General features: G+C 71.7%; 44 protein-coding genes. 18 read left to right on the top strand and 26 right to left on the bottom strand.

All coding sequences use genetic code 11. From position 1 onward, the window contains the following. Positions 1–462: 462 nt before the first annotated feature. Positions 463–2292 (bottom strand): phosphoenolpyruvate carboxykinase (GTP), encoded by a 1830-nt coding sequence (locus EBH09_RS23425; RefSeq protein WP_121748908.1) that lies wholly within the window; start codon positions 2290–2292, stop codon positions 463–465. A 297-nt stretch (positions 2293–2589) separates the two neighbouring features. Between EBH09_RS23425 and EBH09_RS23420 the strand changes: the two genes are divergently transcribed. The 4 genes from EBH09_RS23420 to EBH09_RS23405 all read left to right on the top strand — a co-directional run bounded on the left by EBH09_RS23420 (position 2590) and on the right by EBH09_RS23405 (position 5256). After that, positions 2590–3294 (top strand): hemolysin III family protein, encoded by a 705-nt coding sequence (locus EBH09_RS23420; protein ID WP_121748907.1) that lies wholly within the window; start codon positions 2590–2592, stop codon positions 3292–3294. 118 nt (positions 3295–3412) lie between these two features. Then, on the top strand, positions 3413–4057 hold the full coding sequence (locus tag EBH09_RS23415; protein WP_121748906.1) for a TetR family transcriptional regulator: 645 nt from the start codon (positions 3413–3415) through the stop codon (positions 4055–4057). A 33-nt stretch (positions 4058–4090) separates the two neighbouring features. Continuing rightward, positions 4091–4822, top strand: coding sequence for a Mut7-C RNAse domain-containing protein (locus tag EBH09_RS23410; protein ID WP_121748905.1), 732 nt, complete (start codon positions 4091–4093; stop codon positions 4820–4822). Positions 4823–4983: 161 nt separating this feature from the next. Then, positions 4984–5256, top strand: coding sequence for a hypothetical protein (locus EBH09_RS23405; RefSeq protein ID WP_121748904.1), 273 nt, complete (start codon positions 4984–4986; stop codon positions 5254–5256). Here the strand turns inward: EBH09_RS23405 and EBH09_RS23400 are convergent. The 6 genes from EBH09_RS23400 to EBH09_RS23375 form a co-directional block, all read right to left on the bottom strand. Further along, positions 5243–7678, bottom strand: coding sequence for a galactose oxidase-like domain-containing protein (locus tag EBH09_RS23400; RefSeq protein ID WP_121748903.1), 2436 nt, complete (start codon positions 7676–7678; stop codon positions 5243–5245). The two genes, EBH09_RS23405 and EBH09_RS23400, sit on opposite strands and share 14 nt — an antisense overlap. After that, entirely contained in the window at positions 7675–8865 is a 1191-nt protein-coding gene (locus EBH09_RS23395; RefSeq protein WP_121748902.1) for a glycosyltransferase, read from the bottom strand. Before EBH09_RS23395 ends, EBH09_RS23400 begins: the two co-directional genes overlap by 4 nt. Then, the gene (locus EBH09_RS23390) at positions 8862–10511 is read right to left on the bottom strand and encodes a phospholipid carrier-dependent glycosyltransferase (RefSeq protein ID WP_121748901.1); all 1650 of its coding nucleotides are present in this window, start codon (positions 10509–10511) and stop codon (positions 8862–8864) included. Before EBH09_RS23390 ends, EBH09_RS23395 begins: the two co-directional genes overlap by 4 nt. Continuing rightward, positions 10508–11770: a glycosyltransferase gene (locus tag EBH09_RS23385; protein WP_121748900.1), complete on the bottom strand. Its 1263-nt coding sequence runs from the start codon at positions 11768–11770 to the stop codon at positions 10508–10510. The genes EBH09_RS23390 and EBH09_RS23385 overlap by 4 nt, the downstream gene beginning before the upstream one ends. A 207-nt stretch (positions 11771–11977) precedes the next feature. Further along, on the bottom strand, positions 11978–14020 hold the full coding sequence (locus EBH09_RS23380; RefSeq protein WP_193776484.1) for a thioredoxin domain-containing protein: 2043 nt from the start codon (positions 14018–14020) through the stop codon (positions 11978–11980). 235 nt (positions 14021–14255) lie between these two features. Next, positions 14256–15134 (bottom strand): LysR substrate-binding domain-containing protein, encoded by an 879-nt coding sequence (locus tag EBH09_RS23375; RefSeq protein ID WP_121748898.1) that lies wholly within the window; start codon positions 15132–15134, stop codon positions 14256–14258. A gap of 275 nt (positions 15135–15409) precedes the next feature. Between EBH09_RS23375 and kdgD the strand changes: the two genes are divergently transcribed. From kdgD to EBH09_RS23355, 4 genes are all read left to right on the top strand, one after another. Continuing rightward, positions 15410–16336, top strand: coding sequence for a 5-dehydro-4-deoxyglucarate dehydratase (gene kdgD / locus EBH09_RS23370; protein ID WP_121748897.1), 927 nt, complete (start codon positions 15410–15412; stop codon positions 16334–16336). A gap of 131 nt (positions 16337–16467) precedes the next feature. Beyond that, positions 16468–16869: a hypothetical protein gene (locus EBH09_RS23365; protein WP_202977431.1), complete on the top strand. Its 402-nt coding sequence runs from the start codon at positions 16468–16470 to the stop codon at positions 16867–16869. A gap of 24 nt (positions 16870–16893) precedes the next feature. After that, positions 16894–18252: an enolase C-terminal domain-like protein gene (locus EBH09_RS23360; RefSeq protein WP_121748896.1), complete on the top strand. Its 1359-nt coding sequence runs from the start codon at positions 16894–16896 to the stop codon at positions 18250–18252. Positions 18253–18354: 102 nt separating this feature from the next. Next, the gene (locus EBH09_RS23355) at positions 18355–19848 is read left to right on the top strand and encodes a gluconate:H+ symporter (RefSeq protein ID WP_121748895.1); all 1494 of its coding nucleotides are present in this window, start codon (positions 18355–18357) and stop codon (positions 19846–19848) included. A gap of 90 nt (positions 19849–19938) precedes the next feature. Here EBH09_RS23355 and xdhC read toward each other — a convergent pair whose 3' ends face one another. The 3 genes from xdhC to EBH09_RS23340 are packed head-to-tail and all read right to left on the bottom strand — an operon-like array spanning position 19939 to position 24777. After that, positions 19939–20847: a xanthine dehydrogenase accessory protein XdhC gene (gene xdhC, locus EBH09_RS23350; protein ID WP_238697421.1), complete on the bottom strand. Its 909-nt coding sequence runs from the start codon at positions 20845–20847 to the stop codon at positions 19939–19941. Between the two features lies 1 nt (position 20848). After that, complete coding sequence (xdhB, locus tag EBH09_RS23345) at positions 20849–23293, bottom strand: xanthine dehydrogenase molybdopterin binding subunit (RefSeq protein ID WP_121748894.1); 2445 nt, start codon at positions 23291–23293, stop codon at positions 20849–20851. Beyond that, positions 23290–24777, bottom strand: a complete 1488-nt coding sequence (locus EBH09_RS23340; protein WP_121748893.1) for an FAD binding domain-containing protein — start codon at positions 24775–24777, stop codon at positions 23290–23292. Before EBH09_RS23340 ends, xdhB begins: the two co-directional genes overlap by 4 nt. A gap of 534 nt (positions 24778–25311) precedes the next feature. Here EBH09_RS23340 and EBH09_RS23335 point away from each other — a divergent pair. Further along, a complete protein-coding gene (locus EBH09_RS23335) occupies positions 25312–28518 on the top strand; it encodes a tetratricopeptide repeat protein (protein ID WP_121748892.1) in 3207 nt (1068 codons plus the stop codon). Between the two features lie 126 nt (positions 28519–28644). Here the strand turns inward: EBH09_RS23335 and EBH09_RS23330 are convergent, their stop codons facing one another. Then, on the bottom strand, positions 28645–28887 hold the full coding sequence (locus tag EBH09_RS23330; RefSeq protein WP_193776483.1) for a hypothetical protein: 243 nt from the start codon (positions 28885–28887) through the stop codon (positions 28645–28647). Further along, positions 28880–29761, bottom strand: a complete 882-nt coding sequence (mca, locus tag EBH09_RS23325) for a mycothiol conjugate amidase Mca (protein ID WP_121748890.1) — start codon at positions 29759–29761, stop codon at positions 28880–28882. The genes EBH09_RS23330 and mca overlap by 8 nt, the downstream gene beginning before the upstream one ends. A gap of 158 nt (positions 29762–29919) precedes the next feature. Here mca and EBH09_RS23320 point away from each other — a divergent pair, with 158 nt between their 5' ends. Next, entirely contained in the window at positions 29920–30318 is a 399-nt protein-coding gene (locus EBH09_RS23320) for a DUF4307 domain-containing protein (RefSeq protein ID WP_121748889.1), read from the top strand. A 180-nt stretch (positions 30319–30498) separates the two neighbouring features. Continuing rightward, positions 30499–30996, top strand: a complete 498-nt coding sequence (gene greA, locus EBH09_RS23315) for a transcription elongation factor GreA (protein WP_055418146.1) — start codon at positions 30499–30501, stop codon at positions 30994–30996. Between the two features lie 86 nt (positions 30997–31082). Here the strand turns inward: greA and EBH09_RS23310 are convergent, their stop codons facing one another. The 3 genes from EBH09_RS23310 to ilvA all read right to left on the bottom strand — a co-directional run bounded on the left by EBH09_RS23310 (position 31083) and on the right by ilvA (position 34337). Next, a complete protein-coding gene (locus EBH09_RS23310) occupies positions 31083–31940 on the bottom strand; it encodes an ABC transporter permease (RefSeq protein WP_121748888.1) in 858 nt (285 codons plus the stop codon). Next, positions 31937–32959 carry an ATP-binding cassette domain-containing protein gene (locus EBH09_RS23305; protein WP_121748887.1) on the bottom strand — a complete coding sequence of 341 codons (1023 nt, stop codon included), beginning with the start codon at positions 32957–32959 and terminating at the stop codon, positions 31937–31939. The genes EBH09_RS23310 and EBH09_RS23305 overlap by 4 nt, the downstream gene beginning before the upstream one ends. A gap of 148 nt (positions 32960–33107) precedes the next feature. Continuing rightward, positions 33108–34337, bottom strand: coding sequence for a threonine ammonia-lyase (gene ilvA, locus EBH09_RS23300; protein ID WP_121748886.1), 1230 nt, complete (start codon positions 34335–34337; stop codon positions 33108–33110). A 162-nt stretch (positions 34338–34499) separates the two neighbouring features. Here ilvA and EBH09_RS23295 point away from each other — a divergent pair, with 162 nt between their 5' ends. From EBH09_RS23295 to EBH09_RS23285, 3 genes are all read left to right on the top strand, one after another. Continuing rightward, positions 34500–35006 carry a MarR family transcriptional regulator gene (locus EBH09_RS23295; protein ID WP_193776552.1) on the top strand — a complete coding sequence of 169 codons (507 nt, stop codon included), beginning with the start codon at positions 34500–34502 and terminating at the stop codon, positions 35004–35006. Between the two features lie 131 nt (positions 35007–35137). Beyond that, complete coding sequence (locus tag EBH09_RS23290) at positions 35138–35647, top strand: sigma factor-like helix-turn-helix DNA-binding protein (protein ID WP_121748884.1); 510 nt, start codon at positions 35138–35140, stop codon at positions 35645–35647. 112 nt (positions 35648–35759) lie between these two features. Next, a complete protein-coding gene (locus EBH09_RS23285) occupies positions 35760–36017 on the top strand; it encodes a hypothetical protein (protein ID WP_121749506.1) in 258 nt (85 codons plus the stop codon). Between the two features lie 28 nt (positions 36018–36045). Here the strand turns inward: EBH09_RS23285 and EBH09_RS23280 are convergent, their stop codons facing one another. Continuing rightward, on the bottom strand, positions 36046–37200 hold the full coding sequence (locus EBH09_RS23280; protein WP_121748883.1) for a cystathionine gamma-synthase: 1155 nt from the start codon (positions 37198–37200) through the stop codon (positions 36046–36048). Between the two features lie 96 nt (positions 37201–37296). Between EBH09_RS23280 and EBH09_RS23275 the strand changes: the two genes are divergently transcribed. Then, on the top strand, positions 37297–38415 hold the full coding sequence (locus EBH09_RS23275; protein ID WP_121748882.1) for a hypothetical protein: 1119 nt from the start codon (positions 37297–37299) through the stop codon (positions 38413–38415). Between the two features lie 57 nt (positions 38416–38472). Here the strand turns inward: EBH09_RS23275 and msrA are convergent, their stop codons facing one another. Continuing rightward, positions 38473–38985, bottom strand: a complete 513-nt coding sequence (gene msrA / locus EBH09_RS23270; protein WP_121748881.1) for a peptide-methionine (S)-S-oxide reductase MsrA — start codon at positions 38983–38985, stop codon at positions 38473–38475. Positions 38986–39181: 196 nt separating this feature from the next. After that, on the bottom strand, positions 39182–39799 hold the full coding sequence (locus EBH09_RS23265; RefSeq protein ID WP_121748880.1) for a TetR/AcrR family transcriptional regulator: 618 nt from the start codon (positions 39797–39799) through the stop codon (positions 39182–39184). Between the two features lie 181 nt (positions 39800–39980). Here EBH09_RS23265 and EBH09_RS23260 point away from each other — a divergent pair, with 181 nt between their 5' ends. Then, positions 39981–41000 carry an aldo/keto reductase gene (locus EBH09_RS23260; protein ID WP_121748879.1) on the top strand — a complete coding sequence of 340 codons (1020 nt, stop codon included), beginning with the start codon at positions 39981–39983 and terminating at the stop codon, positions 40998–41000. Between the two features lie 24 nt (positions 41001–41024). On the opposite strand, the gene EBH09_RS23255 is transcribed toward EBH09_RS23260, so the two are convergent. Both EBH09_RS23255 and EBH09_RS23250 read right to left on the bottom strand, forming a co-directional pair. Continuing rightward, positions 41025–41840, bottom strand: a complete 816-nt coding sequence (locus tag EBH09_RS23255; protein ID WP_121748878.1) for an NAD(P)H-binding protein — start codon at positions 41838–41840, stop codon at positions 41025–41027. A 196-nt stretch (positions 41841–42036) separates the two neighbouring features. Then, positions 42037–43077 (bottom strand): NAD(P)-dependent alcohol dehydrogenase, encoded by a 1041-nt coding sequence (locus EBH09_RS23250; RefSeq protein ID WP_121748877.1) that lies wholly within the window; start codon positions 43075–43077, stop codon positions 42037–42039. A gap of 171 nt (positions 43078–43248) precedes the next feature. On the opposite strand from EBH09_RS23250, the gene EBH09_RS23245 reads away from it, so the two are divergent. Further along, positions 43249–44124, top strand: coding sequence for a helix-turn-helix transcriptional regulator (locus tag EBH09_RS23245; protein WP_121748876.1), 876 nt, complete (start codon positions 43249–43251; stop codon positions 44122–44124). A gap of 90 nt (positions 44125–44214) precedes the next feature. Here EBH09_RS23245 and EBH09_RS23240 read toward each other — a convergent pair whose 3' ends face one another. From EBH09_RS23240 to EBH09_RS37960, 3 genes are all read right to left on the bottom strand, one after another. Then, entirely contained in the window at positions 44215–47520 is a 3306-nt protein-coding gene (locus tag EBH09_RS23240; protein WP_121749505.1) for a S8 family serine peptidase, read from the bottom strand. A gap of 435 nt (positions 47521–47955) precedes the next feature. After that, positions 47956–49203: an Ig-like domain-containing protein gene (locus EBH09_RS23235; RefSeq protein WP_121748875.1), complete on the bottom strand. Its 1248-nt coding sequence runs from the start codon at positions 49201–49203 to the stop codon at positions 47956–47958. A gap of 223 nt (positions 49204–49426) precedes the next feature. Beyond that, entirely contained in the window at positions 49427–49780 is a 354-nt protein-coding gene (locus tag EBH09_RS37960; protein ID WP_193776482.1) for a hypothetical protein, read from the bottom strand. A 109-nt stretch (positions 49781–49889) separates the two neighbouring features. On the opposite strand from EBH09_RS37960, the gene EBH09_RS37955 reads away from it, so the two are divergent. Then, on the top strand, positions 49890–50207 hold the full coding sequence (locus tag EBH09_RS37955) for a hypothetical protein (protein WP_193776481.1): 318 nt from the start codon (positions 49890–49892) through the stop codon (positions 50205–50207). 118 nt (positions 50208–50325) lie between these two features. Here the strand turns inward: EBH09_RS37955 and hutH are convergent, their stop codons facing one another. The 3 genes from hutH to EBH09_RS39190 all read right to left on the bottom strand — a co-directional run. Beyond that, a complete protein-coding gene (hutH, locus tag EBH09_RS23225; protein ID WP_121748873.1) occupies positions 50326–51912 on the bottom strand; it encodes a histidine ammonia-lyase in 1587 nt (528 codons plus the stop codon). Between the two features lie 93 nt (positions 51913–52005). Beyond that, positions 52006–53154, bottom strand: coding sequence for a diguanylate cyclase (locus EBH09_RS23220; protein WP_193776480.1), 1149 nt, complete (start codon positions 53152–53154; stop codon positions 52006–52008). Positions 53155–53276: 122 nt separating this feature from the next. Further along, the coding region (locus tag EBH09_RS39190; RefSeq protein ID WP_238697420.1) for an enoyl-CoA hydratase-related protein at positions 53277–53618 on the bottom strand (342 nt) is incomplete at its 5' end.

Raw genomic sequence — 53618 nt, 5'->3', positions numbered from 1 at the left:
ACGGCGGTCGCCATCCTGACCGCCGAGCGCATGGACGCGCACGCCGCGGCCCTCGAACCGCGCGAGTTCGCGTCCCACTGAGCCCTCCGGGCTCCCCCCGACGGCCCCGGCCCGCGCGCACCCGCAGCGACGCGCGGGCCGGGTGCCATTCACTGCGTTGGCCTTGACGGGATCGCGACGGCGCCGTGGGGCTGGCCGCGGTCGGGCGACTGCGCGTGGTGGGTGGCTGATCGCGCAGTTCCCCGCGCCCCTTCAAGGCGCGTGCTCACCGGGGCGTCGACATGCCGAAGGGCCGGGTCCTCCGCACGCCGTTGTGCGGGGACCCGGCCCGAGTGGGACCACCCCGTGCTCCGGGGTACTGCTGAGCTACTGGAGCGCGGGGAGACCCCCTCGCGGCCGGCCTTCGTGACGACTTCGCGGGTCAGGGCTAGTCGGACCGGACGCGGAGCTGGGGCGGGACGGTCAGCCCAGGCGCTGCACCAGCGCCCGGTACTGGTCCCACAGCTCGGCGGGCGTGTGGTCGCCGAAGGTGTTGAGGTGCTCGGGGACGAGCGCCGCCTCCTCGCGCCACACCTCCTTGTCGACGCTGAGCAGGAACTCCAGGTCGGTGTCGGCGAGGTCGAGGCCGTCGGTGTCGAGGGACTCCTTGGTCGGCAGCACGCCGATCGGGGTCTCGACTCCGTCCGCCTTGCCCTCCAGGCGCTCCACGATCCACTTCAGGACGCGGCCGTTCTCACCGAAGCCCGGCCAGACGAACCTGCCCTCGTCGTCCTTGCGGAACCAGTTGACGTAGTAGATCTTGGGCAGCTTGGACTGGTCCTTGTCCTTGGCCACGTCGACCCAGTGACCCATGTAGTCGCCCATGTTGTAGCCGCAGAACGGCAGCATGGCGAAGGGGTCGCGGCGCAGCTCGCCGACCTTGCCCTCGGCGGCGGCGGTCTTCTCGGAGGCCACGTTGGCGCCGAGGAAGACGCCGTGGTTCCAGTCGAAGGACTCGGTGACGAGGGGGACGGCGGTCGCCCGGCGGCCACCGAAGAGGATCGCCGAGATCGGCACGCCCTTGGGGTCCTCCCACTCCGGCGCGATGATCGGGCACTGCGCGGCGGGCGTGGTGAAGCGGGCGTTGGGGTGCGCGGCCGGGGTGCCGGACTCGGGGGTCCAGTCGTTGCCCTTCCAGTCCGTCAGGTGGGCGGGCGTCTCCTCGGTCATGCCCTCCCACCACACGTCGCCGTCGTCGGTGAGGGCGACGTTGGTGAAGACGGAGTTGCCCCACAGGGTCTTCATCGCGTTGGCGTTGGTGTGCTCACCGGTGCCGGGCGCGACGCCGAAGAAACCGGCCTCGGGGTTGATGGCGTACAGGCGGCCGTCCTCGCCGAAGCGCATCCAGGCGATGTCGTCGCCGATGGTCTCCACGGTCCAGCCGGAGATCGTGGGCTCCAGCATGGCGAGGTTGGTCTTGCCGCAGGCCGACGGGAAGGCGGCGGCGACGTACTTGGGCTCGCCGGTGGGCGGGGTCAGCTTCAGCACGAGCATGTGCTCGGCGAGCCAGCCCTCGTCGCGGGCCATGACGGAGGCGATGCGCAGGGCGTAGCACTTCTTGCCGAGCAGGGCGTTGCCGCCGTAGCCGGAGCCGTAGGACCAGATCTCGCGGTCCTCGGGGAAGTGCGAGATGTACTTGGTGCTGTTGCACGGCCACGGAACGTCCTCCTGGCCCTGCTCCAGCGGGGCGCCGAGGGTGTGCACGGCTTTGACGAAGAAGCCGTCGTCGCCCAGCTCGTCCAGGACCGGCTGTCCCATGCGGGTCATGGTGCGCATGGAGACGGCGACGTACGCGGAGTCGGTGATCTCGACGCCCAGCGCGGAGAGCGGGGAGCCGAGCGGGCCCATGCAGAAGGGCACGACGTACATGGTCCGGCCGCGCATGGAGCCGCGGAACAGGCCGCCCTCACCTTTTTCACCGGTGAAGATCTCCCGCATCTCGGCGGGGTCCTTCCAGTGGTTGGTCGGGCCGGCGTCCTCCTCCTCGGCGGAGCAGATGAAGGTCCGGTCCTCGACGCGCGCGACGTCGGAGGGGTCGGAGGCCGCGTAGTACGAGTTGGGGCGCTTGATCGGGTCGAGCCTGCGGAAGGTGCCCTTCTCGACGAGCTCCCCGCACAGGCGCTCGTACTCGGCCTCGGATCCGTCGCACCAGACCACTTCGTCCGGCTGGGTCAGTTCGGCGATCTCGTTCACCCACGAGATCAGCTCCTGGTGGTTGGTGGGGACGGGGGGAGCAGCGATGTCGCGCGCCACGATTGCTCCTAAATGAGGGGTTTTTTGTTTGGAGGCCCCGTGGGGGCTGCGACCCGGATGCGTGACGTTGACCTCTCGGGCGCTCATCCGGTGTCGACCGCACTCATTTGATCATCCGACGTGAGCGCCCATCTGTCCAGAGGGCCTCACACCTGAGCGGCGTGAGGATCGCCACGTGCCCATATCGGGGATTTACGGGGGTGTGCGGCCGGGTACCCCCGTGAGACGATGACCACTCACCGCCCAGGCCCGTCCGTACTGATGCGTAACTTACGGTCCCGTAGGTACGATGCCCCCATGACTGCGTCCGCCTCCGACGCCCCCAGGGACTCGCCCGCCGACGGCCGCGGTCCCGTGGCGCTCTCCCTGCCGCATCCGGTCAAGCCGAAGCTGCGCGGCTGGCTGCACCTCGGCATGTTTCCGGCCGTCCTCGTCGCGGGTCTGGTGCTCACCGCCCTCGCCGAGTCGACCGAAGCACGCGTCGCCTGCGGGATCTACGTCCTGACGGCCTGCCTGCTGTTCGGCGTCAGCGCGCTCTACCACCGGGGCGACTGGAGCCCGCGGATGGACGGCGTACTGCGCCGTCTCGACCACGCCAACATCTTCCTGATCATCGCGGGCACCTACACCCCGCTCACGATGCTCCTGCTGCCGGATTCCGAGGGCCAGTGGCTGCTGTGGGGCATCTGGGCCGCCGCGGCGGCGGGCATACTCTTCCGCGTCTTCTGGGTCGGCGCCCCGCGCTGGCTCTACACCCCCTGCTACCTCGCCATGGGCTGGGCGGCCGTGTTCTACCTCCCCGAGTTCATGCGGGCCGGCGGCGTCGCCGTACTCGTCCTGGTGATCACGGGCGGCCTGCTCTACAGCGCGGGCGGCGTGATCTACGGCCTCAAGCGCCCCAACCCGTCACCGCGCTGGTTCGGCTTCCACGAGGTCTTCCACTCCTTCACGCTGGCGGCCTTCGTCGCGCACTACGTGGGGATCTCGCTGGTCGCGTACTAGTAGGGCCTGTCCGGCGGATGAGGCCGCGGGAAAGGGACGGCGCCTCATCGGCGCAGGTGAGCGGGGGCTGGTGCGTCACCCGGCGGCTTGGCGCCGCCCCATGGCCGACAATGACCCCATGACGGCCGCACGCTCCCGCTCTCCCCGCTCCCCCGCCGACGGCCCCCGGTCGCCCGGTCTGCGGGAGCGGAAGAAGACCAGGACCCGCGAGGCCATCCGTGCCGCGGCCTACGCGCTGATCCGGGAGCAGGGGTACGAAGCGACGACGACGGAGCAGATCGCCGACCGCGCCGAAGTGTCGCCGTCGACTCTCTTCCGCTACTTCCCGGCCAAGGAGGACATCGTCCTCACGGACGAGTACGACCCGGTCATGGCGGCGGAGCTGGCCGCCCGGCCCGCCGACGAGCCGTGGCCGGCCTCCCTGCGGCACGTCGTGCGCAAGGCCGTCGAACACGGCGCCGGCGAGGAAGCCGAGCTGACCCGGCTGAGGGCACGGCTGCTGGCGGAGGTGCCGGCGGTGCGCTCGCGGATGCTGGCGAGCATGTCGGACACCGGCCGCCTGCTCGGCCGCGCCATCGCCGACCGCACCGGCCTCGCCCCCGAGGGCCTGGAGGTGCGGGTCCTCTCCATGTCCCTGGTCGGCGGCCTGCTGGAGGTCTCGCGGTACTGGGCCGAGCACGACCACGAGGAGAACCTGGCCGACCTGGTCGAACGCGCTCTGGACGTCCTTGAGCACGGTCTGCCGACTGCCGGAAAAAGCTGAGGCCACGCCCCTGCCCCATGGCATCCTGACCGGGTGAACGGTCCCGAGATCCACGTCGAGTTCGCCCCCGAGCTGCACCTGTTCGTGCCGCGCGCCCGTCCCACCGGCGCCGCCCGCGCGGCCACCGACGGCGTCTCCACGCTCGGCCATGTCGTCGAGTCCCTCGGCGTCCCGCTGACCGAGGTCGGCACGCTCCTCGTGGACGGCCGCGAGGTGCCGCCCGGACACGTCCCCAGGGGCGGCGAGTCGGTGAGCGTACGGCCCGTGGAACGTCCCCAGCGGGTCCCGGGCGCTCCCCTGCGCTTCCTGCTCGACGTGCACCTCGGCACCCTCGCCCGCCGGCTGCGGCTGCTCGGCGTGGACACGGCGTACGAGTCGACGGACCTCGGCGACCCGGCGCTCGCCGCCCTGTCGGCGGCCGAGAAGCGGGTCATGCTCAGCCGCGACCGCGGCCTGCTGCGCCGCCGCGAACTGTGGGCCGGCGCCTACGTCTACAGCACCCGCCCCGACGAGCAGCTCCAGGAGGTCCTGGACCGGTTCCGGCCCGAGCTGCGCCCGTGGACCAGATGCACCGCCTGCAACGGACTGCTGGGACAGGCCACCAAGGAGGAGGTGGCCGACCAGCTCAAGGGCGGTACCGAGCGGTCGTACGACGCCTTCGCGCAGTGTCGCGCGTGCGGGCGCGCGTACTGGAAGGGCGCGCACCACGAGCAGTTGGAGGCCATCGTGGACGCGGCGGTGCGCCGGGGTACTCAGGGTGGTTGAGTACGGCGGTTGAGTATCCGCGCCGGTCCCCCCGGGGCGGCCGGCGCGGTGGGATGGGCGGTATGAGTTCCCCGTCACCACGCTCCGCGGCGCGGACCGCCCCCGCGCCCTGGCCCGCCACCGGACCGCGGTCTCCCGCCCGCGCCCTGACCGTGTGCTCCGTGGCCGGGCTGGTCCTGCTCCTGCCGACCGTCCTCGTCGCGTGGCTCGCCGTGCTCGCCTCCGAAAGCGGCGCCGACTGTCTGATGTACGGCGAGCGGTGCCCCACCGTGCCGGGCGCGGCGCTGTGGGCCTGTTTCTGGGCGGCGGCCGGACTGGGCGTACTGGCGCTGGCCTGGCCCCGCACCCGGTGGCCGGCCGCCAGGTGCTGGGCCGTCGTCCTGCAGTGGGGTGCCCAGCTCACGCTGGGCGCCCTGATCCTCAGCGGCGCCTGACGTCCCCCTTGCCGCAGGCGGTGCCGTCCCCGTCCGGGTCCAGGCGCAGCGGGTCGTCCTGGCCGTTGACCTCCAGGCGGCCGTAGTCGTTGCGCTCCAGCCAGTCGCAGCGTTCGGCCGTCGTCTTCCTCACCTCGTCCGGGAAGGCGGTCGGCACGCAGACGTTGGCGGAGCCGTAGTGCCGGTCGCAGCCGGAGACGGTGGGGCCGACCGGGTGCGACTCGCGCTTCTTGCCGGGGCCCGCGACCTTGCCGGAGGGGGCGTCGGCGAAGGAGTGGACGTGCGCGGAGGCGTCCTTGGTGCTGAGCGCCTGCGGGCCGTCGAGGTGCACCCACTTCGCCACCGACGGCACGCCGTTGGCGTCGACCGCGAAGAGCATGTACCAGCCGGGCGGGGCCAGGTTCGGGTTGCTCGTCACGTTCAGGTCGACGTTGTCGCCGTCCACCGACAGCGGCAGGTCCACGAACCGCTGGTTCGGGTCCGAGGAGTGCGTCACGGCGGCCGGGCGGATCAGCTCCGCCTTGGCGATGGGCCGGTCGACGGTGATCCGCTGGGTGTCGCCGTAGTTCCACTCGGTGTCGATGACCGAGGTGATCGCCGGACGCTCGCCCCTGAGCAGGTAGGGCGGGGTGTAGATCGACACGTCGTGGTTCCAGGAGCCGTTGCCCGGGTTGTCGCCGGTCGTCATCACGCGCCCGTCGGGCAGCAGGAAGGCCGAGGAGTGGTAGCCGCGCGCCTCCGGGTCCACGGCCACCGGGTCGAAGGTCTCCGTCTCCGGGTCGAAGATCGACGTCTCGAAGACCGGGTTGGCCCGGTTGTGCAGGGCGCCGCCGGTCTCCAGCACCGTGCCGTCGGGCAGCAGGACGGTGGAGACGTACATCTTGCCCTGGTCGCCGGTCTGCGGGACCGGGCCGTTGCCGAGGTCGACGGTGCCCTGCGGGAGCGGGGGCCCGGCCACGTACGCCGGGTTGGGCTGCTTGAGGTCGATGATGTCGGTCAGCCGGTTGGCGTCCGGGTTGGAGTCGATGTTGCCGCCGCCGATGGTCAGCACCTTCTGGTCCTGCGCCGGGGGCAGCAGCACACTGGCGGACTGATCGCGTTCGTCCTTGTCCTGGAGGCCCGGCACCTGGGTGATGCTGTTGGCGTCGTAGTCGTAGATCGCCGAGCCGGTGCCCGGGATGTTGTTGCCGAAGACGTGGCTGCCGGAGTAGAACAGCCGCCCGTCCTGCATGAGGATCATCGACGGGTACAGGCCCCAGTAGGACCAGGTCTGGTTGACCTGCCAGGTCGGCAGCCACTTCTGCTGCTCGTCGGACCACAGGTCGGCCGTCACCGACCCGGTGGAGTCCTCGCGCAGGCCGCCGAAGGAGATGACGTCGCCGTTGCCGAGGATCGTCGCCGACGGGTACCAGTGGCCGTCGTTCATGTCGTTGGTCTTGACGTAGGTCTCGGTCTCCGGGTCGAAGATGTACGAGTCCTTGTAGCCCTGGTAGCCGATCGTGCCGTCCGCCGACGGATAGCCCTTGTTGCCGCTCATGACGAGGACACGGCCGTCCTTGAGCTGGACGTGCCCGGCGCAGAACATGTCCTTGGGCGTCGGGATCGTCTTGTACTCGCCGGTTCCCGGGTCGTAGACGGCCGACGTGAAGGTGCCCGCCTCGAACATCTCGGGGTCGTTGCCGGAACCCGCGATCAGCAGCACCTTTCCGTTGTGGAGGACGACGGAGTGCATGGAGCGGACCGGGTTCTGGGTGGGCAGCACGTCCCAGCGGCCGTTCGCGCACTCCTCGGCGGTGCCCGTGCACTCCGGGTCCGGGACCGGGTCGGCGACCTGCTCCATCGTGTAGTCGTCGGTGGTCGCCGAGCCGGTGCCGTAGACGGAGACGCCCCAGCTGATCCGGTCGGTGCCGGCCGGGACCTCGGGGGTGCGCACGCTCGCCTGTGTCCAGTCGGCCGCCATGTCGAGCGTCTTGAGGTCGGTCCAGTACTGCCAGCCGGCGGCGGGGTCGTGCCGGAAGAGCGTGAGCGAGGTGTCCGGAGTCGTCGACTTGTACCAGAGGGACAGGTCGTACTGCTTGCCCTCCGTCACCACCGGCGCGCACTCGGTGGACTCGGTGATCAGGGCCTTGCGGTCGCCGTCGGCCCGGCGGGTCAGCTCGACCTTCATGGCCCTGGTGCCGGAATGGGCGTCGGCGACCGTCTCGAAGGTGAAGTCGTTGTCGCCCCAGCCGGACTTCGACCAGCAGTACGGCATGTCGCCGGTGCCGGCGGTCTCGAAGCCGGGGTTGCTGATCAGGTTGGCGGCGGAGGCGGGCTGCGGCGCGGTGAGGAGGAGGCCGCCGGTGAGGGCGGACACCGCCAGGAGGGCGGAGGTTCTCCGTCGGGGGGCCCGGCGAGGGCTCCTTCGCGGTCCACTTCTCATGCCTCACTCCTTGCTGTGCGGGCCGTACGGCGTCGGCGCGGGAGGTACACGAGCGCCTCCGTCCCTGCGAAGCGCAGGACGAAGGTGATGACGAGGGCCAGGGCGGTGGCCGGCAGCACGGTCAGCCCGAACTCCCCGACGAGCAGGGCGATCAGCGGGATGCGCAGCACCAGGTCGGCGTTGGCGATCAGCCCGAACCGCAGGGTCCGGTCGGCCCAGTGCCGGTGCCGGCGCCGGTCGCGGAAGAGCAGCCGCTCCAGGAGCAGGAAGTTCCAGGCCACGCCGAACTGGTTGGCGACGATCTCCGCGGGCAGGTAGTGCACGCCCGCCTCGGTCAGCGCCCACAGCGCGGCCAGGTTCGGCACGAAGCCGCTCAGGCCGATCAGCCCGAAGGCGACCATGCGGGCCAGTGGCGAGGTGGTGCGCAGTCCGGCCAGGTGGCGCAGGAAGCGCAGCCCCTCCTGAGCCGTGGACTTGGACTCCCCGGCGAACCGCTCCTCGAAGACGAACGGCACCTCGGCGACCGCCTGGGGGCGGCTGCGGACGGCCAGTTCGAGGAGGATCTTGTAGCCGAGCGGCTTGAGCACCTCGGCGGTGACCTCGCTGCGGCGGATGGCGAAGAAGCCGCTCATCGGGTCGCTGATGCCGTGCAGCCGGCGCGGGAAGAGCGCCTTGGTCAGCCAGGTCGCCGCGCGCGAGACGGCGAGCCGGTAGCTGCCCGCCAGCCCGGCGCGGCTGCCGCCCTTGATGTAGCGGGAGGCGACGACGAGTCCGGCGTTCGCCCGCTCGCCGGTGGCGACCAGCTCCGGCACCAGGGAGGGCGGGTGCTGGCAGTCGCCGTCCATGACGACGATCCAGTCCGACCCGGCCGCCTTCATGCCCTCGACGACCGCGCCGCCGAGCCCGCCGGCCGGCTCGTCCCGGTGCAGGACGGTGACCGGGAAGGGGCAGTCGGGCGCCGCCTCGCGGATCACGTCCGGGGTGTCGTCGGTGGAGTCGTCCACGAAGACGACCTCGCAGGGCAGCCGGGCGGGTACGGACTCGGTGATCAGGTGCAGCAACCGCCGTACGTTCCCCGACTCGTTGAACGTCGGTACGACGATGGTGACGGCACCCGGCTCGGGCACCTCCGAGGCGCCTACGGCCGGACGTCCCAGCTCGTCGGGGACGGTGGACTCGTGGCTCATCGGGCGGCTCCGGAGGGCTGGATGCGGCGGATCTCGATGCGGTCCGCACCGGTGCCGAAGACGGCGACCGGGGCCGAATGGTTCATGGCGGCCTTGACGTTGGGCAGGTCGACCGCGTCGCGCCGCACCGTCGGGGAGGCGACCACGTAGTCGATGTCGCGCCAGCCGCCCGGCATCGTCTTGGTCACCGCCGGGTCGAGGTCCGCCTTGTAGAACCAGATGACCCCGAGGCCGGGTTCGTATCCGGCGTGCACGAGGTCCAGCCAGAGCGCGTCGTCGACGAGGACCCGGGTGTCTTCCGGGTCCGGCACCTCGGTCGCCAGCCAGTCGGCGGCTGCCTCGTAGGGAGCGTTGGCGTCGGCCGTGACCGCGGTGCGGCCGCCGTCGTACCAGCGGGGTACGACGTAGGCGCCGGCGGCCAGCACCAGGACGCCGGCGAGCGCGTACCGGCCGATGGTGAGTCCTCGTTTCTCGGCCTCGGTGCGCCATCTGCGCAGTACGGCGTGGGCGACGCTCGCCGCGCCCCCGGCCAGGACCAGGGCGAGGAAGGGCAGGGCCTGGATGACGTACATCGCGGGCAGGTAGCCGGTGGGGCGCAGGGCGAGGCCGGCGAGGATCGCGACCGTCAGGGCCGGTCCGGCGAGCGCCCGCGCGGTGACCGACCAGCGCCGGGTGGCCAGCAGGAGCAGCGCCCCGGCGAGGCCGCCGAGCGGCAGGACGCGGTCGTAGTAGAGCCAGGACTGCAGGACGCCCCACGAGCCGGAACCCTCGTCGAGGATGAAACCGGAGCCGGGGCGGGTCAGCTGGTACTCGATGCCCTCCCACAGGGATACGTGCCCGCTGCCCGGCAGCAGCTCGCCCTTGAGCAGGGCGAAGAGCGGATACGAGAACCCGATGAGCGCGCAGGCCGTGACGGCGCCGGTCAGCGCGAACTTTCGGGTGTCCCGGTGGCTGTGCCGCCACATGGTGACCAGCAGGGCGGGCAGGACGACGAGCATCGTCTCCTTGGTGAGCACGGCCGTGGCGGCGGCGATGCCCGCGCCGAAGTGGTGCCAGAGGTGGCGGCTCGGGGAGGCGGCGAGCGCGAAGGCCAGCAGCGTCCACATCACCGCGAGGTTGTCGAGGAAGATCTCCCGCTGGAGGACGACGGACAGCGGGGAGAGGCCGAAGAGGGCCAGGGCGAGCCCGGCCGCCCAGCGCGGCAGGGAGAGGCGGCGGGCGATGACGTAGACGAGGACGGCGGAGACGGCGCTGACGCTCAGCATCACGCCGCGCATGGCGCCGACCGTCATCGACTCGGGGCTGAGCAGCGCGGGGATCCAGGTCAGCACGGCTATCTGGATCCAGCCGAGCGGCGGGTGGTCGTACCAGTAGGTGTAGTGGGCCAGGCCCTCGCCCTGCTGGACGGCCCAGGCCTGGGCGAGGTAGGTGCCCTCGTCGTCGCTGAGGGTCGGGTAGTCGGAGATGTTCCAGCCCTGCACGAGCATGATCGCCACGAGGAGCCCGCCGCACAGCAGCAGGTCGGGGCGCGAGGAGCGCAGGCGGCCCGGCGGCGCCTTCGGTTCGGGGGCCGGTCCGGTGTCGTGGGCAGGCCGGCGCTGCGCGGGGACCTTGGTGCCGGTCGCCGCGGGGAGGGTGGAGGTCACGCGGGAACGTCCTCTCGTTCCACGGGCGCGAGGTGCGCGCCCACGTGGCTGGTCAGCTCCCAGTCGTTGCGGCCGCGCTGCTCACGCCATACGGCGCGGACGGCGGCCCCGGCGAGGAGTACCTGGTAGAAGGGGCCGCCGACGATCAGCTTCAGGTAGTGCGTGAAGCGGACCCGCAGGCCGTACTGCTTGCCGAAGTCGTGCAGCCCGACGACCTCGAAGACGAAGGTGACCAGGGCGGTGACGGCCGGCAGGAAGGTGACGAAGGCGATGCCGACGGGCACGTCCAGGAAGAGGGCGATGGCCGCGTTGAGCGGGATGATGACGCCGGTGAAGGCTTGCAGGAAGGGCGTCATCAGGGTGTAGCGAGCCAGCAACCGCTGGGTGAAGGTGGGCAGTTGCTTCCAGTCCTTCTTCCGGTACACCTGGAGGAAGCCCTGGTTCCAGCGGGTGCGCTGCTTGAGCAGGGAGACCAGCGAGCCAGGGGTCTCCTCCCGGGTCACCATGTCGGAGTCGTAGGCGACGACGACCTTCTTGCCGATGCTGGAGAGCCGGACGCCGAGGTCGCAGTCCTCGGCGAGGCAGTTCGGGTCCCAGCCGTCGGCCGCCCGCAGCACGTCGGTGCGGACGAACACGGTGTTGCCGCCGAGCGGGATGAACCCCTTCTGCGCGTGCAGGTGCAGCCGGGAGCGGAACCAGAAGAAGTACTCCAGGCAGTTGCGCAGGCTGTACCAGCTGGAGTGGAAGTTGATCAGCTGGACCCCGCCCTGCACGACATCGGCGCCGGTGGTGCGGAAGGCGTGGTCGACGTGGGCGAGCAGTTCGGGATGGACCTGGTCCTCGGCGTCGAAGACCCCGACGACGTCACCGCGGCAGTGCGGCAGCGCCGTGTTCATGGCCTTCGGCTTGTTCTTCTTCTCGTGGGTGTCGACGACGACCCGGACGCGCGGATCGCGGCCGGCGGCCCTCTCGGCGACGGCGGTGGTCTCCGGATCGTCGTGTCCGACGATCACGATGATCTCGAAGTCGGTGTGGGACGAGGTCAGCAGCCGCTGGATGGTGTGGTCGAGCACGGCCTGCTCGTGCCGCGCGGGCAGGAGCAGCGAGAACGACACGTGCTCGTCGCCGTCGGGCCGGCTGAACCGGGTGGAGGCGAGTACCTCCGGCGTACGCCAGGCGTGCATCTGCCACCAGAGTGTGAACGCCGCCATCCAGAAAAGTGCCAGTGAAACGGCAGCGATGAAGACGGACGTAAGCAAGAAAGATCCCCCCAGATCTTTGAACTCCCCCTACGCGGCGGAGCACCCGAATCGGGCGCCCGCTCCGCCGCGTCACGGTGAAGAGATTAGGGGCAACCTGTGAAACCCATAAGGTGTTTGGGTGAAGAGCGTGTTTCCTCACAATGAGGACCGGGTCTGAACAATTCGCCCGCCGGTCGCGTTCCGGATGCTTCCGTTTATGTCGTTTTAGCTGCTCAAGGCAGCATGCAGCGCGGCACGCAGCCGCTCCGGGTCGGTCGTCGGCGCGTCACAAGTGAAGTTCCGGCAGACGTAGGCGGCCGGTGCACCGTCCACCAGGGGCCGGTCGGCGAGCAGGGGGAACTCGTCGCTCCCCTCGGCGCCGAAGGCGACGACCGCTCCGGGCGCCGTCCCCAGAAGCGCCGTACGGTGCAGGCCCTTCGTGGCACTGTCGTCCAGCCCCGGCCCGACGACGGCGACTTCGCGGGGCCCGTCGAGCAGCGCCTCGGCGGCGGCCAGCCCCCAGCCGACGAAGCGCGGGACCCGCGGGCCGAGCGCCTTCACCACGCCGAGGGCGTGCTCGGCGGCGGTGCGGTGCGGCTCGGAGCCGGTGTGCGCGGCGTAGGACAGCAGGGCGCCCGCGGCCGCGGTCCAGCCGGACGGGGTGGCGTTGTCGGTGGGGTCCTGGGGGCGGCGGATCAGTTGCTCGGCGTCGGCCGCGGTGTCGTAGAGGGAGCCGGACTCGTCGGTGAAGCGGGTGAGGACGTGGTCGAGCAGCAGCCCGGCGAAGTCCAGCCAGACGCCCTCCCCGGTGACCGACGCGAGCGAGAGGAAGCCCTCCGCCACGTCGGCGTAGTCCTCCAGCACCCCCGCGTTGGCGCCCGCCCGGCCGTCCTTGCTGGTGCGGAAGAGCCGGGCCTGCTCGTCGAGGTGCAGTCGCACGAGCAGGTCGGCGGCGGCGACGGCGGCCTCCACCAGGTCGGGGCGCTCGAAGTAGGCGCCCGTCTCGGCGAGCGCGGCGATCGCGAGGCCGTTCCAGGCGGCGACCACCTTGTCGTCCCGGGCCGGGGCGGGGCGCCCGTCCCGCGCGGCCAGCAGCCGCTCCCTGACCGAGGCAATCCGCTCGGCGTCGAACAGACCCTCCTGCTGCGGAAGTTGCAGCACCGAGGACCCGTGCTCGAAGGTGCCCTCCTCGGTCACCCCGAAGTACTGCGCGGCGAGCGCGGCGTCGTCGGCCCCGAGGACCTCGGTGAGCTGGGCGGGCGTCCACACGTAGTACGCGCCCTCGACGTGCCGGCCCGTGCCGTCGTCGCTGTCCGCGTCCAGCGCGGAGGCGAAACCGCCCTCCGCGGTGCGCAGTTCACGCACCATGAAGTCGGCGGTCTCCAGGGCGACGCGGCGGGCGAGGTCCGAGCCCGTGGCGCGCCACAGGTGAGCGTAGACACGGCACAGCAGGGCGTTGTCGTAGAGCATCTTCTCGAAGTGGGGCACCACCCACTCGCGGTCGACGGAGTACCGGGCGAAGCCGCCGCCCAGCTGGTCGTAGATACCGCCGCGCGCCATCCGCTCGCAGGTGTCGCGCGCCATCTCCAGGGCGCCGCCGGCGCCGGTGCGGGCGTGGTGGCGCAGCAGGAACTCGACCACCATGGACGGCGGGAACTTCGGTGCCCCGCCGAACCCGCCGCGCTGCGGGTCGTACTCCCGGGTCAGCCCGAGCAGCGCCTGTCCGAGCTCCGCCTCCCCGGGCGGCCGCGCGTCGCCGTAGGAGATCTCCCGTCCGGCGAGGTCCCGCACGATCTTCCCCGCGACCTCGGTGACCTCGTCCCGGCGCTCGGCCCAGGCCTGCCCGACGCCCTGGAGCACCTGGCGGAAGGAGGGCATGCCGTGCCGGGGCTCGGGCGGGTAGTAGGTGCCGAAGTAGAAGGGCTCGGCGTCCGGTGTGAGGAACACGGTCATGGGCCAGCCGCCCTGCCCGGTCGCCGCCTGCACGGCCTCCATGTAGACGGCGTCGACGTCGGGACGCTCCTCGCGGTCGACCTTGACGCTCACGAAGTGGGAGTTGAGGAAGTCGGCCGTGGGGCCGTCCTCGAAGGACTCGTGCGCCATCACGTGGCACCAGTGGCACGCGGAGTAGCCGACGCTCAGCAGGACGGGTACGTCGCGGCGCCGGGCCTCTTCGAAGGCGGCGTCCTCCCATGGCCACCAGTCGACCGGGTTCTCCGCGTGCTGGAGGAGGTACGGGGACGTCGCCTGCGCAAGTCGGTTCGGCATACCTCCATCCTCGCGCACGCGCCGCCGCCCCGCCGATACGCCACGGGGGGGGACGCGCGGATGGGGCCTTCGTCCGCCTTCCCGCACCCGTGGAAGTGGTCTCCGGGCGTGCGCCCACGCACTGTTCGGGGCCGGCGCGCTCCCCGCGCCGCCTTCCGGTCCTCGTGTCCTCGCCCGGCCGGTGGCAGTCCGGGCGCCTTCGGCGCCGGAACCTCCGTGGCGGTGCCACCCGGCGTCACAGGTGCTGGAGGAGGACGTGCAGCGCGGGATTGTCGTTGTTCTTCCGCCAGACCAGGTTCAGCTCGACCGAGGCGGGCGCGGCCAGATCCACGGGCCGGAAGACCACGCCCGGGAAACGCGCCTGCGCGGCCGTCTCGGGAACGAGCGCGACGCCCCAGCCCGCGTTGACCATCGCCAGGATGCTGTGCACCTGCGTGAGGTAGTGGGTGAACTCGGGCATGACGCCCGCAGCGCGGAAGACGCTGATCAGCAGCTCGTGGAAGTAGCGCGCCTCGACGGGCGCGTACATCAGCAGCTCCTGGCCGTCGAAGTCGGTGATGTGCAGACCCGCGCTCTGTTCGGCCAGCCGGTGGCCGACCGGCAGGGCGGCGAGGAGGGCCTCCCGGGCGGCCGGACGGGAGACGAGCTCGGCGCCGGTGGCGGCGGCGGGGCGAACCATGCCCAGGTCGAGGGCGCCTTCGGCGATGGCCTCCAACTGGTCCCGGGTGACCATCTCACGCAGCACGATGTCCGCGTCCGGGACGGCGCCGCGTGCCGTTTCGAGGAGCCGGCCGAGACTCGAGTAGGCGCTCGCGGCGGTGAAGCCCACGGCCACCACCCCGGCCTGGCCGGCGGAGACCTGGCGGACGGCGAGGGCCGCGTCGTGCGCCTGGCGCAGGATGCGGCGGGCCTCGTTGAAGAAGGTGCGCCCGGCCGGGGTCAGCCGGACCGAACGCGTCGTGCGGTCGAGGAGCTCCACCCGCAGTTCGCTCTCCAGCAGCTGGATCTGGCGGCTCAGCGGCGGCTGGGTCATCCGGAGGCGCTCGGCGGCTCGCGTGAAGTGCAGCTCCTCGGCCACGGCGACGAAACTGGTCAACTGCGCGAGGGTGAACATTCATGCTCTCCGAGTATCACTGGATCCAAAACAGATGTTGGACGTGGATCAGAAACGACCATAACTTCGTCGGAACGCCGACGGCGAGACCCGTTTGGACACCGCGACCGACACCGCGCACCCTCCCGCCGGTGATCCGCGGGGTGCCCGGAGCGGACCGCCGTCACCGAGCCCGGCCTTCCTCGGCCGGGCGGGTTTTCGCGTGGCTTCTGCCACCTTCCAGGGGGGGAGCCACGTCCGACCGGCCCTCCGTCCACACCTGGAGCATCGCAGCCATGTCCTCCTTCTCCCCCGTCGAACTCGGCCACCGGATCGGCTCCGGCTTGCTGTCGTTCCCCGTGACGCACTTCGCGGACGATCTCTCCTTCGACGAGGACGCCTACCGCGCGAACATCACCCGTCTCGGGAAATACCAGGTCGGGGGCCTCTTCGCCGCCGGCGGAACCGGTGAGTTCTTCTCACTCACTCCCGGCGAGGTCGAGCAGGTCACCGCCGCCGCCGTGCAGAGCGCCCCCGAGGGCACCCCGATCCTCGCGCCCGCCGGCTACGGCACCCGCACCGCCTGCGAGTTCGCCGCCGCCGCCGAGCGGGCGGGCGCCGACGGGATCCTGCTCTTCCCCCCTTACCTCACCGAGGCGTCCCAGGAGGGACTGGCCGCCCACCTCGAGGCCGTCTGCCGCGCCACCTCCCTCGGCGTCGTCGTGTACGGGCGGGCCAACGCCGTGTACGGCGCCGACACCCTCGCGCGCGTCGCCGAGGCGTGCCCCAACCTGATCGGCTACAAGGACGGCGTCGGCGACGTCGAGGCCATGACGCGGATCCACACCCGCCTCGGCGACCGGCTCACCTACATCGGCGGGCTGCCGACCGCCGAGATGTTCGCACTGCCGTACCTCGAACTCGGCGTCACCACCTACTCCTCCGCCGTCTTCAACTTCGTACCCGAATTCGCCCTCTCCTTCTACGACGCCGTGCGCGAGCACCGCCGCGAGGACGTCGCGCGGATGCTGAACGACTTCGTGCTGCCGTACACGGAGATCCGCAACCGGCGGCCCGGCTACGCGGTGAGCATCGTCAAGGCGGGCATGACGGCCGTCGGCCACGGGGCCGGCCCCGTGCGCCCGCCGCTCACCGACCTCACCGCGCAGGAGCTCGCCGAACTCTCCGCGCTGATCGAGCGGCTGCCCGGCCTCTCCGCCTGACCGCGTCCCACCCCCTCCCCCCCCTCGTTCCCCAGGCCCGTACGCTCCGTACGAAAGGACCGCATGCCTTCGCCGGCCCCTGAAGAGACCCCGATACCGAACCACAGGGCACGCCGGCGCTGCAGCAGGAGATGTTCGGCGCCGCCGCTCTCGTGGTGCGCTGCCGCGACCTCGGACAGGTCGCCGACGTACTGCGGGCCCTGGAGGGGCAGCTCACCGCGACCGTACACACCGCCGAACACGATCTGGACGCCGCACACGCGCTGCTGCCCGTCCTCGAGCGGGGCGCCGGCCGCGTGTTGTTCAACGGCTGGCCGACCGGGGTCGAGGTGGGCCACGCCATGGTGCACGGCGGCCCCTTCCCCGCCACGTCCGACGGCCGCAGTACCTCGGTCGGCTCCCTCGCCGTCGAGCGCTACCTGCGCCCGGTGGCGTACCAGGACCTGCCCGCCGAGCTGTTGCCCCGTCCGCCGGCGGACGGCAACCCCGAAGGTCTGTGGCGCCGCGTCGACGGCGTACCGGGCCTGCACTGAGCCCACGTGAAAGCGGAGAGAGACATGGCAGTCACAGACCACGGGCCGACGGTCGCCTCGGTGCGCGTCGTCCCGGTCGCGGGCCGGGACAGCATGCTGCTCAACCTGAGCGGCGCGCACGGCCCCTACTTCACCCGCAACCTGGTGATCATCACCGACTCGGACGGCAGGACGGGGCTCGGTGAGGTACCCGGCGGCGAGGCGATCCGCCGCACGCTGGAGGCGGCCGCCGAGCTCGTCGTCGGCCGGCCGGTGGCCCGGCTGCGCTCCCTCGTCGCGCGGGTGCGGGCGCGGTTCGCGGACCGCGACGCCGGGGGGCGCGGGGCGCAGACCTTCGACCTGCGCGTGGCCGTGCACGCCGCCACGGCCATCGAGTCGGCGCTGCTGGACCTGCACGGCAAGTACCTGGGCGTGCCGGTCGCCGAGCTGCTCGGTGAAGGGCAGCAGCGCACCGAGGTCCCGGTGCTGGGCTACCTCTTCTACATCGGTGACCGCGAGCGCACCGACCTCGGCTACCTCGGCCCGGGGGACGAGCGCGACACCGCAGACCCGGCCGACGCCTGGCTGCGGCTGCGGCACGAGGAGGCGCTCACCCCGGAGGCCGTCGTGCGGCTGGCGGAGGCCGCGCACGCGAGGTACGGCTTCCGCGACTTCAAGCTCAAGGGCGGGGTGCTGCCCGCCGAGGAGGAGGCGGCGGCGGTCACCGCGCTCGCGCGGCGCTTCCCCGAGGCACGCGTCACCCTCGACCCCAACGGGGCATGGCGGCTGGCGGAGGCCGTCCGGGTCGGCCGCGGCCTGCGGGACGTCCTGGCCTACGCGGAGGACCCGTGCGGCGCCGAGGACGGCTACTCCGGCCGCGAGACCATGGCCGAGTTCCGGCGGGCCACCGGCCTGCCCACCGCCACCAACATGATCGCCACGGACTGGCGACAACTCGCCCACGCGCTGCGCACGGACGCCGTGGACATCCCGCTCGCCGATCCGCACTTCTGGACGATGAGCGGCTCGGTGCGGGTGGCGCAGCTGTGCCAGGCCTGGGGGCTCACCTGGGGCTCGCACTCGAACAACCACTTCGACGTGTCGCTGGCGATGTTCACTCACGTCGCCGCCGCGGCACCCGGCGAGATCACGGCGATCGACACGCACTGGATCTGGCAGGACGGCCAGCACCTCACCCGCGATCCGCTCACCATCAGTGACGGGCTGCTGCGCGTCCCCGAGGCCCCCGGCCTCGGCGTCGAGCTGGACGAGGAGCAGGTCGCGGCCGCCCACGAGCTGTACGAGCGCGAAGGACTCGGCGCCCGCGACGACGCGGTGGCGATGCGCCACCTCGTACCCGGCTGGTCCTTCGATCCCAAGCGCCCGGCTCTCGACCGGGACTGAGCTTTCCGCGGGGCCGGCAGCCACCGGCCCCGCGCTGTCCTCGGCCCGGCAGGCGAGCCGCTCACGGCCTGCCGAGTCATCCATGCCCGACAGGAGGCAACGATGCCTACTGCACCATCGGATCTCATATCCCCGCTGCCCTGGAACACGCTGGCGGCCGAGGCGCCGACCACCACCTGGGACCTGCCGCCCTGGGCGCTGCTGCTGCTGGTGGCGGGCGGGGTCGCACTGCTGCTCCTCCTCGTCATCAAAGTGAAGCTGCACGCCTTCCTCGCCCTGCTCGTGGTGAGCATCGGCTTCGCCGCCGCCGCCGGAATCAGCCTCGACGAACTGCCCGGCGTACTCAAGCAGGGTATGGGCGACACCCTGGGCGAGATCGCCGTCATCGTCGCCCTCGGCGCGATGCTGGGCCGGGTCATGCAGGAGTCCGGCGCCGTGCAGGTGCTCTCCGGGAGACTCCTCGCGGCCTTCGGGGAGAAGCGGGCCCCGCTCGCCGTGGGGCTCACCGCGCTCCTGGTGGGCGTGCCGGTCTTCTTCGACGTCGGCTTCATCCTGCTGATTCCGCTGATCTACGCGGTCGCGGAACGCTCGGGCCGCTCACTGATCAGCGTGGCGCTGCCCGCCGTCGGCGGCCTGGCCATCATGCATGCGGTGCTGCCGCCGCACCCGGGTCCCGTCGCCGCCGCCGGGCTGCTCGGCGCCAGCCTGGGCTGGGTGACCGTCATGGGACTGATCTGCGGCCTTCCGGCCTGGTTCATCGGCTCCTATCTCTTCGGCACCAGGATCGGCGACCGGCTGCACGTCCCGGTCCCCGAGCACGCGCGCGGGCTCTCGTCGGAGAAGGGCGCCGGGGAGAGGGAGAGCCTCTCCGCGGGGGACGGCGCGCAGGGACCGGAGGCGAGGGACACGCCGGGGTCACAGCCCTCGCTGGGCGTCACCGTCCTCGTGATCCTCCTGCCGGTGCTGCTGATCATGCTGCACACCTTCGCCGGCCTGGTCTTCGACGAGGGCGCTCTGCGCACGGCGCTCGAGTTCATCGGCTCCCCGGTCATCGCCCTGACGGTCGCCACACTTCTGTCGATCTGGGTACTCGGGGTGCGGGGCGGCATCAGCATGGAGCGCATCGACAAGGCGGCCTCGGCGTCGCTGGGCCCGGTGGCGCTGGTGCTGCTGGTGACCGGCGCGGGCGGTGTCTTCGGTGCCGTCCTGGAGCGGTCGAACGCCGGGGACGCCCTTGCGGACCTGATGGGTTCGACGGCGCTGCCGGCCGTGGTGCTCGCGTTCCTCTTCGCCACGGTCCTGCGGGTGGCGCTCGGTTCGAAGACGGTCGCGATCGTGACCACGGCGCCGATCGTCGCGCCGCTCATACGCGAGTCGGACCTCTCCCAGCCGGAGATCGCGCTCGTCGTCGTGGCGGTGGCGGCGGGCGGCACGGTGCTGTCACACGTCAACGACTCCGGCTTCTGGCTCTTCAACCGGTACATGGGCATCGACATCCGTACGACGCTGAAGACCTGGACGCTGATGGAGACGTTCCTGGGACTGACCGCTTTCGCCATCGCCGCCGTCCTCAGCGGTGTCCTGGCCCTGGTCTGAGGGCTCCGGCCCGGCCGTCGCCCTCTCGTCCGTGCCCGGCACGGCGGGCCGGTCCAGTCAGGCGCCCGGCCCGTCACCAGCCCGCATCCGTCAGCCGGACCGGCGTGTCGGGGCGTCGGCCCGCCGGTCGCCCTGCTCCTGTCGGTGGCCCTGGCCCCGCCGGCCGGCCTCGGCCCGCCGGTCACCCTTGCTCTCGCCCTCGGTCTCGAAGGTGCGCAGCAGATCCGCCGCGACGCTCACGGCGATCGTCGCGGGTTCCTTGCCGGTGATGTCGGCCAGCCCGATCGGGGTCCTGATCCGGTCGATGGCGGCCTCGTCATGACCGCCCTCGGTGGCCAGACGCCTACGGAACCGCACCCACTTGGCCGCCGACCCGATCAGCCCGATGGAACCGAGGTGAGTGGTACGCAGGGCGGCGTCGCACAGCGCGGCGTCCTCGGCATGGTCATGGGTCATGATCAGGATGTGGGTGCCGTACGGCAACCGGGCCAGCACCTCCTCGGGCAGCAGCGGCGTGTGGTGCACGTGCACCTGCGCCACCGCGTCCGCCAGCACGTCGAGCCGCTCCTCGGTGAGCATGTCGGCGCGGTTGTCGACCAGGTGCAGGTCGAGGTCCTGGCGGGCCAGGACGCGCGCCAGTTCGAGCCCGACGTGCCCGACACCGAAGACGGCCACAGCCCGTACCACCGGCAGCGGTTCCAGCAGTACCGAGACCGTGCCGCCGCAGCACTGCACGCCGTGCTTGTTGGTCACCTTGTCGTTCAGGGCGAAGTCGATCAGCTCCGGTCCCGGCGTGGCAGCGGCGATCATCTCCCGGGCCCGGTCGATCGCGACGGCCTCGACGTTGCCGCCGCCGATGGAGCCCCACGTCCCGGTCCGCGCCACGACGAGTTTCGCACCGGCGTCGCGCGGGGCGTGGCCGCGCACGGTCGCGACGGTCACCAGCACGCCGGCCTCCCGGCGTGCCCGCAACCGCGCGACCGCGGCGACCCATGTCATGTCAGGCACCGCTCAGCACTTCCGCGTCGGTCCTGACTCCGCCGTCGACGTGCCCGTTTCCGGCGTGACCGTCGGCGGCGGACCCGTCACGGGCCCGGCCGTTCCGCGAGTCGCCGCCCTGGCGGGCCGACTCGATCGCCCAGTACACCGCCTCCGGCGTCGCCGGCGAGGCCAACTCGACACCGACCCCACTCGGCCCGAAGGCGGCGGCGGCCTGCCGCAACGCCTCCCGCACCGAGAACGCCAGCATCAGCGGAGGCTCGCCCACCGCCTTGGACCCGTACACCGCGCCCTCTTCGGTGGCGTTCTCCAGCAGCGTGACGTTGAACTCCTCGGGCATCTCCGAGAAGCTCGGCAGCTTGTACGTGCTCGCCGCCTGGGTCTGCAGCCGGCCGCGGTGGGGACCGTCACCGGTGTCCCAGCGCAGGTCCTCGAGTGTCAGCCAGCCCGCGCCCTGCACGAAACCGCCCTCGACCTGGCCGATGTCGATCAGCGGGGAGAGGCTGTCGCCGACGTCGTGCACGATGTCCACCCGCCGCAGGCGGTACGCGCCGGTGAAGCCGTCCACCTCGACCTCGGCGGCGGCCGCGCCGATGGCGAAGTACTTGAACGGCGAGCCCCGGAAGCTCTTCGCGTCCCAGTGCAGCCCCTCGGTCCGGTAGTAACCGGCCGCCGACAGCTGGACCCGCTGGAAGTACGCGGTGCGCACGAGGTCGTCCCAGGCCAGCTCCTTGTCGCTGCCCAGGGTGCGCGCGACGCCCTCGACGATGCGCACGTCCGAGGCGTTCGACCCCAGCCGGCTCGCCGCCACCCGCAGCAGCCGCTCGCGCAGCTGCTCACAGGCGTTCTTGATCGCCCCACCGTTGAGGTCCGTACCGGAACTGGCCGCGGTGGCCGAGGTGTTGGGCACCTTGTCGGTCCGCGTCGGGGCGAGGCGCACCTTGTGCAGCGGGATACCCAGCGTGGTCGCGGCCACCTGCATCATCTTGGTGTGCAGGCCCTGGCCCATCTCGGTGCCGCCGTGGTTGATCAGGACGGAGCCGTCCTTGTAGATCAGCACCAGCGCGCCGCCCTGGTTGAAGGCGGTGAGGTTGAACGAGATGCCGAACTTGACGCCGGTGATCGCGAGGGCCCTCTTGGTGTGCGGATGCGCGGCGTTGAAGGCGGCGATCTCGCGCTCGCGGTCGGCGACGCCGCCGCTGTCCAGGACCTGCCGCCAGACGGCGGAGATCCGCTCGGGCTGCGTGACCGGCTGCCCGTACGGTGTCGTCTGGCCCTGGCCCGGCCGGTAGAAGTTGCGTTCCCGCAGCTCCCTGGGGTCCAGGCCGAGCCGCGGCGCGCAGCGGCCCAGGATGTCCTCGATCACCAGCATGCCCTGCGGTCCGCCGAAGCCGCGGAAGGCGGTGTTGGAGACCGTGTTGGTCCTGGCGATGCGACCGGCGACGCGCGCGTTGGGGATCCAGTAGGTGTTGTCGATGTGACACAGCGCGCGGGCCAGCACCGGCTCGGACAGGTCCAGGCTCCAGCCGCCGTCCGCGGTCAGCGTGGCGTCCAGGGCCTGGATACGGCCCTCGGCGTCGAAGCCGATCCTCCAGGTGGCGTGGAACCCGTGCCGCTTGCCGGACATGGTCAGGTCCTGGGTCCGGTTGAGCCGGAAGCGGACCGGCCGCCCGGTCAGCTTGGCGCCGAGGGCGGCGACGGCCGCGAAGCCGTGCGGCTGCATCTCCTTGCCGCCGAAGCCGCCGCCCATCCGCAGGCACTGCACGGTCACCTCGTGGGAGGGCACACCGAGTACGTGGGAGACGATCTCCTGGGTCTCCGACGGGTGCTGGGTGCTGCTCTGGACGAAGACCTGCCCGTTCTCGTCGATCTGTGCGAGCGCCGCGTGCGTCTCCAGGTAGAAGTGCTCCTGACCGGAGAACTGGAACTCGCCGGTGAGCACGTGAGCGGAGTCGGCGAAGCCCGCGTCGGTGTCGCCGTGCGTCATGACGGGCCGGGCGCCGTGGTAGCTGCCCGCCGCGATGGCGTCCTGCAGCGTGATCAGGGAAGGCAGCTCCTCCAGCTCCACCTCCACGGCCGCCGCACCGAGCCGGGCCGCCTCCAGGGTCTCGCCGAGCACCCAGGCGACCGCGTGGCCGTGGAACATGACCTCGTCGGGGAAGAGCGGTTCGTCGTGCTTCATGCCGGCGTCGTTGACGCCGGGCACGTCGGCCCCGGTCAGCACACGCACCACGCCCGGCACGGCGAGCGCGGGCCCGGTACGCAGCGCCGTGACCCGGCCGCGGGCCTTCATGACCTGGACCGGGTACGCGTGCAGCACGTCCTTGGTGCGCTGGACCAGGTCGTCGGTGTACAGCGCGGTGCCGGTGACGTGCTGGACGGCACTCTCGTGCGGCATCGAGACGCCGACGACGGGCTTTTCGGGACGCTCGGACAACTGGCTCATGACGGCACCGCCTCGGTGGTCTGTGCGTACAGCTTCAGCAGGCTCTGGCCGAGCATCGCGGAGCGGTAGGCGGCACTGGCGCGGTGATCGCTCATCGGTGTGCCCTCGGCCCGCAGCACGTCGGCCGCGGCCTCGACGGTCTCCGCCGCCCACGGCTCGCCCTCCAGGGCCGCCTCGGTGGCGAGCGCGCGGACCGGAGTGGCGGCCACGCCGCCCAGACCGATGCGAGCCCTGCGGACGACCCCTGACTCGATGTCCAGCGCGAAGGCGACCGCCACGCTGGAGATGTCGTCGAAGCGCCGCTTGGCGATCTTGTGGAAAGCCGCGACCGGCGACAGCGGCAGCGGGAGGCGCACCGCGCGGATCAGCTCGCCGGGGCGGCGCACGCTGCGCCGGTAGCCGGTGAAGTAGTCCGCGAGCGGGACCTCACGCTCGCCGTCGGCGCCGGCGAGTACCACCGACGCCTCCAGCGCGAGCAGCACCGGCGGACTGTCGCCGATGGGTGAGCCGGTCCCCAGGTTGCCGCCCAGGGTCGCGCCGTTGCGGATGAGCCGGGACGCGAACCGCGGGAACAACTCCCCCAGCAGCGGGACCGTTCCGTCGAGGCGGCGCTCGATCTCGGTGAGCGTCAGCGCCGCCCCGATCTCTATGTGGTCGGACTCCACCCGCAGCCCCCGCAGTTCGGGCAGCCGGTCGATGGCGACGACGCAATCCGCGCGGCGGGAACGGATGTTCACCTCGACGCCCCAGTCGGTGCTTCCGGCGACCACCACCGCGTCGGGCCGCTCGCGCAGCAACCGCAAAGTCTCGGCCAGGGTGCCCTTCCGCAGGAACTCGCTGTCGCCCTGGTGGTATTCGGTGGCGACCGGCGCGGGCGGGGACTGCTCACGGCGCTGCGCCAGCGGGTCCTCGCCGGTGGGCGTGCCGACGGCGAAGGCCGCGTCGCGGATCGGTCGGTAACCGGTGCAGCGGCACAGGTTGCCGCTGAGGGCGTGCAGATCGAAGCCGTTCGGGCCGTGCTCGGCGTCGGTGCCGACGGAGTCGCCGGTGCCGACGGCCGCGTTGGCACCCGCGTGCGGGCAGCGGTCGGGCCGGTAGTACTCGGCGGCCATGCTGCAGACGAAGCCCGGCGTGCAGTAGCCGCACTGGGAGCCGCCGCGGACCGCCATCTCCTCCTGCACCGGGTGCAGGATGGGTGGCGTGCCCGGCTCGCCGACGGTGGCGAGACCTTCGGAGGTGACGACCTCCTGGCCGTCGAGCGCCGCGACCGGAACCAGGCAGGCGTTGACCGGCACCCAGTCGGTGGGCTTGTTCACCCCGGGGCGGGCCACGAGGACCGAGCAGGCGCCGCATTCGCCCTCGGCACAACCCTCCTTGGTGCCGGTGAGGCCGCGGTCGCGCAGGAAGTCCAGCACCGTGGTGTGAGGTGCGGCCGGTGCGATCGGTGTCTCTTCACCGTTGACCGTGATCCGTGCCGCTACCATGACAGACCTTCATTTCGGCTCGGGACGGGTCGGTTCATCGTGTTCGCCAATTTCAGGCAGCTTTCTGTGTTCGAACGCGTCACGCGGGAGAAGTGAGCGCGAATCGGCACGCGGCAGGCGCATGCCGTGAAGTGGTGAAGGGGAAACCCGAAACGTGCCGCTTATGGGCACAGCAGAACGGCGTGGTCAGCAGCCGTGCGCGACCCGACCCGAAACCCACACCGTGCGGCGGGCGAGGCGACCCAGATCGGAGTTGGCGTACATCCGGCGGTCGCCTCCAATCGATGGTCATGGGTGTACTTGCGTCGCAAATTAGTGGCCGCGGTCACCGGGGTCAAGAGGGGAACTCGTCGACTGTTCCGGGCCCGTGCGGTGGGGCGGGAGGCCCTGGAGGCCGCCCCCTCCCCAGGGTCTCCCCATCGCAGGACACTTGACCGAGGCACAACTGGGGAAGGACCCGGGGACGGGCCGGGAGACCCCCAGCGAGGTCTGGGAACACCCGGGTGACACCGATGCCGCCGGAGGGGGCGCGACATGCGGGACAGTCATCGGTCGGAGGCCGAGCGGCTACTGAGGCGGGCCGTGGAGGAGGAGGTACGGCGCTCGGGCGGGCGCACGGACGGGAACGTGCTGCTGTCCCGGGCGCGCGGATCGCTGGACGCGATGGCGGGCACGGCCGCCGAGGAGTACGAGGCCTACACCCGCGCCCTCGACGAGTCGGCGGCCGGCCAGCTCACCTTCCGGCAGCGCTACGCCCGCGAGGGCGCCGGCACTCCCCTGCTGGTGGCCGCCGTGGCGGCGGTCGCCGCCGTGGTGGCCGACATGGCGCTCGGCACCGGCACGGGCACGGCGGTGGGCGCGGGAGTGGCCGTCGGGGTCGTCGGCGCCGCGGCGACCGTGGTGAAGGTCGTCGGCTCGCACGTACCGGCCGCCCACCACCGCGCCGGGGCCGTCGGCCAGCCCGGCGGGCCCGAGCAGTTGCGGTTGCAGTGGCTGACGGCACTGGAGGTACGCGGTATCCGGCCGTTCCTGGACCAGCAGCGGATGCTCGCCGCGTCCACCGGGCCGAAGAAGACCGGGCCGAAGCTGCGGGGTGCCGACAAGAGCGCCGCGGCCCGGGGACGCAGCGCGCTGGAACAGTCGTTCGCGCAGCTCCCGGAGCCGGAGGGCACCTTCGCGGGCCGGCGGCAGGAGATGGCGCGGCTGCGGCAGTGGGTGCAGGCGGCCCGCGCGAGCACGGAGACGAAGCCGACCGTGGTCGTGCTGCACGGGGTGCCCGGCAGCGGCCGTACGACGCTCGCGGTGCGGGCCGCCCATGAACTGCGGGACCACTTCCGCGGGGCGTGCGTGGTCGACCTGCGCGGGGACGGCCCCGCGTCGGGCGACGAGGCGCCGCTGAGCACGCGGGACGCCCTGCTGCATCTGCTGAACCGGCTCGGCGCGCCCCGCGAGCAACTGCTGTTCCGCGAGCGGTCCTCGGCGGACCAGCAGGTCAAACGGCTCAGCGAGCTGTACCACCAGCACCTGACGGGCGTCCCGGTGGCCGTCGTCCTGGACGACGCCTCGGACGCCGAGCAGGTGCGCACGCTGGTGCCGGAGCGGTCGGACAGCCTGGTGCTGGTCACCGCGCGGGAGGCACTCCGGCTGCCGCCCGATCTGCCCGCCCGGGTGTACGACCTCCCGGTCGAGGCACTGGACGCGGCGGGCGCGGAGGAGTTGCTGGGGGCGGCCGCCCAGGACGCGTCGGGGCCCTACGACGCCGAGTCCACCGACGGGATCCGGCAGCTGTGCGGCGGCCTGCCGCTGGCGCTGCGGGTGGCGGGGTCGTCGCTGGGACCGCGCTCCGCCCGCGCCCTGGCGACCGACCTGGGCGCCTACGGGCCGGTGGAGCCGGTCGAGCGGGCGCTGTGGCTGCGCTACACCGACCAGCCGGAGCCGGCCCGGCGGCTGCTGCGCCGGCTGGCGCTGGCCGGCCGCACCTCGCTGGGTGCCGCTGCCGCCGCCGCGCTGCTGGCCACGGACGAGACCGAGGCGACGCGGCAACTGGCGGCGCTGTCGCGCGCGGGTCTGCTCGACCACGTCCGGGGCAGCCGCTACCGGCTGCACGACGTGGTGCGCGCCTTCGCCCGGGCCCGGCTCGCCGACGAGGAGGAGCCGGCCGAGCGGACGGCGGCACAGGAACGGCTGATCGCCAACTACGCCGAGCTGGCCGACTCCGTACTGCGCCTGGTCGACGGCAACATGTCGACCCGCTCGAACCAGTTCGGCAGCTACGGCTTCACGTCCCTGGACGAGGCACTGCGCTGGCTGGACGACGAGTCGAGCTTCATCACGGCGGCGCTCAGACACGCGGAGGGCGTCGACCAGGGCGCGGTGCTGAACCTGCTGGGCGCGCTGTGCGACTACTGCCTGCTGCGCGGCGACCTCTACCGGCTGGGTGAGATCAGCGAGCTGGCGCAGTCCGTGGACCAGGGGCTGCTGGTGCGTTCGGTGCAGTGGCGCACCGGTATCGCGGCCCGGCAGCTCGGTGAGCTGGACAAGGCGCGGGCGACGCTCACCTCCGTGGTCGACCTGTACATGGAGGCCCACCACGACGCGGGGGCGGCCCGCGCACTGTGCTCGCTGGGCATCACGCTGCACCACCAGGGCAACCTGACCGAGGCGGCGGCGAAACTGCGGGAGGCGCTGGACCTCCAGGCCTCGCCCGAGCTGGACACGGACCGGGCGTGGACACTGCACGCGCTGGCGGCGGTGCAGCGGGACCGGGCCCGGCTGGCGGAGGCGCTGGACCTGCTCACGGAGTCACTGGTGCTGCACCGCGCGGGCGAGTCGGTGCACGGCCAGGCGTGGGCCCACTTCCAGCTCGGCCAGCTGCACCTGCGCATGGGCGACGTACCGCGCGCGGAGGCGGACCTGCGCGCGGCCCTGGAGCTGTACGGCCGCACCCAGGACGCGCGTGGCGAGGCCTGGGCGCTGACCCAGCTGGCACGGGCCCGTCTGGTGGACGGCGACGCCTCCGAGGCGGTCGAGGAGCTGCGGCGGGCGGCGGCCCGGCACCGGGAGAACGAGGACGCGCGCGGCGAGGCGTGGACGGTCTACTACGTCGGCCAGGCGCTGGAGGAGACCGGCGCCCTGGACCAGTCGGTCCGCGAGCTGGAACGCTCCCGCACGATGTTCTCCCGGATGCGCGACGTGTACGGCCTGGCCTGCGCCCGGCACCACTCGGCGCGGGTCACCCGCGACCAGCGCGCCGCCCAGACCGGCTCGCTCCGCAACTCCGGCTTCGCCCGGCAGCTCCTGGTCGACGCCCGCGCGGACTTCCAGCGCATCGGCGTCGGCCACGGCGAGGCGTGGACCTGCCTGGAGCTGGCGGTCGTGGACGCGGGCAACGCCCGTACGCCGCAGGCGCTGGCGCTCTGCGACGAGGCGGCGGCACTCTTCGCGGCGTACGGCGACCGGCGGGGCGACGACTGGGCCCGCTTCCTGCGCTGCACCCTCCTGCCGTACGCCGCTCCGGGCGGCGTGGAGGTCGGCACGGCGGTGGCGCAGGAGGAACTCGCCCAACTTTCCCGCGCCCGCCACCCGGCCCGGGACGCCAAGCTGGACGACTACATCGGGGCGTACCAGCTCCTCCTGGAACGCGGCGTCCAACTGGAATCCGGCTGGCAGGCCTGGCACCTGGGCATGGTCCCCAACCGCCAGGCCCGGGAGGTGATGGGGGTGGCGGTGACAGCCGCCTAACCGCGGGCAGCCGCGCCGCGCCCCCACCCCCAGCTGCGGGCAGGAGTGGGCGCGGCGGCACCCCACAACGCCGGGTCGCGTCGCCCACCCGGCGTTCAGACCCGCGCCGGGCACCGGGAGGCCGGGTCAGCCCTTCTGCGGCCCCACCCGGCCGGCGGCCTCCGCCTCCGCCTCCGCGTCCGGCGCCTCCTTGAAGTCCACCTTCCCCATGTGCCGGCTCATGGACCGCATCAGCCCCCACACCGCCAGGGCCATCACCGCGAAGACGATGAACCCGAGGACACCGGGCGTGACCTTGTCCTCGTCGAGTTCGGCGAGAGTGACGAGGTGCGTCATTGCCATGCTTGCGCTTGCACTCATGTCAGGCATTGTCCCGGATGCCCGCGAAGAGGTCGTCCTCGGGGAGGGAGGTGTCCACGAGGGACTTCGCGAGCTCGTACTCCTCGGTGGGCCAGACCTCCTTCTGGATGTCCATCGGCACCCGGAACCAGCCCCCGTCGGGGTCGATCTGCGTGGCGTGCGCGATCAGCGCCTTGTCCCGGACCTCGAAGAAGTCGGCGCAGGGCACGTGCGTGGTCAGCGTGCGCTCCTTGCGCTCGAACTCCGACCAGCGCTTGAGCCAGTCCCCATAGGGCGACTCCAGGCCGCGCTCCAGCAGCGCGCTGTGCAGCGCCTCGGTGCGCGGGCGGTTGAAGCCCTGGTTGTAGTACACCTTCTGCGGCTGGTACGCCGTCCCGTACTCGCTCTCCGGGTACTTCTCGGTGTCGGCCGCGCCCTCGAAGGCCACCATCGTGATCTTGTGGGTCATGATGTGGTCGGGGTGCGGGTAGCCGCCGTTCTCGTCGTAGGTGGTGATCACCTGGGGGCGGAAGGAGCGGATCCTCCGCACCAGCTCACCGGCGGCCTTGTCGACGTCCTCCAGGGCGAAGCAGCCCTCCGGCAGCGGCGGCAGCGGGTCGCCCTCGGGCAGGCCGGAGTCGACGAAGCCGAGCCACTCCTGCCCCACGCCCAGGATCTCCCGGGCCTCGTCCATCTCCTTCCTGCGCACCTCGTGGATGTTCTCCTCGATGTACGCGTCGCCCTGGAGCTTGGGGTTGAGGATGGAGCCGCGCTCCCCGCCGGTGCAGGTCACCACCAGCACGTCCACCCCCTCGGACACGTACTTCGCCATGGTGGCCGCGCCCTTGCTCGACTCGTCGTCGGGGTGGGCGTGCACGGCCATCAATCGCAGCTGGTCAGTCAAGACTCAATCCTCGGTCAGTCGGCGCCCGTGTGCGTCGGCGCAATCGGCGGCTTCTATAGTGACCGAATCGGGAGCCGAATAATTCCGGAGCCCGGGACGACCGGGTGCCGGGGCCCCTTTCGGGACACGCCCGTTCCGCTCCTGCCGAGAGGACGATCATGAGTACGGCGAGCACGCAGACGCCCGAGAGCCGGTACGGCCGCTCCTCGGACGAACGGGCCGACCGCACGCTCAAGATCGTCGGCGCCGTGCTCGGTGCCGTCCTGCTCGCCGTGATCGGCTGGTTCGGCTACCACTACGTCGGACAGAACAAGATCAGCGGTGAGTTGATCGGGTTCGAGCTCGCCGAGGACTCGGTGCAGGTACACCTGGAGGTCCGCAAGGACGCCGGTGTCGCCGGCTACTGCACGGTGCGCTCCCAGGCGGAGGACGGCGACGAGGTGGGCCGGGCCGACTTCCGCTTCGACGGGGACTCCACACGCATCGACGAGGTCGTCACCCTGCGCACCAAGGCCCCCGGCACGACGGCCGAGCTGCTCGGCTGCCACGCGGACTGATCCCGCAGAGCCGGTCGGCGCGAATACATGGGCGCTGACCTGCGGCGACATGAATCTGGTGGCTTATGTCCTCCCCCTTTGGCCACTGAATTGTTAGGCTCGTGGTTTCGCCCTTCCGTGAAGGAACATCCTTCTGGGTAGGGCGTTGATTTGTATTCCCAGTACCAACGAGGAGCACCCGTGACCCAGACCAGCGAGAACGTCACCTGGCTGACCCAGGAGGCGTACAACAAGCTCAAGGAGGAGCTTGAATACCTTACTGGTCCTGCGCGCACCGAGATCTCTGCCAAGATCGCCGCGGCCCGTGAGGAGGGGGACCTGCGCGAGAACGGCGGGTACCACGCGGCGAAGGAGGAGCAGGGCAAGCAGGAGCTCCGCGTGCGCCAGCTGACCCAGCTGCTGGAGAGCGCCAAGGTCGGTGAGGCTCCGGCCGCGGACGGCGCGGTGGCGCCCGGCATGGTCGTCACGATCGCCTTCGACGGTGACGAGGACGACACGCTGACCTTCCTGCTCGCCTCGCGCGAGTACGCGAGCTCGGACATCGAGACCTACTCGCCGCAGTCCCCACTGGGCTCGGGCGTCATGGGCCACAAGGTCGGCGAGGACGCGCAGTACGAGCTGCCCAACGGCAAGCCGGCGTCCGTGAAGATCCTCAAGGCCGAGCCCTACAACGGCTGACCAGGCTCCCTCCCCCGGCCGGTGGCACACCCGGCCGTCTGTCGTTGACGAGCCCCCGGCGTCCCGGTGACGCCGGGGGCTCGTCGTCATGTGGCGGCCGAGCGGTACTTGCGCACCGCCAGGGTCCGGAAGACCGCGATGATCAGAACGGACCAGATCACCGAGGCCCAGACGGGATGCTGCATGGGCCAGGCGTCGGACTGCGCGACGCCCGCGTTGCCGAACAGTTCCCGGCAGGCCTGCACCGTGGCGCTGAACGGGTTCCACTCGGCGATGTGCCGGAGCCAGGGGGTCATCTGGCTGGAGTCCACGAAGGCGTTCGAAACGAACGTCACCGGGAACAGCCAGATGATGCCTCCCGAGGTCGCCGCCTCCGGGGTTCGCACGGACAGGCCGATCAGCGCGCCGATCCAGGTGAAGGCGTAGCCCAGGAGAAGCAGCAGGGCGAAGCCGGCCAGGATCTGTCCGAGGTTGGTCGGCTCCGCGGAGCCGGTGCGCCAGCCGACGATCAGCGCGACGATCGCGAGGACGAGCAGCGTGATGGCCGTCTGCACGAGATCGGCGACGGTGCGGCCGGTCAGCACCGCGCCACGGGCCATCGGCAGGGAGCGGAAGCGGTCGACGAGGCCCTTCTGCATGTCGTCGGCGATGCCGGCCGCCGATCCCGCGGTGGCGAACGTGACGGTCTGCGCGAAGATGCCCGCCATCAGGAAGTTCTTGTAGACGTCCGGGTCGGTGGTGTTCCCGATCTTCATCGAGCCACCGAAGACGTAGGTGAACAGGACCACGAACATCACCGGCTGGATGACCCCGAAGAGGACCATCTCGGGAATCCTGGTCATCCGGATCAGGTTCCTGCGGGCGATGACCAGGGAGTCCCGGACGGACTGGCCGAGGGGGTTGGTGGGCGCCGCGGTCCGAGCGGCGTCGGTGGTGGCGCTCACTTGGCGGTCTCCTTCTTGGCCTGGTGGCCGGCGTCCTCGTCCTCGCGGCCGGCGTCGGCCGCGAGGCCGTTCTCCTTCGCCTCGGCCACATGGCCGGTGAGGGAGAGGAAGACGTCGTCGAGGGTGGGGCGGCGCAGGCCGATGTCGTCGATCTCGATACCGCGGGTGTCGAGTTCCCGGATGACCTCGGCGAGCAGCTTGGCGCCGCCGGTGACGGGGACGGTGAGCTTGCGGGTGTGCTCCTCGACGGTGGTCGAGCCCTTGCCGAACCCGCCGAGCACCTCGGCGGCCGTCGCCATGTGCTCGCGCTCGTGGACCACGACCTCGACGCGCTCTCCGCCGGTGCGGGCCTTGAGCTGGTCGGAGGTGCCGCGGGCGATGACGCGGCCGTGGTCGACGACCGCGATGTCGTGCGCGAGGTGGTCGGCCTCCTCCAGGTACTGCGTGGTCAGCAGCAGGGTCGTACCGCCGGCGACCAGCTGCTTGATGACCTCCCACAGCTCCTGGCGGTTGCGTGGGTCGAGGCCGGTCGTCGGCTCGTCCATGAACATGACGGGCGGGGAGACGACCAGGGCGGCCGCCAGGTCGAGCCGGCGGCGCATGCCTCCCGAGTAGGTCTTCGTCGGGCGGTCGGCGGCGTCCGCGAGGTGGAACTGTTCGAGCAGCTCGCCGGCCCGGGCCTTCGCGGCCTTGGCCTTCATCTGGTAGAGCTGGCCGACCATCTGGAGGTTCTCCCGGCCGGTCAGGTATTCATCGACGGCGGCGAACTGGCCGGAGAGGCCGATCGACCGCCGTACCTCGTTGGGCTGTCTGAGCACGTCGATGCCCGCGACGACCGCCTTGCCGCTGTCGGGTCGCAGCAGGGTCGTCAGGCAGCGGACGGCGGTCGTCTTGCCCGCGCCGTTCGGCCCGAGCAGGCCCAGGACCGTGCCTTCGGGAACGTCGAGGTCGACGCCGTCCAGAGCCCTTACGTCACCGAAGGTTTTCACCAGGCCTTCGGCATAGATGGCGCCTGGCATATGAGTCTCCACGTCGTCGGGGATTCTTCGGGAAGCCTAGATTTGTACGTTCCGCTCTGCGTAGCGAGCGATTTACGACACACCATAACGCGATGTATCGCGTCTTACAACGGAATTTCTCGAACGTGTGCCCCAGGTCGACGACGGGTCAGCCGATGACGGGATAGCCCGCCTCCCGCAGCGCCCGGCCGACCTCGGCGCAGTGCTCCGGGCCCTTCGTCTCCAGGTGCAGTTCGACCTCCGCCTCCGTGAGCCCGAGCCGTGGATCGGTCCGGACGTGGCTCACATCGAGGACGTTAGCGTCGACCACTGACAACACCCCGAGAAGCGTGGCGAGGGCGCCGGGCCGGTCCGTCAGACGCAGCCGGACCGCCAGGTAGCGGCCCTGCGCGGCCATGCCGTGCCGCAGCACGCCCTGCATCAGCACCGGGTCCACGTTGCCGCCGGACAGCACCGCCACCACCGGTCCCTCGAAGGCACCCGGCTCACTCAGCAACGCCGCCACCGGAGACGCCCCGGCCGGCTCCACGACCAGCTTGGCCCGCTCCAGGCAGAGCAGCAGCGCGGTGGACAGCTCGTCCTCGGAGACCGTACGGACCTCGTCCACCAGCTCGCCGACGATTCCGAACGGCACGTCACCGGGCCGCCCCACCTTGATGCCGTCGGCCATCGTCACCGGATGCTCGACGGCCACCGGGCGCCCCGCCGCCAGCGACGGCGGATACGCCGCCGCACCCTCCGCCTGGACGCCCACGATCCGCACGTCCGGCCGCAGCGCCTTCAACGCGACCGCGATCCCGGCCGCCAGCCCGCCCCCGCCGATGCCGACCACGACGGTCCGCACCTCGGGGCACTGCTCCAGGATCTCCAGTCCGACCGTGCCCTGGCCCGCGATGACGTCCGGGTGGTCGAAGGGGTGAATGAACACCGCGCCGGTCCGCTCCGCGTACTCCTGCGCGGCGGCCAGCGTCTCGTCGACCACCTGACCGTGCAGCCGCACCTCGGCGCCGTAGTCCCGGGTCGCGCTGATCTTCGGCAGCGGGGCGCCCTTCGGCATGAACACCGTCGAGCGCACCCCGAGCAGTGACGACGCCAGCGCCACCCCCTGCGCGTGGTTGCCCGCGCTCGCGGCGACCACACCGGCGGCCCGCTGCTCGGGCAGCAGTCCGGCGATACGGACGTAGGCGCCGCGCAGCTTGAACGAGCCCGTCCGCTGGAGGTTCTCGCACTTGAGGTGCACCGGCGCGCCGACCAGCTGGGACAGGTGCCTGCTGCCCTCCATCGCCGTCACCCGCGCCACACCCGAGAGCATCTTCTGGGCACCGCGCACGTCGTCGAGGGTGACGGGTCCGACAAGGGAGGCCGTGCTGTAGCTCATGCCTCCAGCATCGCAGTTCACGGGCGCCGGGGACCGTTGTGACCAACCTCCGAGACCCGCTTTGCGCAGCGCCGGTACGCCTCGCCGCCCGGCCGCGTACCCTGTCCCCCAATTAGCAGCCCTCCACGAAGTGAGCCCCCGGCCATGCCCACAACGCCTGAAATGTCGATGGACATGACGACCGCCGGTGACACCGGTCTTCTCGAGACGCTCCAGCACGAGGTGGCACTCTTCGCCCGTCGTGCCGAACAGACCCGGCTCGGCGGGGTCGGGCAGGTGCGCAACTCCATGGACCGCGCCGCATACCTGCTGCTCAACCGCCTCGACAAAGAGGGCCCGATGGGCGTCAAGGCGCTCGCCGCGAGCATGGGGATCGACTCCTCGACGGTCACCCGGCAGGTGGCACCGCTCGTGGACACCGGACTCGTCAAGCGGACCTCGCACCCCGAGGACGGGCGCGCGGTCGTGCTCCAGTTGTCCCCGCGCGGCGTGTCGCGGCTGGAAGAGGTCCGGTCCTCCCGGCGTCAGCTCATGGCCGAACTGACCCACGACTGGGCGCCGGAGGAGCGGGAGGCGTTCTGCGCGCTCCTCGCGCGCTTCAACGGCGCCCTGTCCGCCCGTATGGCCCCGACGGGCGTGGCGGGCCCGGAGTCGTCGTCGGCCTCCTGAACCACCCTCCACCGCCTTTCCGCGGCGGTTCGCACCGAACTCTTGACCGGCGGGCCACCCCTGGCCTGATATGAGACCCAGGGGTCGTCGTACGAGACTCAGGGGCCGTCGCCCTCTGGGCGGGAGGCGCGGTGCGAGAACGGCAGGCATTCCACAGTGCCCGCCGGGCCCGGGAGTTCGAGGCGTTCGTCGCGGGCGCGGCAGGGCGGCTGCTGCATGCCGCCACCCTGCTCACGGCCGAGCCACCGGGCGACAACCCGCGCGCGCGGCGCCTGCTGGCCCTGTCCCTCGCCCATACATACGCGTGCTGGGACCGACTGCGCGGGGAGGACCCGTACGACCGGGCCCGCCGGCACCTGGCCACCCGCTTCGCCCACGAGGCCTGGCACCGGTACGGCGGCGGCATCGGCCGGGCCCGCCGGCACGCCGCCGGCCCTTTGCGCGGGCTCACCCCGCGGGAACGCCTGATCCTGGTGCTCAGGCTCTACGAGGGCGTCGCCGAGGAACAGGCGGCCGCCCTGCTCGGCCTGCCCGCGGAACGCGTACGGACGATCTGCGACCGCGCGACGGCCACCCTGCTGCACCCGCCCGCGCCACCGGCCCGCCCGGTGGCGGCGGAAGCGAAGGCGGCGACGCCTTGAAGGACGCGGCGCTCGATACGACGGCCGCCGGGACGACGGGCACGCGCGCGTGCGGCACGGGCACATCCACGTGGTGCACGGCCACGCGGGCGTGGAGGACCCGGAGGCGCCGGTGAACCGCCCCCAGCGAGAGGCCGCCGCACGGCGGATCATGGAACAGTCGCCGCCCCGGGTGCCGCCCGAGCTGTGCGCGGACGCGGTGCGCCGCGGCGGCCGCATGCTGCGGCGCAGGACCGCCGCCCGCCGCCTGATGTGGCTGGTGCTGTGCGCCGCCGCCGTGGCGTTCACCGTGTGGGCGCTGACCGTCCAGCCCTGGGTGGAGCCGCCGTCGGAGACGACCCCACCCGTGACGGGCTGGGAGGGCTGGTGAGCCCGCCCTGCTCGCCGGGACTGCCGGACTAGCCGAGGGCCTGCTGGAGGTCCGCGAGCAGGTCGTCGACGTTCTCGATACCGACCGACAGACGCACCAGGTCGGCGGGCACCTCCAGGGCCGAACCGGCGGCGGACGCGTGCGTCATCCGGCCGGGGTGCTCGATCAGCGACTCGACGCCGCCCAGGGACTCACCCAGCGTGAACACCTTCGCGCGGTTGCAGACCTCGACCGCCGCCTCCTCGCCGCCCTCGACGCGGAACGACACCATGCCGCCGAACGCCTTCATCTGCTTGGCGGCGACCTCGTGCCCCGGGTGCTCCGGCAGCCCCGGGTACAGGACGCTCGTCACGCGCGCGTGCCGGGAGAGCATCTCGGCGACCTTGGTGGCGTTCTCGCTGTGCCGGTCCATGCGTACCGCGAGCGTCTTGGTGCCGCGCAGCACCAGCCAGGAGTCGAAGGGCCCGGCGACGGCGCCCATGGCGTTCTGGTGGAACGCCAGTTCCTCCCCCAGTTCCCGGTCACCCACGATCAGCGCGCCGCCGACGACGTCCGAGTGGCCGCCCATGTACTTGGTCAGGGAGTGCACGACGACGTCCGCGCCGAGCGCCAGCGGCTGCTGGAGGTACGGCGTGGCGAAGGTGTTGTCGACGACGAGCCGGGCGCCGGCGTCCCGGGCGACCTGGGCCACGGCGGCGATGTCGGTGATGCCGAGCAGGGGGTTGGAGGGCGTCTCCACCCAGACGGCCTTGGTCTTCGGCGTCAGCGCGGCCCGCACGGCGGCGGGGTCGCTCGAGTCGGCCACGGACCATTCCACGCCCCACCGGGTGGCGACCTTGGCGAAGAGCCGGAAGGTACCGCCGTACGCGTCGTTGGGGATCACCACGTGGTCGCCGGGACGCAGCAGCGTACGCAACAGGCAGTCCTCGGCCGCCAGTCCGGACGCGAACGCGAGGCCGCGACGGCCGCCCTCCAGGGCGGCCAGGTTCTCCTCCAGGGCCGTACGGGTCGGGTTCGCGCTGCGGCTGTACTCGTATCCGCCGCGCAGCCCGCCGACGCCGTCCTGCTTGTAGGTCGACACCTGATAGATCGGCGGTACGACCGCGCCCGTCTGGGGATCGGCGGTGTTTCCCGCGTGAATCGCTAGCGTCTCGAAGTGCTGACTGATGTGCCTGTCGCTCATGGGCACCGAGGGTAGCGGCGTGGACGACTCCGCGCGTTTTCCACAGGGCGGGGGACAGGTTGGCCAATTGTCGGCGCAGTCTGGTTCGCTTGAGACATGGAGATTCTCTGGGTCCTGATGGCACTGGCCATGCTGGCTGTGGTGCTGCTCCCCGTTCTGCGGCGCCGACGGAGCGCGGTCGGTCTGGTACCCGCCGGCCACCCGGACGCGGCGGACCCCGCCAACTACGGCTTCGCGCGCGAGGAGGAGCTGGACATCCGCATGCCCGGCCCCGACCAGGACCTGCTGGACGTCCTGGACCTGGTGCAGCGCACGCAGGACTACCGGGGCGCCCAGCAGCTCCTCGCCGGTACGGAGGCGGAGGGTGAGCGGCGCTGGCAGCGCGTGCAGGCCTTCGCGGGCGCCGCGTCGCTGGAGCTGCGGCAGCGGCCCGGTGGCGTCGGCGAGACGCCGGGCGGGCAGTGGCTGCGGGTGTGGCGGGCCGAGGCCCCCAAGGACGCGGGCGGCGCGGCGGTGCACGCCGAGTTCCTGGTGCAGCAGGCGTGGCGGACGGCGACGCCGGGCACGGACGACTTCCGGATCATCATGGAGGAGGCGAAGGCGGCCTGCGGTGAGGCGGCGCTGCTCGCCCCCGGTGACCCGATCCCGTACATCGTCGAGCTCTCGGTCGCCCGCGGGCTCGCCTACCCGCGCGAGGACTTCGAGCAGCTCTGGCTGAAGATCCTCGACCGCGCCCCGGCCCACATGGGCGCGCACCTGGCCGCCCTGCACTACTGGTGCGAAAAGTGGCACGGCTCCCGCGACCTGGCGTACTCCTTCGCGGAGGCGGCGGCGGCCCGCGCCCCGAAGGGCTCGCTCCTCGCGGCGATGCCGCTCTTCGCGGTCTTCGAGCATCTCCCCGAGGTCAACCTGGTCAGGGGCTTCTACCAGAGCGAGATCGTCACCAAGGCGGTCCACGGCGCCCTGCACGCGGTCCACTCGGCCCGCCCGGGCGACCCGATGCAGGCGCATGTCCGCCATCTGCTGGTCTTCTTCCTGGTCCGCGGCGAGCGCTGGGCCGAGGCGATGAACCAGCTGATACTCATCGACGGCCACGTCGGCGCCCTGCCCTGGACCCTCTCCCCCGACCCGGCGGCGGAGTTCGCGGTCTACCGCGCGCTGGCGGTCGCGGGCTACGAGGCGAACGGCGGCAGCCCGGCCACACTCCCCCACTGACGGTTCCGCGACAGGCGGCCCGGCACAAACGCCGACCGGGCCGCCTCCCGGTACCCGTCAGCCCTCGGCGCGGGCGGGCAGCCGCCACCCCGGGCGCGGGAAGTGGCAGGTGTAGCCCTCCGGGTAACGCTGCAGGTAGTCCTGATGCTCGGGCTCGGCCTCCCAGAAGGGGCCGACCGGCTCCACCTCGGTGACGACCTTGCCCGGCCAGAGCCCGGAGGCGTCCACGTCCGCGATCGTGTCCTCGGCGATCCGCTTCTGCTCGTCGTCCACGTAGTAGATCGCCGAGCGGTAGCTGAGGCCGATGTCGTTGCCCTGGCGGTTCCTGGTGCTCGGGTCGTGGATCTGGAAGAAGAACTCCAGCAGCGCGCGGAAGTCGGTCTTCTCGGGGTCGAAGAGGATCTCGATGGCCTCCGCGTGCGTGCCGTGGTTGCGATACGTCGCGTTCGGCACGTCTCCCCCGGTGTATCCCACCCGGGTCGCCGTCACTCCCGGCAGCCGGCGGATCAGCTCCTCCATCCCCCAGAAGCACCCACCCGCGAGCACGGCCCTCTGCGTCTGCGCAGCCATTGCGCCCTCCAATATCCGTCAGTCTGGTCATTCGGGCTGGTCATTCGCGCTACTCGGCGCGCACATCACCGACGTTCCACGCCCACTCCGTCAACGCGCGAGGCTTCCGAGCGATTCCGTGCCCGTCCGGGGCTGCCCCGCGGGCAGCGACGGTCCGCTGCGGGCCGACGCCTTCGACCGCCAGGCCACGATCCCGTCAGTCCGGTCGGCGCAGCCCCCCGATGAGGTGGGCGACCAGGCGTCGGGCGTCGTAGCGCGGGTCGTTCTCCGCGCCGATGCAGAGGTTGCCGACGCCGCGCATGAGTTCCAGGGCGGACAGGTCGGACCGGATCTCGCCGGAGGCGGTCGCGGCGTCGAGGAGGCGGGTGCACACGGGCACGAGGCGGTCGAGGAAGTACGCGTGCAGCGTCTCGAAGCCGGCGTTGTCGGACTGCAGTACGGCGGCGAGTCCGTGCTTGGTGACCAGGAAGTCGACGAAGAGGTCGATCCACCGTCCGAGTGCGGCGTACGGGGTCGGGCTGCTCGCCAGCAGGGCCGGACCGGCCTCGGCGCAGGCCTCCACCTGGTGCCGGTAGACGCCGATGATGAGGTCCGCCCGCGTCGGGAAATGGCGGTAGATCGTGGCGGTCCCGACACCGGCCCTGGCCGCGATGTCGCGTACCGGCGCCTCGACGCCCGACTCGACGAAGACCGCGGCGGCCGCGTCGAGCAGGGTTTTCTGGTTGCGCCGGGCGTCCGCCCGTTTGGGCCGGGCCGTCTGCTCCGTGCCCTCGTCGCCGTCCTGTTCCTGCACCACGTCGGTTTCCTCCGCCATCCGGGATTGCTAAACGGGACACCGTTCCGTATCGTCAAACGGGACGGCGTTCCATTTCGCCGCCATGATGTCAGAGCGCGAGAGCCGCACCAAGCCCGCCTCGCCCACCTTGGCATGGACTTGTCATGCCTGCTCGCGCCCATCACCCCGCGTCACTTCACCTGTAACGAAGGAAAACCTCATGCTCTACCGCACCTTGGGCCGCACCGGCGTCCAGGTCAGCTCTCTCGCGCTCGGCGCCATGAACTTCGGCAGCATCGGGCGCACCACCCAGGACGAGGCCACCGCCATCGTCGACGCCGCCCTGGAGGGCGGGGTCAACGTCATCGACACCGCCGACATGTACGGCCGGGGCGAATCGGAGGAGATGGTCGGCAAGGCCGTCGCCGGCCGCCGCGACGACATCGTGCTGGCCACGAAGGCGAGCATGCCCATGGGCGAGGAGCGCAACCACCGGGGCGCCTCCCGCCGCTGGCTGGTCACCGAGCTGGACAACAGCCTGCGCCGCCTCGGCGTCGACCACGTCGACCTCTACCAGATCCACCGGTGGGACCCGGCCACCAGCGACGAGGAGACACTGGCGGCCCTGACCGACCTCCAGCGCGCGGGAAAGATCCGCTACTTCGGCTCCTCGACCTTCCCCGCGTACCGCATCGTCCAGGCCCAGTGGGCCGCCCGCGAGCACCGCCTGAGCCGGTACGTCACCGAGCAGCCCAGCTACTCCATCCTCCAGCGCGGGATCGAGAGCCACGTGCTGCCCGTGGCCGAGGAGTACGGGCTCGGCGTGCTGGTGTGGAGCCCGCTGGCGTCGGGATGGCTGTCGGGGGCGGTGCGGGCGGGCCGGGAGATCGCCACCCACCGGTCGGCGTTCATGCCGGAGCGCTTCGACACCTCGCTGCCGGCCAACCGGGCCCGCCTCGACGCCGTCGAGCGGCTGGCCCGGGTCGCCGACGAGGCCGGCCTGACCATGATCCAGCTGGCGCTCGGCTTCGTGACCGCACATCCGGCCGTGACCAGCGCGCTCATCGGCCCCCGCACCCTGGATCACCTGCACGCGCAGCTCGCCGCCGCCGACACCGTGCTCTCCGCCGATGTCCTCGACGCCGTCGACGCGATCGTGGCTCCCGGGACCGACCTGGCCGCGCAGGAGAAGTTCGACACTCCGCCCGCGCTGCTGGACGCGTCGCTGCGGCGCCGCTGACGCGCACGCCGGCCGGCGCCGGGCTCACGAGGGGCGCGCGTCTGCCGTCACCGTCCCGCGTCCCGCCCGCTCCGTCAGGAACTCCTGCCACGTCCGCCGGCCCACCCGCGCCCCCTCCAGCGTGAGGTTCGCCCCCGCGCGGTAGGCGCGGCCCGCCTTGCCGGGGATGCGTACCGGCAGTGCCGGGCGACGGCGCCGGGAGTGCAGGGCGAGGTACGGGCGGGCCAGGGCGGCCAGGTCGTGGACCTCTGGCCCGGTCATGTCGGGGACCCGGCCGGCGGGTGCCGCGAGGGCCAGTTCGGCCAGGCGCGCGGCGACCTCGCGGGAGTCGACCGGCTGGAGGCGCAGGCCGCCCGGGACGGGCAGGACCGGCAGCTTGGTCATCTTCTCGATCATCGTCAGGGTCAGCTCGTGGAACTGGGCCGCCCGCAGCACCGTCCACCCGATGCCCGAGTCGGCGATCACCCGCTCCGAGTCCAGCTTGGTGCGCGGCCACGCCAGCGGCACACCGTCCGCGCCCACGACCGAGATGTACACGAGGTGCCGTACGTCCGCGTGCGAGGCGGCGCGCACCAGCGTGCGGGTCGCCTCGTCGTCGCCCTTCGGGCCGCCCGCCAGGTGCAGGACGGTGTGCACGCCGTCGACCGCGGCCTCGACGCCCTCACCGGTGAGGAGGTCGCCGGTGACGTAGGTGACGCCGTCCTCGGCCGGGCGGGGACGCCGGGTGAGGATCCGTATCTCACGGCCCGCCGCCCGCAGCAACGGGACGACGTGGCCGCCGAGGGTGCCCGTGCCGCCGGTGACCAGGAGGGGGGTGGTGGGGGACGAGGGGTACGTCATGACTGCTCCCGGGGGCCCTGGCGCCCGGACGGACAGGTCGACAGATGTCTGGTTCCTGCCCCGTCCGGGCGTCCGCCGTGTGTGTCTACGGCGGTATGACCCGGGGCGGCGCGGCCGTGTGACAGGGACGGGAAAAACCCCCAAGGAAATCCCGGAGGCAATCCCGGAGGCAATTCCCGAGCATGTTGCCGGCCCGTCAGATCGTCGCCGTGTCGATCACGAAGCGGTACCGCACGTCGCTCGCCAGGACCCGCTCGTACGCCTCGTTGACCTCGGAGGCGGCGATCAGCTCGATCTCGGCGCCGATGCCGTGCTCGGCGCAGAAGTCCAGCATCTCCTGGGTCTCCCGGATGCCGCCGATCATGGACCCGGCGAGGGTCTTGCCGCCGCCGAGCAGCGCGAACAGGTTGAGGGAGACCGGCTCCTCGGGGGCACCGACGTTGGCCAGGGCGCCCTCCGTCTTCAGCAGCCCCAGGTAGGCGCCGAGGTCGAGCGGGGCGGAGACCGTCGAGACGATCAGGTCGAAGGTGCCGGCCAGTTCCTCGAAGGTGGCCGGGTCGCTGGTCGCGTAGTAGTGGTCGGCGCCCAGCTTCAGGCCGTCGTCCTTCTTGCGCAGGGACTGCGAGAGCACCGTCACCTCGGCGCCCAGGGCGTGCGCGAGCTTGACGGCCATGTGGCCGAGGCCGCCCATGCCGACGACGGCGACCTTCTTGCCGGGGCCGGCGTTCCAGCGCCGGAGCGGGGAGTACGTGGTGATGCCGGCGCACAGCAGCGGCGCCGCCTCGTCCAGCGCGATGCCCTCGGGGATGCCGAGGACGAAGTTCTCGTCGACGACGACCTTCTCGGAGTAGCCGCCGTAGGTCGGCTCGCCGTCCTTGCCGACGCCGTTGTAGGTCATCACGCTGCCGCCGGTGCAGTACTGCTCCAGGCCGGCCTCGCAGTTCTCGCACTCTCGGCAGGAGTCGACCATGCAGCCGACGCCCACCCGGTCGCCGACGGCGAACTTGGTGACGCCGGGGCCGACCTCGGAGACGACGCCCGCGATCTCGTGGCCGGGGACCATCGGGAAGATCGCCTCGCCCCAGCCCTCGCGGACCTGGTGGATGTCGGAGTGGCAGATGCCGGCGAACTTGATGTCGATCAGGACGTCGTGCTCGCGCACCTCGCGCCGCTCGATGGTGGTCCGCTCCAGCGGAGCCTTGGCGGCGGGTGCGGCGTATGCGGCGACAGTGGTCATGCCGGGTTCTCCGGATTCCTCGTGACTGGTCTTCTGCTGGATGCCTCCAGCCTGCCGCCCCGGCGGACATCCACCCAGACCACGGCTTTGCCTACGACCAGCGTGCGTACCACTGACGGGGACAGGCTCACGGGCGTACGACCGGGAATACGACCGGCAATACTGGAGGGCATGGATGGACAGCTGGACCGGCGTGCCGAACTGAGCGAGTTCCTGCGCACCCGGCGCGCCCGGCTGAAGCCGGAGGACGTCGGGCTGCCGTCGTACGGGCGGCACCGCCGGGTGCCGGGGCTGCGGCGGGAGGAGCTGGCGCAGCTGGCCGGGGTGTCCGTGGCGTACTACACGCGCCTGGAGCAGGGCAACGGACGGAACGTGTCGGCGGAGGTCCTCGACGCGATCGCCCGCGCGCTCAGGCTGTCCGACGCCGAGCAGGCGCACCTGACGCACCTGGCGAAACCGCAGCAGCAGCGCAGGCGGGCGGCGGCGTCAAGGGCGCAGCAGCCGGTGCGCGTGGCCCTGCTCCAGCTGCTGGAGTCGATCGACACGGTCCCGGCGTACGTGACCGGCCGGCGGTCGGAGATCCTCGCCTGGAACCGGATGGCGGCGGCCCTCTTCGGCGACTGGGGCAAGCTGCCCGCCCAGGAGCGGAACTGGGCGCGGCTGGTCTTCCTGAACCCGGACTACCGGGATCTGTTCGTGGACTGGGACCAGAAGGCGCACGACATGGTCAGCTTCCTGCGCATGGACGCGGGCCGGCACCCGGACGACCCGCGGCTGTCCGCCCTGGTCGGCGAGTTGTCCGTGAAGAGCGAGGAGTTCCGGCGCCTGTGGGCCACGCACGACGTCAAGGAGAAGTCCTACGGCGTCAAGCGGATGCGGCATCCGCTGGTGGGTGAGATGACCCTGTCCTTCGAGACGTTCCGCCTGGTCGACGACGACGAGCAGGCGTTCATCACGTACCACGCCGAGCCGGGCTCACCGTCGGCGGAGGCGCTGCGGCTGCTGGCGAGCTGGGGGACGGACGCGGCGGCTTCGCTGCGGACGTGATCCGGCCGGAGCCGTCGGGCTCCGGCCAGGTCGTTCACGTGGCGCGGCCTGCTTGCGGCAGTCCGCGGCCTACTTCCCGTCGTACGCGGCCTACTTCCCGTAGTACGCGTCGTAGATCGTGATCACCGACTCGTTCTTCTTCTTGTCGACGATCTTGGCGCGGAAGGAGAGGGACTTCCCCTTCGCCGGGTTCTTGACGCTGATCTTGCCCTTCTTCACGGTGGCCTTCTTCCAGGTCTTGCCGTGGTCGTACGACACGTGCACCGCGAGGGACTTGAGGTTGCGGCCGGCGGCCGCGCCCTCGACGGTGACCGGGACGGTGGCCTGCTTGCCCGCCGTGACCTTGCTGTCCAGGCCGGTGACCGCGGCGAAGCGGGCGGTGGAGGCGGGCAGCTCGGTACGGTCGGCCGTCTTCTTGGAGCGGAACGTCCAGCTCGCGTCGATGCGGCTGGAGGCCGCGGCGACCTTGGCGGAACGCCTGACCGACGTCGTCAGCCGGTACCGGGCGTCACCGGAGGGGACCTTGAACTCGCCCTCGCCGAACAGCGGGTCCTTGTGGGAGCCGACCTTGGTGCCGCCCCGGTAGAGCGTGGTGGCGACCGAGGTGAAGGCCGAGTAGCCGGCGTGGCCCTCGCCGTCGGCGAACAGCGGGACCGTGCCGGTGATGGTGTCACCGTCGCGGTGGAGGCCGAAGTCGGCGTTGAGGCGCGGGCCGAAGACGGCGGTGTTGAACGTCGCCGAGTAGCTCTTGCCCGCCTTGTAGCGCTGCGGGTCGCCGAGGAGGTAGCCGGCCTCGACGGCCGGGAAGCCGTCGGCGTCCCGGCCGCCGTACTGCTCGAAGCCGAGCTCCCACGTCACGCCGTTCCCGGTGGACAGGTGCAGGGTGCGGGTGCCGGGCAGGGGCTGCTCGATGCCGATCGAGGAGCCGCCGGCGCCGCCGGGCAGCCGGCCGGTCGCGGAGACGGCGCCCTTCTTGCCGCTCGCGGAGGCGCCGAGGCCGGCCTTGAGGGTGGCCAGTTCGCCCGCCTTGTAGTGCCGGGTGTAGCCGGTGGCGAGCTGCTCGACCGGGCCGCCGGCGACGGTGTCGTACTGCTCCTTGGCGCCCTTTGTCCAGTGGCCGTCCCACTGCTGGCTGAGCGAGCCGTCGGTGATCCGCGGGCCGAGGTGCTTGGTGCGCAGGCCCTCGTAGGAGTCCAGCCACCAGCCGTAGCTGTAGCTGTTGCCGCCCGCCTCCACCGTGAAGTCCGCGGAGGCGAACTCGGACTTCGCCGCCTTGGCCGGCACGGTGATGTCCACCGGCTTCGCGGTGCGCGCGTCCAGGGTGACGGTGGTCTTCTTCGTGACGTTCAGCCTCGGCTGCGCGATCCAGTCGGCGCCCTTCCACTTCTCCGGGTCGTCGCTCACGCGGATCGAGGAGTTGAGGACGTAGGCGCCCTTGGGCACCCGCACGGTGACGGTGCCGTCGGCCTCGTACGGTGTGAACCAGGTGTCCGTGGCGAGGCCGGAGACGCCGGTCAGGTCGGTCTCGTAGTTCGCGGTGGGCCTGCCGTCGCGGCCGAGAGCCTTCAGCGTGACGTCGTACGACTCCACCTCGCGCTCCACGGCGGCGGCCGTACGGACGCTCTGTCCGCCGCCGGTCGCCGTGACGTACGCCGAGTAGGCGCCGTCCACCGTGCCGCCGAGCCTGGTGTCGGCGGTGAGGGCCACGGAGGCCTTGCCGCCCGCCGGGACGGTGACCGAGGTGGCGCCCAGCTTGAAGAACCCGGCGGGGGCCGCCTTGCCCCCCGGGCCGGTGGCGGTCGACGTCAGCTTCAGGGTGACGGCCTTGGTGCCGAGGTTGCGGTAGGTCAGCCGCTTGGTGACCGGCTTGTCGTCGGCGTGCGGCCACTGCTGGGTGCCGAAGGTGGCCGACACCGGGTCGGCGATCACGGTCTGCCTGACCGCCTTGTCGACCTGGACGCGACCCGAACCCTGCTGGAAGGGGGTGTACTTGCCGCCCTTCGCCGATCCCGTCAGCGCGCCCTTCAGCTCGGCATACGTCCAGTCGGGGTGCTGCTGCTTGAGGAGGGCCGCGGCGCCCGCGACGTGCGGGGTCGCCATCGACGTACCGGAGATGGTGACGTATCCGGCGGGCTTCTCGCCCTCCTCGCGGGCGATGAGGCTGCCCTTGGCGGAGGCGGCGGTGATGTCGACGCCGGGCGCGGTCACGTCGGGCTTGACCGCGCCGTCGAGGCCGGGGCCGGTGCTGGAGAAGGAGGCGAGCTTGTCCCCGTCGTCGACCGCGCCGACGGTCAGGGCGGCGGCGGCGCTGCCCGGGGAGCCGACGGTGCGGTCGCCGAACTCGCCGTCGTTGCCGGCGGCGATGGCGAAGAGGATGCCCTTCTCCTCGGAGAGCCTGTTGACCTCGGCTTCCAGCGGGTCGATCTCCGGGGTGTCGCCGCCTCCCAGGCTGAGGTTGATGACGTCGGCGCCCTGCGCGGCCGCCCACTCCATGCCGGCGAGGATGCCGGAGTCGTCGCCGAAGCCCTCGTCGCTGAGCACCTTGCCGTTGAGCAGCTTGGCGCCGGGGGCCACGCCCTTGTAGGTGGCGCCGGCCTTCGCGCCGGTGCCGGCGGCGATGGAGGCGACGTGGGTGCCGTGGCCGTACTTGTCGGAGGCGTCGGGTGAGACGGAGAAGTTCTCGGACGCGACGACCTGGTTCTTCAGGTCGGGATGGGTGGTGTCGACGCCGGTGTCCAGTACGGCGATCTTGACGCCCTTGCCGTCGTAGCCGGCGGCCCATGCCTTGGGGGCGCCGATCTGCGGGACGGACTTGCCGAGGCTGGCCGTGCGGACGCCGTCGAGCCAGACGCGTGCGATGCCGGAGGCGGTCTTCTCGCCGTCGGTCACCGCGTCCCACAGCTCGGGCGCGTTCTCGTGCGGGGTCTGTACGGCGTCGGCGTTCAGGGCGGTGAGGGCGCGGCGGAGGGTGCCCGCGTCGCGGACGTCGGCCTTGGTGGCCCGCGCACCGCCCCGGTAGCCGACGATGACCTTCAGGCCGTTCCTCTGGGCCTTGCGGGTGGTGGCCTTGTTCAGCTCGGTGATGTCGAAGAGGCGCTGGTCCAGTCTGCCGGTGGCGACCAGGCGGGCGGCATCGGCCGGGACGACGAGGGTGTGCCCGCCGGCTCTGCGGATCTGGACGGGTATGTGCTCGCGGCCCTCGGCCCGCTCCAGGCCGACGACGCGGCCCTTGGCGTCGACGGCGACCCGGTCGCCGGTGATCAGCGTGACACGGTGCCTCGCCGTGCCGGAGGCGGCCCGCGCGGCCCCGTCCCGTGCGGTCTCAGCCCGCGCCGAGGCCGCCGTGCGGTCAGCGTCCGTCGTCCGTGCCCCGTCCGCCGCCGCCGGGCTGGTCATGCCCGCCGCGAGGGCCACGGCCGCCGCCGTGGCGACGGTGGCCGCGCCGGCCTTCTTCACTTGTCTGCGCAACGTTCCCCCTTGCGGAAGTACCGGGAGAATTCCCCGTTCACCCGGCCGGGGGTGGTCCAGCACACCTGTGCTCCCCCCGGAACTCGGAGTATGGCGAGGGGAGATCGGCCGCTCAAGAGCGCGAAGGGCGGTGGCGGGGACGGTCGGGAAACCGCCTGCCGACTGTTACGCGTTCGCCGTCCGGTGTTACGCGTCCGCGCGAACTCCGTTACACGTCAGTCGGGTTGGGCGTCGGATACGTGTCAGCGGGGTCGCACGACGGACGCGTGCCAGCGGGGTCGCACGACGGACGCCCGCCGCCCCGGCGAGGGGCGACGGGCGCCGGGTGAAGCGAAGTGGCCGTGGGCCGGGGCGTGTTCGGCGTCAGACCGCCGAACCCGCCTTCCACTGGGCCCAGTCCATGTTCCAGCCGTTGAGGCCGTTGTCCGGAGCGATGGTCTTGTCGCCGGTGTTCTGGACGACGACCACGTCACCGATGATCGAGTTGTTGTAGAACCACGCGCCCGGCGTGTTCGGGTCGTCGGCGCCCTGGGTGTCGGCGAGACCGACGCAGCCGTGGCTGGTGTTGGCGCTGCCGAAGATGCCCTTGCTCCAGTAGTTGCCGTGGATGAAGGTGCCGGAGGTGCTCAGGCGCATGGCGTGGGGCACGTCCTTGATGTCGTACTCGCCCTTGCCGTCGTCATCGGTGAAGCCGACCGTCGAGCCGTCCATCCGGGTCTCCTTGAACTTCTCGGAGATCACCATCTGGCCTTCGTAGGTCTTGTTCTCGGGGGAGCCGGCGGAGATCGGGATCGTCTTGACGGTCTTGCCGTCCTGCGTGATCTTCATCTGCTTGGTCTTCGCGTCGACGTACGAGACCTGGTTGCGGCCGATCTTGAAGGTGACCGTCTTCTGCTGGACGCCGTAGACGCCCTCGGCGCCCTCGACCCCGTCGAGCGCCAGCTTGAGGGTGACGGTCGACCCCTCCTGCCAGTAGTTCTCCGGGCGGCAGTCCATGCGCTGGGTGCTGAACCAGTGGCAGGCGACCTCCTGGCCGCTGCTGGTGTTGACCGTGATGCCCTTCTGGACGGCGGCCTTGTCGGTGATCTCCTTGTCGAAGTTGATCGACACCGGCATGCCGACGCCGACGGTCTTGCCGTCGTCCGGGGTGAAGGTGCCGATGAAGCTGTTCTTCTGGGAGACCGTGGTGAACGACGCGTTCTCGTGGGCGGCGCGGCCCTCGGAGTCCTTCGCGGTCGCCGTCAGCTTGTAGGTGGTGGCCCGCTCCAGCTGACCGCTGGGCTTCCAGCTGGTCTTGTCGGCGGATATCTCGCCGCTGACCTCCGTGCCGTCGGAGGCGGTCATCTTCACCTCGGTGAGCGTGCCCTTGCTCACGGTGACGCCGGCGGAGTTGTTGATGGAGGCGTTGTCCGAGTTGTCCTTGGGCGTGATCTTGATCTGGGCCTCGGACGACTTCTTGGCCGCAGCCTCGTCGGCCTCGGCCTGCGAGGTCCTGCCGTCCCCGCTTCCGGAGGTGTCGGCGTCGCTACTGGAACATGCCGAGAGCACCAGCACACCGCCGAGCAGTGCGGACGCGGCCGCCAGACCCTTGCGCCGCTTACCGTCCGTCATCACACGCTTCTCCATCGTTGCCGAGTCCGGAAACCCCGAGATTCCCCGTCAAGAACTTCAACGCTACGACCGGTTCGTCCCGTTCCACATCGCTCGCGGGTGTGGGGCATGCCACGTTTGCCGCGGAGGCGGGGGCGGCGCGGGGGTCGGCCAGTGCGCCCCTTGAGACGACGAAACCCCGGACGACGGTTGCCGCCCGGGGTCACGTTTTCCCCACACTGCGTCAGCCGACCGTCATTTCATCGTCTTCCGGGTCGTTCTCGTCGCCATCTTCCTCGTCCAGGTCCCACTCGGGCGAATCGGGGTCGTAGTCGATCTGCTCGCTGCTCCAGGAGGCCTGCTGGAGCTCGACTCCGGGCACCGCGCTGACCAGGTCGAACGGGTCCACGAGGTGAGCCAGGGCCTCCGCGGTGTCCTCCGTCACGGCACGCTCGGCGTGCGCCCTTTCCGCGTCGGACAGGTCGGCGTCCTCGGCCAGCGCCTGCAGCGCGGCCCCGGTGACGGCCTCGTCGTCGTCGACCTCGAGAACGAGCTCGACGCGAATACGCACAAAACGTGATGTCTCTGGAGTACTCATGCCCGGAGCGTAAGGCCGACCGCTCCCGTGACTTTCCTGTGACCCGCGGCTTTCACTAACATCTGCCCACACGGCCAATTCGCCAGCGCCACAAGGGGATCGATATTCCGTGTCATCCGCTCGCCGACCGTTGCTGACCGCCGCCGCCGCAGGCGGCCTGCTGTGCGCCATGTGGTTCGTCCCGTCCGCCAACGCGACACCCGACACACCGGTGCTCAAGTCCGTCTCCGCGAGCCCGTCTCCGCAGGTCACCGAGCAGGCCAGAGTCGCTTCCACGGGCACGGCGGCCACCGGTGAGGGCACGGCCCGCCTGGCCGACACCGGCAGCTTCGACAGCACGCCGTACGTCGTCGGCGGCGCCCTCTGCCTCGGACTCGGCGCCGGGTTCGTCGGGTATTCGGTGCGCCGGGAACGCCTTGATTTTTGACAGCGCTTGACGTTCTTTTGGCTTTTTTGACCGTACGGGGGCGGCAGACTCTTCGGAGACAGCACGGAGGGGCCCCGTCCTCCCGACAGGGCCCCTCCGACTTCGCCGGCCCGGCCGGCTAGCGCAGCGGCCCGGTGACCGTCTCCGCGGCCGTGACCAGGTGCCCGGCGCGCACGAACGCCTCCGCCGCCGCGAGATCGGGCGCCAGGAACCGGTCCGGTCCGGGACCCTCGACACCGGCCGCCCGTACGGCGTCGATGACGGCCTGCGAGGCCGGGGCCGGGGTGAGGCCCTCGCGGAGCTGGATCGCGCGCGTGGCGGCGTACAGCTCGACGGCGATCACGCGGGTGAGGTTGTCGACGGCCGTGCGCAGCTTGCGCGCCGCCGACCAGCCCATGGAGACGTGGTCCTCCTGCATCGCGGAGGACGGGATCGAGTCCGCCGAGGCCGGTACGGCGAGCCGCTTCAGCTCGCTGACCAGGGCGGCCTGCGTGTACTGGGCGATCATCAGACCGGAGTCGACACCGGCGTCGTCGGCGAGGAACGGCGGCAGGCCGTGGCTGCGGTTCTTGTCGAGGAGCCGGTCGGTGCGCCGCTCGGCGATGGAGCCGAGGTCCGCGACGGCGACGGCGAGGAAGTCGAGGACGTAGGCGACCGGAGCGCCGTGGAAGTTGCCGTTGGACTCCACGCGGCCGTCGGGCAGGACGACCGGGTTGTCCACGGCAGCGGCCAGCTCGCGCTCGGCGACGAGACCCGCGTGGGCCATCGTGTCGCGTCCGGCACCGGCGACCTGGGGGGCGCAGCGCACCGAGTAGGCGTCCTGGACGCGGGGGGCGTCGTCCTGGTGATGCCCGGTCAGGCCGGAGCCCTTGAGCACGGCGGCCATGTTGGCGGCGCTGGCGGCCTGCCCGGGGTGCGGGCGGATGGCGTGCAGCTCGGGAGCGAGCACGCGGTCGGTGCCGAGCAGGGCCTCCATGGTCAGCGCGGCGGTGATGTCGGCGGACTTGTAGAGGGTGTCGAGGTCGGCGAGGGCCATGACCAGCATGCCGAGCATGCCGTCGGTGCCGTTGAGGAGGGCGAGGCCTTCCTTCTCGCGCAGCTCGACGGGGGCGATCCCGTGCTCGGCGAGCAGCTCACCGGCCGGCCGTACGGTGCCGTCGGGGCCCTCGGCGTCACCCTCGCCCATGAGGGTGAGCGCGCAGTGCGAGAGCGGGGCGAGGTCGCCGGAGCAGCCGAGGGAGCCGTACTCGTGCACGACCGGGGTGATTCCGGCGTTGAGCACATCGGCCATGGTCTGCGCGACCTCGGGGCGGACGCCGGTGTGCCCGGAGCAGACGGTCTTCAGCCGCAGGAACATCAGCGCGCGGACCACCTCGCGCTCGACGCGCGGGCCCATCCCGGCGGCGTGCGAGCGGACGATGTTGCGCTGCAGCTGGGCCCGCAGGTCCGGGCTGATGTGCCGGGTCGCCAGGGCGCCGAAACCGGTGCTCACGCCGTACACGGGGTCCGGCTTGGCGGCCAGCGCGTCCACGATCCCGCGGGCGGCGGACATGGCCGCCACCGCTTCGCCGGAGAGTTCGACCCGGGCGCCGTCCCGCGCCACGGCGAGAACGTCGGACGCGGTGACCCCGGACGCCCGCCCGTCGCCCACCACCACACCTTCAAGGCCGCGCTTCGCGCCTTCCCCGTTCACCACAGTGTGCATATCCATATTCAGGAGCGTACGCAGTGAATTCGATGATGTCACGAGGGGGTACGTCACGGATGCGCGCCGCCTGCACCCCTTACCGGACCGGCGTCACGGCGAGTGCCGCCCACGGAACCGCCGGCGTTCCCCGTCCTCCTCCCGGGACGGCTCGTCCGCGAGCCGTACGACGGGGTCGTCGGGTCCCTCGCGACCGGCGACGACCGGCCCGGCGGACCGTTCGGCCTTGGCCCGGTACTGGGCGGCGTCGGCGAGCCGGAAGAGTCTGCGGGCGGAGCGCACGGGGCCGACGGGGTCCTCCGTGGACGCGACCCCGCAGGCCACGCCGTCCCCCAGCTCCAGCTCGGCCGCGCGGCGGCACAGCTCCTCGGCCGCCTTGACCACCTCGTCGGCGGGCGGCCCGACCGCGAGCAGACAGAACTCGTCCCCGCCGAGCCGCGCGGCGAGCGCCCCCGGCAGCATCGCCCCGCACAGCGACAGCACCGACCCGAAACGCTCCAGGAGCCGGTCGCCGACGGCGTGCCCGTGCGTGTCGTTGACCCGCTTGAGGCCGTTCAGATCGCATACGACGAGACTGACGACGACGTCCTTGCCGCGGTGCCGTTCGACGGCCTCGTCCAGCGCCGTGTCGACGGCCCGGCGGTTGGCCAGCCCGGTGAGCGCGTCGGTGTACGCGAGGCGACGGACCTCCTCCAGCCGCTCGGTCTGGGCGATCCCGGCGGCGACGACCGAGGCCAGCACGGTGGCGAAGTCGGCGTCGGGCCGCTCGAAGACCCGCTCCCCCACCGGACGGGCCACGTACAGCTCGCCCCAGGCGCGGCCGTGCAGGACGATCGGCGCGACCACGCAGCAGCCGCGCCCCCGGCGGCGCAGGGCGGCGACGCGCTGGTGGACGTAGCCGGGACGCCCGGCGGCGGGCCCCTCGGCCGTCTCGACCCAGGCGTCGGGCTCACCGCCGCCGGCCCAGCGCTCGTGCAGGAACTCGGTGATCTCCGCGAACTGGTGCACCGGATAGGACTCGTCCTCGGGGAACTCCTCCTCGCCCTCGGCCCGCCGGCCGACGTTCACGAGGACCCGGAGCCGGCCCAGCTCGCGCTCCCACACCGACAGCGCGGCGAAGCTGCCGCCCAGCGCCAGACAGGCGCCGAGGGCCGCGGCCCGCCACGCCTCACGCGAGCTGTGCGCGGCGGCCATGCCCTGCGCAAGTGCCACCACGGCCGCGAGCCGCCTGTCGTCACCCATCACTCCAGGCTAGGGAGATTTATGACGAAACGGCATTCAAACAGGGCGAACGGGGGCGTGCACGGCGTCGCCGTCCAGCACCGGGCGGTCCGCCGGACACCCACCCGCGCGGCGGGGCCGGCTCACTCCCCGGGCCACCGCGGCGCCCGCTTCTCGTTGAACGCCGCCACCCCCTCGGCCCGGTCCCCCGAGAACGCCACCGCCCGCCACGCCGCGTCCTCGACCTCCAGCCCGGCCCGCAGATCCAGTCCGTGCCCGAGCCGCAGCGCCCGCTTGGCCGCCCGCAGTCCCAGGGGGGAGTTCGCGGCCATCCGGGAGGCGAGGTCCAGCGCCTCCTCCCGGTCCCGGCCCTCGTCCACCAACTGGTCCACGAGCCCCAGCTCGCGCGCCTCCTCGGCCGCCACCCGCCGCGCCGTGAACACCAGCTCGGCGGCGCGCGCCGCCCCCACCCGCCGCGGCAGCAG

The sequence above is a fragment of the Streptomyces sp. E2N166 genome (assembly GCF_003671715.1).
Classification (GTDB): domain Bacteria; phylum Actinomycetota; class Actinomycetes; order Streptomycetales; family Streptomycetaceae; genus Streptomyces; species Streptomyces thinghirensis.
Note: the sequence above shows the minus strand (reverse complement) of the source record. Positions and strands in the feature narration are given on the sequence as shown.

What these genes read in the sequence shown, in the direction of transcription:
- EBH09_RS23245 (WP_121748876.1), top strand. Translation starts at nt 43,249, where the DNA reads ATGGATGGACAGCTGGACCGGCGTGCCGAACTGAGCGAGTTCCTGCGC.
- EBH09_RS23340 (WP_121748893.1), bottom strand. Translation starts at nt 24,777, where the DNA reads ATGGTAGCGGCACGGATCACGGTCAACGGTGAAGAGACACCGATCGCA.
- EBH09_RS23250 (WP_121748877.1), bottom strand. Translation starts at nt 43,077, where the DNA reads ATGACCACTGTCGCCGCATACGCCGCACCCGCCGCCAAGGCTCCGCTG.
- EBH09_RS23280 (WP_121748883.1), bottom strand. Translation starts at nt 37,200, where the DNA reads ATGAGCGACAGGCACATCAGTCAGCACTTCGAGACGCTAGCGATTCAC.
- EBH09_RS23380 (WP_193776484.1), bottom strand. Translation starts at nt 14,020, where the DNA reads ATGCCGAACCGACTTGCGCAGGCGACGTCCCCGTACCTCCTCCAGCAC.
- EBH09_RS23260 (WP_121748879.1), top strand. Translation starts at nt 39,981, where the DNA reads ATGCTCTACCGCACCTTGGGCCGCACCGGCGTCCAGGTCAGCTCTCTC.
- EBH09_RS37960 (WP_193776482.1), bottom strand. Translation starts at nt 49,780, where the DNA reads ATGAGTACTCCAGAGACATCACGTTTTGTGCGTATTCGCGTCGAGCTC.
- EBH09_RS23415 (WP_121748906.1), top strand. Translation starts at nt 3,413, where the DNA reads ATGACGGCCGCACGCTCCCGCTCTCCCCGCTCCCCCGCCGACGGCCCC.
- EBH09_RS23320 (WP_121748889.1), top strand. Translation starts at nt 29,920, where the DNA reads ATGAGTACGGCGAGCACGCAGACGCCCGAGAGCCGGTACGGCCGCTCC.
- xdhC (WP_238697421.1), bottom strand. Translation starts at nt 20,847, where the DNA reads ATGACATGGGTCGCCGCGGTCGCGCGGTTGCGGGCACGCCGGGAGGCC.
- hutH (WP_121748873.1), bottom strand. Translation starts at nt 51,912, where the DNA reads ATGCACACTGTGGTGAACGGGGAAGGCGCGAAGCGCGGCCTTGAAGGT.
- EBH09_RS23235 (WP_121748875.1), bottom strand. Translation starts at nt 49,203, where the DNA reads ATGACGGACGGTAAGCGGCGCAAGGGTCTGGCGGCCGCGTCCGCACTG.
- EBH09_RS23240 (WP_121749505.1), bottom strand. Translation starts at nt 47,520, where the DNA reads ATGACCAGCCCGGCGGCGGCGGACGGGGCACGGACGACGGACGCTGAC.
- EBH09_RS23375 (WP_121748898.1), bottom strand. Translation starts at nt 15,134, where the DNA reads ATGTTCACCCTCGCGCAGTTGACCAGTTTCGTCGCCGTGGCCGAGGAG.
- ilvA (WP_121748886.1), bottom strand. Translation starts at nt 34,337, where the DNA reads ATGAGCTACAGCACGGCCTCCCTTGTCGGACCCGTCACCCTCGACGAC.
- EBH09_RS23365 (WP_202977431.1), top strand. Translation starts at nt 16,468, where the DNA reads ATGTTCGGCGCCGCCGCTCTCGTGGTGCGCTGCCGCGACCTCGGACAG.
- EBH09_RS23220 (WP_193776480.1), bottom strand. Translation starts at nt 53,154, where the DNA reads ATGGGTGACGACAGGCGGCTCGCGGCCGTGGTGGCACTTGCGCAGGGC.
- EBH09_RS23360 (WP_121748896.1), top strand. Translation starts at nt 16,894, where the DNA reads ATGGCAGTCACAGACCACGGGCCGACGGTCGCCTCGGTGCGCGTCGTC.
- EBH09_RS23420 (WP_121748907.1), top strand. Translation starts at nt 2,590, where the DNA reads ATGACTGCGTCCGCCTCCGACGCCCCCAGGGACTCGCCCGCCGACGGC.
- EBH09_RS23265 (WP_121748880.1), bottom strand. Translation starts at nt 39,799, where the DNA reads ATGGCGGAGGAAACCGACGTGGTGCAGGAACAGGACGGCGACGAGGGC.
- EBH09_RS23305 (WP_121748887.1), bottom strand. Translation starts at nt 32,959, where the DNA reads ATGCCAGGCGCCATCTATGCCGAAGGCCTGGTGAAAACCTTCGGTGAC.
- xdhB (WP_121748894.1), bottom strand. Translation starts at nt 23,293, where the DNA reads ATGAGCCAGTTGTCCGAGCGTCCCGAAAAGCCCGTCGTCGGCGTCTCG.
- msrA (WP_121748881.1), bottom strand. Translation starts at nt 38,985, where the DNA reads ATGGCTGCGCAGACGCAGAGGGCCGTGCTCGCGGGTGGGTGCTTCTGG.
- EBH09_RS23330 (WP_193776483.1), bottom strand. Translation starts at nt 28,887, where the DNA reads ATGCCTGACATGAGTGCAAGCGCAAGCATGGCAATGACGCACCTCGTC.
- EBH09_RS23255 (WP_121748878.1), bottom strand. Translation starts at nt 41,840, where the DNA reads ATGACGTACCCCTCGTCCCCCACCACCCCCCTCCTGGTCACCGGCGGC.
- EBH09_RS23335 (WP_121748892.1), top strand. Translation starts at nt 25,312, where the DNA reads ATGCGGGACAGTCATCGGTCGGAGGCCGAGCGGCTACTGAGGCGGGCC.
- EBH09_RS23275 (WP_121748882.1), top strand. Translation starts at nt 37,297, where the DNA reads ATGGAGATTCTCTGGGTCCTGATGGCACTGGCCATGCTGGCTGTGGTG.
- EBH09_RS23400 (WP_121748903.1), bottom strand. Translation starts at nt 7,678, where the DNA reads ATGAGAAGTGGACCGCGAAGGAGCCCTCGCCGGGCCCCCCGACGGAGA.
- EBH09_RS23355 (WP_121748895.1), top strand. Translation starts at nt 18,355, where the DNA reads ATGCCTACTGCACCATCGGATCTCATATCCCCGCTGCCCTGGAACACG.
- EBH09_RS23295 (WP_193776552.1), top strand. Translation starts at nt 34,500, where the DNA reads ATGTCGATGGACATGACGACCGCCGGTGACACCGGTCTTCTCGAGACG.
- EBH09_RS23395 (WP_121748902.1), bottom strand. Translation starts at nt 8,865, where the DNA reads ATGAGCCACGAGTCCACCGTCCCCGACGAGCTGGGACGTCCGGCCGTA.
- kdgD (WP_121748897.1), top strand. Translation starts at nt 15,410, where the DNA reads ATGTCCTCCTTCTCCCCCGTCGAACTCGGCCACCGGATCGGCTCCGGC.